General features: G+C 67.8%; 57 protein-coding genes and 3 tRNA genes (2 of these 60 cut by a window edge). 32 read left to right on the forward strand and 28 right to left on the reverse strand.

Annotation, left to right across the window (positions count from 1 at the left end; all coding sequences use genetic code 11):
- A protein-coding gene (locus tag ACZ42Y_RS00955) for a molybdate ABC transporter permease subunit (RefSeq protein WP_058370207.1) crosses the window boundary here: on the reverse strand, nucleotides 1-180 show its 5' portion. It extends 600 nt beyond the left edge of the window; the window shows 180 of its 780 coding nt (coding positions 1-180); it begins with the start codon at nucleotides 178-180; the stop codon falls past the left edge of the window.
- Nucleotides 181-261: 81 nt separating this feature from the next.
- On the opposite strand from ACZ42Y_RS00955, the gene ACZ42Y_RS00960 reads away from it, so the two are divergent.
- Nucleotides 262-729: a Tfx family DNA-binding protein gene (locus ACZ42Y_RS00960; RefSeq protein WP_058370206.1), complete on the forward strand. Its 468-nt coding sequence runs from the start codon at nucleotides 262-264 to the stop codon at nucleotides 727-729.
- Here ACZ42Y_RS00960 and modA read toward each other — a convergent pair.
- A complete protein-coding gene (gene modA / locus ACZ42Y_RS00965; RefSeq protein ID WP_058370205.1) occupies nucleotides 726-1,607 on the reverse strand; it encodes a molybdate ABC transporter substrate-binding protein in 882 nt (293 codons plus the stop codon). The two genes, ACZ42Y_RS00960 and modA, sit on opposite strands and share 4 nt — an antisense overlap.
- A gap of 84 nt (nucleotides 1,608-1,691) precedes the next feature.
- Entirely contained in the window at nucleotides 1,692-2,426 is a 735-nt protein-coding gene (locus tag ACZ42Y_RS00970) for a nitroreductase family protein (RefSeq protein ID WP_464735525.1), read from the reverse strand.
- A gap of 108 nt (nucleotides 2,427-2,534) precedes the next feature.
- Here ACZ42Y_RS00970 and ACZ42Y_RS00975 point away from each other — a divergent pair, with 108 nt between their 5' ends.
- The 4 genes from ACZ42Y_RS00975 (at nucleotide 2,535) to ACZ42Y_RS00990 (ending at nucleotide 5,895) form a co-directional block, all read left to right on the forward strand.
- Nucleotides 2,535-3,101 (forward strand): endonuclease dU, encoded by a 567-nt coding sequence (locus ACZ42Y_RS00975; RefSeq protein WP_058370203.1) that lies wholly within the window; start codon nucleotides 2,535-2,537, stop codon nucleotides 3,099-3,101.
- A gap of 130 nt (nucleotides 3,102-3,231) precedes the next feature.
- Complete coding sequence (locus ACZ42Y_RS00980; protein WP_464735526.1) at nucleotides 3,232-4,431, forward strand: NAD(P)/FAD-dependent oxidoreductase; 1,200 nt, start codon at nucleotides 3,232-3,234, stop codon at nucleotides 4,429-4,431.
- A 22-nt stretch (nucleotides 4,432-4,453) separates the two neighbouring features.
- Nucleotides 4,454-4,909, forward strand: coding sequence for a helical membrane plugin domain-containing protein (locus tag ACZ42Y_RS00985; RefSeq protein ID WP_464735527.1), 456 nt, complete (start codon nucleotides 4,454-4,456; stop codon nucleotides 4,907-4,909).
- Nucleotides 4,910-4,995: 86 nt separating this feature from the next.
- Nucleotides 4,996-5,895, forward strand: coding sequence for an MBL fold metallo-hydrolase (locus ACZ42Y_RS00990; RefSeq protein WP_464735528.1), 900 nt, complete (start codon nucleotides 4,996-4,998; stop codon nucleotides 5,893-5,895).
- Nucleotides 5,896-5,948: 53 nt separating this feature from the next.
- Here ACZ42Y_RS00990 and ACZ42Y_RS00995 read toward each other — a convergent pair.
- The 3 genes from ACZ42Y_RS00995 to ACZ42Y_RS01005 form a co-directional block, all read right to left on the reverse strand.
- A tRNA-Lys gene (locus tag ACZ42Y_RS00995) sits at nucleotides 5,949-6,022 on the reverse strand.
- Between the two features lie 11 nt (nucleotides 6,023-6,033).
- The gene (locus ACZ42Y_RS01000) at nucleotides 6,034-7,329 is read right to left on the reverse strand and encodes a Cdc6/Cdc18 family protein (protein WP_464735529.1); all 1,296 of its coding nucleotides are present in this window, start codon (nucleotides 7,327-7,329) and stop codon (nucleotides 6,034-6,036) included.
- A 183-nt stretch (nucleotides 7,330-7,512) separates the two neighbouring features.
- Nucleotides 7,513-7,589, reverse strand: a tRNA-Ala gene (locus tag ACZ42Y_RS01005).
- A gap of 351 nt (nucleotides 7,590-7,940) precedes the next feature.
- Here ACZ42Y_RS01005 and ACZ42Y_RS01010 point away from each other — a divergent pair.
- Nucleotides 7,941-8,387 carry a transcription elongation factor gene (locus ACZ42Y_RS01010; protein WP_236698090.1) on the forward strand — a complete coding sequence of 149 codons (447 nt, stop codon included), beginning with the start codon at nucleotides 7,941-7,943 and terminating at the stop codon, nucleotides 8,385-8,387.
- Nucleotides 8,388-8,468: 81 nt separating this feature from the next.
- Here the strand turns inward: ACZ42Y_RS01010 and truD are convergent, their stop codons facing one another.
- Both truD and pth2 read right to left on the reverse strand, forming a co-directional pair.
- Nucleotides 8,469-9,632 (reverse strand): tRNA pseudouridine(13) synthase TruD, encoded by a 1,164-nt coding sequence (truD, locus tag ACZ42Y_RS01015; RefSeq protein ID WP_083494416.1) that lies wholly within the window; start codon nucleotides 9,630-9,632, stop codon nucleotides 8,469-8,471.
- Between the two features lie 19 nt (nucleotides 9,633-9,651).
- Nucleotides 9,652-10,029: a peptidyl-tRNA hydrolase Pth2 gene (gene pth2 / locus ACZ42Y_RS01020; RefSeq protein WP_083494583.1), complete on the reverse strand. Its 378-nt coding sequence runs from the start codon at nucleotides 10,027-10,029 to the stop codon at nucleotides 9,652-9,654.
- Nucleotides 10,030-10,118: 89 nt separating this feature from the next.
- Between pth2 and ACZ42Y_RS01025 the strand changes: the two genes are divergently transcribed.
- The 5 genes from ACZ42Y_RS01025 to fen all read left to right on the forward strand — a co-directional run bounded on the left by ACZ42Y_RS01025 (nucleotide 10,119) and on the right by fen (nucleotide 14,550).
- The gene (locus tag ACZ42Y_RS01025) at nucleotides 10,119-10,334 is read left to right on the forward strand and encodes a zinc finger domain-containing protein (RefSeq protein WP_083494415.1); all 216 of its coding nucleotides are present in this window, start codon (nucleotides 10,119-10,121) and stop codon (nucleotides 10,332-10,334) included.
- 59 nt (nucleotides 10,335-10,393) lie between these two features.
- Nucleotides 10,394-10,672: an elongation factor 1-beta gene (locus ACZ42Y_RS01030; RefSeq protein WP_058370196.1), complete on the forward strand. Its 279-nt coding sequence runs from the start codon at nucleotides 10,394-10,396 to the stop codon at nucleotides 10,670-10,672.
- 222 nt (nucleotides 10,673-10,894) lie between these two features.
- Nucleotides 10,895-13,105 carry a CDC48 family AAA ATPase gene (locus ACZ42Y_RS01035; RefSeq protein WP_464735530.1) on the forward strand — a complete coding sequence of 737 codons (2,211 nt, stop codon included), beginning with the start codon at nucleotides 10,895-10,897 and terminating at the stop codon, nucleotides 13,103-13,105.
- A 116-nt stretch (nucleotides 13,106-13,221) separates the two neighbouring features.
- The gene (locus ACZ42Y_RS01040; protein ID WP_058370194.1) at nucleotides 13,222-13,458 is read left to right on the forward strand and encodes a hypothetical protein; all 237 of its coding nucleotides are present in this window, start codon (nucleotides 13,222-13,224) and stop codon (nucleotides 13,456-13,458) included.
- A gap of 39 nt (nucleotides 13,459-13,497) precedes the next feature.
- Nucleotides 13,498-14,550: a flap endonuclease-1 gene (gene fen / locus ACZ42Y_RS01045; RefSeq protein ID WP_058370193.1), complete on the forward strand. Its 1,053-nt coding sequence runs from the start codon at nucleotides 13,498-13,500 to the stop codon at nucleotides 14,548-14,550.
- Here the strand turns inward: fen and ACZ42Y_RS01050 are convergent.
- Nucleotides 14,547-15,245 carry a protein-L-isoaspartate O-methyltransferase gene (locus ACZ42Y_RS01050; RefSeq protein WP_058370192.1) on the reverse strand — a complete coding sequence of 233 codons (699 nt, stop codon included), beginning with the start codon at nucleotides 15,243-15,245 and terminating at the stop codon, nucleotides 14,547-14,549. The genes fen and ACZ42Y_RS01050 overlap by 4 nt on opposite strands.
- Before the next feature lie 88 nt (nucleotides 15,246-15,333).
- On the opposite strand from ACZ42Y_RS01050, the gene ACZ42Y_RS01055 reads away from it, so the two are divergent.
- On the forward strand, nucleotides 15,334-15,831 hold the full coding sequence (locus ACZ42Y_RS01055; protein ID WP_168371200.1) for a DUF371 domain-containing protein: 498 nt from the start codon (nucleotides 15,334-15,336) through the stop codon (nucleotides 15,829-15,831).
- Here the strand turns inward: ACZ42Y_RS01055 and ACZ42Y_RS01060 are convergent.
- Nucleotides 15,718-16,641, reverse strand: a complete 924-nt coding sequence (locus ACZ42Y_RS01060) for a class I SAM-dependent methyltransferase (protein ID WP_058370191.1) — start codon at nucleotides 16,639-16,641, stop codon at nucleotides 15,718-15,720. The genes ACZ42Y_RS01055 and ACZ42Y_RS01060 overlap by 114 nt on opposite strands.
- 100 nt (nucleotides 16,642-16,741) lie before the next feature.
- On the opposite strand from ACZ42Y_RS01060, the gene ACZ42Y_RS01065 reads away from it, so the two are divergent.
- The 3 genes from ACZ42Y_RS01065 to ACZ42Y_RS01075 are packed head-to-tail and all read left to right on the forward strand — an operon-like array spanning nucleotide 16,742 to nucleotide 19,244.
- Nucleotides 16,742-17,566: an NAD(+)/NADH kinase gene (locus tag ACZ42Y_RS01065; RefSeq protein WP_058370190.1), complete on the forward strand. Its 825-nt coding sequence runs from the start codon at nucleotides 16,742-16,744 to the stop codon at nucleotides 17,564-17,566.
- Nucleotides 17,545-18,060, forward strand: coding sequence for an NOB1 family endonuclease (locus tag ACZ42Y_RS01070; RefSeq protein WP_058370189.1), 516 nt, complete (start codon nucleotides 17,545-17,547; stop codon nucleotides 18,058-18,060). The genes ACZ42Y_RS01065 and ACZ42Y_RS01070 overlap by 22 nt, the downstream gene beginning before the upstream one ends.
- Nucleotides 18,012-19,244 (forward strand): PUA domain-containing protein, encoded by a 1,233-nt coding sequence (locus ACZ42Y_RS01075; RefSeq protein ID WP_464735531.1) that lies wholly within the window; start codon nucleotides 18,012-18,014, stop codon nucleotides 19,242-19,244. Before ACZ42Y_RS01070 ends, ACZ42Y_RS01075 begins: the two co-directional genes overlap by 49 nt.
- On the opposite strand, the gene ACZ42Y_RS01080 is transcribed toward ACZ42Y_RS01075, so the two are convergent.
- Nucleotides 19,241-19,510 (reverse strand): hypothetical protein, encoded by a 270-nt coding sequence (locus ACZ42Y_RS01080; protein ID WP_058370186.1) that lies wholly within the window; start codon nucleotides 19,508-19,510, stop codon nucleotides 19,241-19,243. The genes ACZ42Y_RS01075 and ACZ42Y_RS01080 overlap by 4 nt on opposite strands.
- A 448-nt stretch (nucleotides 19,511-19,958) precedes the next feature.
- Here ACZ42Y_RS01080 and feoB point away from each other — a divergent pair, with 448 nt between their 5' ends.
- Nucleotides 19,959-22,121 carry a ferrous iron transport protein B gene (feoB, locus tag ACZ42Y_RS01085; protein WP_168371199.1) on the forward strand — a complete coding sequence of 721 codons (2,163 nt, stop codon included), beginning with the start codon at nucleotides 19,959-19,961 and terminating at the stop codon, nucleotides 22,119-22,121.
- 26 nt (nucleotides 22,122-22,147) lie between these two features.
- Here the strand turns inward: feoB and ACZ42Y_RS01090 are convergent, their stop codons facing one another.
- The gene (locus ACZ42Y_RS01090; RefSeq protein ID WP_464735532.1) at nucleotides 22,148-22,396 is read right to left on the reverse strand and encodes a hypothetical protein; all 249 of its coding nucleotides are present in this window, start codon (nucleotides 22,394-22,396) and stop codon (nucleotides 22,148-22,150) included.
- Between the two features lie 15 nt (nucleotides 22,397-22,411).
- Entirely contained in the window at nucleotides 22,412-22,552 is a 141-nt protein-coding gene (locus ACZ42Y_RS01095; RefSeq protein WP_168371198.1) for a hypothetical protein, read from the reverse strand.
- A gap of 27 nt (nucleotides 22,553-22,579) precedes the next feature.
- Between ACZ42Y_RS01095 and ACZ42Y_RS01100 the strand changes: the two genes are divergently transcribed.
- Nucleotides 22,580-23,203, forward strand: coding sequence for a hypothetical protein (locus ACZ42Y_RS01100; protein WP_168371197.1), 624 nt, complete (start codon nucleotides 22,580-22,582; stop codon nucleotides 23,201-23,203).
- 52 nt (nucleotides 23,204-23,255) lie between these two features.
- Here the strand turns inward: ACZ42Y_RS01100 and ACZ42Y_RS01105 are convergent.
- A tRNA-Arg gene (locus tag ACZ42Y_RS01105) sits at nucleotides 23,256-23,333 on the reverse strand.
- Nucleotides 23,334-23,535: 202 nt separating this feature from the next.
- Here ACZ42Y_RS01105 and ACZ42Y_RS01110 point away from each other — a divergent pair.
- Genes ACZ42Y_RS01110 through ACZ42Y_RS01120 form a run of 3 tightly spaced genes read left to right on the forward strand, consistent with a single transcriptional unit; the run spans nucleotide 23,536 to nucleotide 25,323 of the window.
- Nucleotides 23,536-24,417 (forward strand): fumarate hydratase, encoded by an 882-nt coding sequence (locus tag ACZ42Y_RS01110; protein WP_058370183.1) that lies wholly within the window; start codon nucleotides 23,536-23,538, stop codon nucleotides 24,415-24,417.
- Between the two features lie 32 nt (nucleotides 24,418-24,449).
- A complete protein-coding gene (locus ACZ42Y_RS01115; protein WP_058370182.1) occupies nucleotides 24,450-25,049 on the forward strand; it encodes a FumA C-terminus/TtdB family hydratase beta subunit in 600 nt (199 codons plus the stop codon).
- Nucleotides 25,050-25,056: 7 nt separating this feature from the next.
- Nucleotides 25,057-25,323: a hypothetical protein gene (locus ACZ42Y_RS01120; RefSeq protein ID WP_058370181.1), complete on the forward strand. Its 267-nt coding sequence runs from the start codon at nucleotides 25,057-25,059 to the stop codon at nucleotides 25,321-25,323.
- A gap of 14 nt (nucleotides 25,324-25,337) precedes the next feature.
- Here ACZ42Y_RS01120 and ACZ42Y_RS01125 read toward each other — a convergent pair whose 3' ends face one another.
- Nucleotides 25,338-26,237 (reverse strand): coenzyme F420-0:L-glutamate ligase, encoded by a 900-nt coding sequence (locus ACZ42Y_RS01125; RefSeq protein WP_058370180.1) that lies wholly within the window; start codon nucleotides 26,235-26,237, stop codon nucleotides 25,338-25,340.
- 166 nt (nucleotides 26,238-26,403) lie between these two features.
- Here ACZ42Y_RS01125 and ACZ42Y_RS01130 point away from each other — a divergent pair, with 166 nt between their 5' ends.
- Nucleotides 26,404-27,783 carry an NAD(P)-dependent malic enzyme gene (locus ACZ42Y_RS01130; protein WP_058370179.1) on the forward strand — a complete coding sequence of 460 codons (1,380 nt, stop codon included), beginning with the start codon at nucleotides 26,404-26,406 and terminating at the stop codon, nucleotides 27,781-27,783.
- Here ACZ42Y_RS01130 and ACZ42Y_RS01135 read toward each other — a convergent pair.
- The 5 genes from ACZ42Y_RS01135 to ilvB all read right to left on the reverse strand — a co-directional run bounded on the left by ACZ42Y_RS01135 (nucleotide 27,780) and on the right by ilvB (nucleotide 33,184).
- Nucleotides 27,780-28,295, reverse strand: a complete 516-nt coding sequence (locus ACZ42Y_RS01135; protein WP_201783067.1) for a LeuD/DmdB family oxidoreductase small subunit — start codon at nucleotides 28,293-28,295, stop codon at nucleotides 27,780-27,782. The genes ACZ42Y_RS01130 and ACZ42Y_RS01135 overlap by 4 nt on opposite strands.
- Nucleotides 28,271-30,001, reverse strand: coding sequence for a dihydroxy-acid dehydratase (ilvD, locus tag ACZ42Y_RS01140; RefSeq protein WP_058370178.1), 1,731 nt, complete (start codon nucleotides 29,999-30,001; stop codon nucleotides 28,271-28,273). Before ilvD ends, ACZ42Y_RS01135 begins: the two co-directional genes overlap by 25 nt.
- 3 nt (nucleotides 30,002-30,004) lie before the next feature.
- A complete protein-coding gene (gene ilvC, locus ACZ42Y_RS01145; RefSeq protein ID WP_083494409.1) occupies nucleotides 30,005-31,003 on the reverse strand; it encodes a ketol-acid reductoisomerase in 999 nt (332 codons plus the stop codon).
- Nucleotides 31,004-31,156: 153 nt separating this feature from the next.
- Nucleotides 31,157-31,399, reverse strand: coding sequence for an ACT domain-containing protein (locus ACZ42Y_RS01150; protein WP_058370176.1), 243 nt, complete (start codon nucleotides 31,397-31,399; stop codon nucleotides 31,157-31,159).
- A 6-nt stretch (nucleotides 31,400-31,405) separates the two neighbouring features.
- Nucleotides 31,406-33,184 (reverse strand): biosynthetic-type acetolactate synthase large subunit, encoded by a 1,779-nt coding sequence (gene ilvB, locus ACZ42Y_RS01155; protein ID WP_083494408.1) that lies wholly within the window; start codon nucleotides 33,182-33,184, stop codon nucleotides 31,406-31,408.
- 302 nt (nucleotides 33,185-33,486) lie between these two features.
- On the opposite strand from ilvB, the gene ACZ42Y_RS01160 reads away from it, so the two are divergent.
- The 4 genes from ACZ42Y_RS01160 to ACZ42Y_RS01175 all read left to right on the forward strand — a co-directional run bounded on the left by ACZ42Y_RS01160 (nucleotide 33,487) and on the right by ACZ42Y_RS01175 (nucleotide 37,428).
- Entirely contained in the window at nucleotides 33,487-34,626 is a 1,140-nt protein-coding gene (locus ACZ42Y_RS01160; protein WP_269082795.1) for a LeuA family protein, read from the forward strand.
- A gap of 143 nt (nucleotides 34,627-34,769) precedes the next feature.
- Nucleotides 34,770-35,762, forward strand: a complete 993-nt coding sequence (locus ACZ42Y_RS01165; protein WP_058370175.1) for an isocitrate/isopropylmalate dehydrogenase family protein — start codon at nucleotides 34,770-34,772, stop codon at nucleotides 35,760-35,762.
- Between the two features lie 7 nt (nucleotides 35,763-35,769).
- Complete coding sequence (locus tag ACZ42Y_RS01170; protein ID WP_236698087.1) at nucleotides 35,770-37,047, forward strand: aconitase/3-isopropylmalate dehydratase large subunit family protein; 1,278 nt, start codon at nucleotides 35,770-35,772, stop codon at nucleotides 37,045-37,047.
- Nucleotides 37,048-37,140: 93 nt separating this feature from the next.
- Entirely contained in the window at nucleotides 37,141-37,428 is a 288-nt protein-coding gene (locus ACZ42Y_RS01175; protein WP_058370174.1) for a hypothetical protein, read from the forward strand.
- An 82-nt stretch (nucleotides 37,429-37,510) separates the two neighbouring features.
- Here the strand turns inward: ACZ42Y_RS01175 and ACZ42Y_RS01180 are convergent, their stop codons facing one another.
- Nucleotides 37,511-37,843 (reverse strand): hypothetical protein, encoded by a 333-nt coding sequence (locus tag ACZ42Y_RS01180; RefSeq protein ID WP_058370173.1) that lies wholly within the window; start codon nucleotides 37,841-37,843, stop codon nucleotides 37,511-37,513.
- The gene (locus tag ACZ42Y_RS01185; RefSeq protein ID WP_058370172.1) at nucleotides 37,840-39,303 is read right to left on the reverse strand and encodes a class I adenylate-forming enzyme family protein; all 1,464 of its coding nucleotides are present in this window, start codon (nucleotides 39,301-39,303) and stop codon (nucleotides 37,840-37,842) included. Before ACZ42Y_RS01185 ends, ACZ42Y_RS01180 begins: the two co-directional genes overlap by 4 nt.
- Before the next feature lie 159 nt (nucleotides 39,304-39,462).
- On the opposite strand from ACZ42Y_RS01185, the gene ACZ42Y_RS01190 reads away from it, so the two are divergent.
- The 6 genes from ACZ42Y_RS01190 to ACZ42Y_RS01215 all read left to right on the forward strand — a co-directional run bounded on the left by ACZ42Y_RS01190 (nucleotide 39,463) and on the right by ACZ42Y_RS01215 (nucleotide 46,660).
- Nucleotides 39,463-40,323, forward strand: a complete 861-nt coding sequence (locus ACZ42Y_RS01190; protein WP_236698085.1) for an ABC transporter ATP-binding protein — start codon at nucleotides 39,463-39,465, stop codon at nucleotides 40,321-40,323.
- Between the two features lie 3 nt (nucleotides 40,324-40,326).
- Complete coding sequence (locus ACZ42Y_RS01195) at nucleotides 40,327-42,261, forward strand: AMP-dependent synthetase/ligase (RefSeq protein ID WP_201783066.1); 1,935 nt, start codon at nucleotides 40,327-40,329, stop codon at nucleotides 42,259-42,261.
- A 92-nt stretch (nucleotides 42,262-42,353) separates the two neighbouring features.
- On the forward strand, nucleotides 42,354-43,256 hold the full coding sequence (locus ACZ42Y_RS01200) for a branched-chain amino acid ABC transporter permease (protein WP_236698184.1): 903 nt from the start codon (nucleotides 42,354-42,356) through the stop codon (nucleotides 43,254-43,256).
- A 13-nt stretch (nucleotides 43,257-43,269) separates the two neighbouring features.
- A complete protein-coding gene (locus ACZ42Y_RS01205) occupies nucleotides 43,270-44,277 on the forward strand; it encodes a branched-chain amino acid ABC transporter permease (RefSeq protein ID WP_168371196.1) in 1,008 nt (335 codons plus the stop codon).
- 119 nt (nucleotides 44,278-44,396) lie between these two features.
- On the forward strand, nucleotides 44,397-45,791 hold the full coding sequence (locus tag ACZ42Y_RS01210; RefSeq protein ID WP_058370169.1) for an ABC transporter substrate-binding protein: 1,395 nt from the start codon (nucleotides 44,397-44,399) through the stop codon (nucleotides 45,789-45,791).
- 89 nt (nucleotides 45,792-45,880) lie between these two features.
- Nucleotides 45,881-46,660: an ABC transporter ATP-binding protein gene (locus ACZ42Y_RS01215; RefSeq protein WP_058371321.1), complete on the forward strand. Its 780-nt coding sequence runs from the start codon at nucleotides 45,881-45,883 to the stop codon at nucleotides 46,658-46,660.
- Here ACZ42Y_RS01215 and ACZ42Y_RS01220 read toward each other — a convergent pair.
- From ACZ42Y_RS01220 to ACZ42Y_RS01245, 6 genes are read right to left on the reverse strand one after another with little or no spacing between them, the layout of a single operon-like run.
- Nucleotides 46,657-46,944, reverse strand: a complete 288-nt coding sequence (locus ACZ42Y_RS01220) for a hypothetical protein (RefSeq protein ID WP_058370168.1) — start codon at nucleotides 46,942-46,944, stop codon at nucleotides 46,657-46,659. The two genes, ACZ42Y_RS01215 and ACZ42Y_RS01220, sit on opposite strands and share 4 nt — an antisense overlap.
- A 9-nt stretch (nucleotides 46,945-46,953) precedes the next feature.
- A complete protein-coding gene (locus tag ACZ42Y_RS01225) occupies nucleotides 46,954-48,174 on the reverse strand; it encodes a hypothetical protein (protein WP_464735533.1) in 1,221 nt (406 codons plus the stop codon).
- Nucleotides 48,171-49,574 carry a DUF58 domain-containing protein gene (locus ACZ42Y_RS01230; RefSeq protein ID WP_058370166.1) on the reverse strand — a complete coding sequence of 468 codons (1,404 nt, stop codon included), beginning with the start codon at nucleotides 49,572-49,574 and terminating at the stop codon, nucleotides 48,171-48,173. Before ACZ42Y_RS01230 ends, ACZ42Y_RS01225 begins: the two co-directional genes overlap by 4 nt.
- Before the next feature lie 24 nt (nucleotides 49,575-49,598).
- Nucleotides 49,599-50,552, reverse strand: a complete 954-nt coding sequence (locus ACZ42Y_RS01235; RefSeq protein ID WP_083494406.1) for an AAA family ATPase — start codon at nucleotides 50,550-50,552, stop codon at nucleotides 49,599-49,601.
- A complete protein-coding gene (locus tag ACZ42Y_RS01240) occupies nucleotides 50,509-51,870 on the reverse strand; it encodes a hypothetical protein (RefSeq protein ID WP_058370164.1) in 1,362 nt (453 codons plus the stop codon). Before ACZ42Y_RS01240 ends, ACZ42Y_RS01235 begins: the two co-directional genes overlap by 44 nt.
- A complete protein-coding gene (locus ACZ42Y_RS01245; protein WP_058370163.1) occupies nucleotides 51,867-54,908 on the reverse strand; it encodes a DUF4129 domain-containing protein in 3,042 nt (1,013 codons plus the stop codon). Before ACZ42Y_RS01245 ends, ACZ42Y_RS01240 begins: the two co-directional genes overlap by 4 nt.
- A 117-nt stretch (nucleotides 54,909-55,025) precedes the next feature.
- On the opposite strand from ACZ42Y_RS01245, the gene ACZ42Y_RS01250 reads away from it, so the two are divergent.
- Nucleotides 55,026-55,090, forward strand: partial view of a hypothetical protein gene (locus ACZ42Y_RS01250; RefSeq protein WP_168371195.1) — the 5' end (the start) only. Its footprint extends 571 nt past the window's final position; the window shows 65 of its 636 coding nt (coding positions 1-65); its start codon is at nucleotides 55,026-55,028; its stop codon lies beyond the right edge, outside the window.

The following is a 55,090-nucleotide window of genomic DNA, read 5'->3' on the forward strand; positions in this document are numbered from 1 at the left end:
GAGGGCGGTGGAGACACTGAGCCATATAGCGTAGAGGGCCTCCTTCGACGCCAGGGCAGCTGCGACAGCGGATGGGCTGCTCCAGGCGAAGACGGAGACTAGCACGGCAAGGGTGGCCGCCGCCAGCAGCACCGCGGGGGCGCTGAGGACTAGCCCGCCGAGCCTCACCCTCCGGGCCACCTCCCCGCCACGGCTGGAGCCTCGGGGCCGGACTAAGCACCTTAAAGGCGCCAGGAGGCCTTGCAGGGAACCGGGCCCTCCATGGCCGGGCGGTTTGGCCTCCTCACCCACAAGCAGGCCAGGGTACTGGCCCTACGGGAGGGAAGGGGGCTTGGCTTCTCGGAGATAGCGAGGCTGCTAGGCACGACGAGGCAGGATGCTGCAGCCACCTACCGGAGAGCGTTGGCGAACGTGGAGGCCGCCAGGGAGACTCTGAGGGTCTACCGGCTAGCGACCGGCATAGTGGTCGAGGCTGTAAAGGGGATACCCCTTGACAGCCTCGTGGAGAAGCTGCTGAGGGAGGCGGACTCGCGGGGGGTGAAGCTGCGCTGGGCCAGGGCGGAGCTACGCATCCTCCTCCACGGCCTTCTCCGCGACTACCTCGAGGGCTCAAGGCTCTCCAGGCCCCTGGCGCTCGTAGCAGGGAAGGATGGAAGCATCGAGGCGTACCCCCTCGAGGAGGCTAGGCGCGTGCTCAAAGCCCTAGATGCCGGCGGCTCCAGCCCCTAGCCGCCCGAGTGCTGCAGCCTCTCCTCAACCTCCTCGATGCTCGGTATACTAGCGCCCGGCGCCACCTTCCAAACCTCCTGAGGGCTCGTGAAGTAGTGGTATTTACTCCACACCTTCCTAGCGTAGTCAGACCCGGTGACGAACTCTATGAACCTCCTGGCCGCCTCAGGGTTCCTGCTAGTTTTCAGCACTCCTATCGCTATGTAGCTGGCCTCCGGCACCTGGCCAGGCTTCAGCCACACGACCTCCACCCTGCCAGGGTACCAGTAGCCTGCAACATGCCAGCCTATCGCCGCGTCTACAGCCCCGGTAGCCACGAGGGCTACTAGCTTCGCGAAGTTCTCAGCGTAGACGACTATATTTCTCCTAGCCTGAGGCCAGAGCCCGTTATGCTTGAGCACCTCCACCGCATACTGACCCACCACAACATGGCTGGGATCTCCTATAGCCACGCGGATACCGGGCTTCAGCAGGTCCGCGAGCCCCCGGACCCCGGCCGGGTTGCCCTGAGGCACCAGTATTACGGGGACCAGGTAGGCTACGGGTCTGACGCTGTCAGGGCGGACGAGGCCATCGAGCACAGCCATAGCCATGTAGAGGGGCGAGGCCGAGGCGTAGACGTCGCCCCGCCGCGACATCCTTATCATGGCGTAGAGCCTGCCCGAGGACCCGTAGATCGCGTTCACCTTTATCCCTGTCTCGTGTTCGAACTCCTTTATTATCTCCTCCCAGGGCTTCTCGGCGGCCGCGCAGAGGTAGACGGTGATCTCCCCCCTCCCGCCTGGACTGAGGACTCTAGAGCCGCCGTAAACGTGGAGCGTTGCCACCAATGCGGCTGCTGCGAGGGCGGCGAGCAGTGCTGGCAGCCGCCTGGCCAAGTAAACTCCACCAGATTCACAATACAGTATCACGCAAATAAAAGCGTTACCAACCTAAGTAAATATCGCAATATTTACATGTAATTAATAATGCTTACTGGAGCCCCCCGGTACCCTATACCCCCGCTGCTTCAGGCAGCGGAGGACCGCGCCGCCCACCTCCTCGTAGTAGCCGCCCGGGGCGAGCACGTACCTGAACAGCTTGACCCCGCGGCCCCGGTAGATGCCCGCAACATTCTCGACGGCGTCGGGGGCTGAGGGGTAGCGGTTGACGGCGGCAAACACCTCCATAGGGTGCCGGGGCCTCGGCTCCGGCCGCTCCGCGGGCTTGCCGATGCAAAGCCCCACCACGGGGACAACGTAGCGGGGCAGGTTTAGTATCTCCGCGACCCTGCAGGGGTCGGCGTAGAGCGCGACGAAGACTATCCCGTAGCCCAGCGTCTCAGCCGCCAGCGCCGCCCAGCCGGAGGCTATGCCGGCGTCGAGCACGCCCACGATGAAGTGCCCGAGGCCTGGCTCGGCAGGCTCCACGCCCACGCTCCGGGACGCCTCGATGAGCTTACGGTAGTCCACGCTGAACACTAGGAAGACGGGCGCCTGGGCCACGTGCTCCTGGCCGCCAACAGCCTCCGACAGCCTCCTCTTAAGCTCGGGATCAGTGACGGCGGTCACTACGATCGGCTGGAGGTTCCACGAGCTGGGCGCCCGGCGGGCGGCCTCGAGGATCCGCTCCAGGTCCCCCTGATCCAGGGGCTCGGGCAGGAACTTCCTGACACTGGCGTGGCTGCCTATAACGTCCAGGCAGCTCCTGCACTGCACGGCTGGGGTCCTCCGGGGCCCGGGGGAGGAGGTCTTAGTGGTCTAAACGTCTCCGCCGCGCCTGCCCACAGCCGCAGCCCTGAGGAGGGGGGAGTCCTGGGCGGCTGCGTGGCCGGGCTCGATGACGGGTTCTTCCAGCGGGGGTGGCGCCGCACCCTCCTCGCGCTCGCTGTCCACTGCAGGAGGGAGGGTAGCCTCTGCCCCTGCCGGGTCCTCCTGGACACTGTCGAGGTCGACGGGCTTGACGCGACCTGGAAGGCTGCCCGGCTAGTCCGCCGGGCCCTCGGGGAGGGGTTCCGGCTCGAGGCGGTGCTGACCGACACGGTGGTGTTCGCGGGCTTCAACATCCTCGACCCGGAGAGGCTGTACCGTGAGACCGGGGTCCCTGCCGTGGCCGTCTACATGTACCCGCCTCGCCGCGAGGCGGTGGAGAGGGCGCTCCGCCTCCACTTCCCGGATTGGAGGGAGAGGCTAGCCGTGCTGGAGGAGGCCTGGTCCAGGCTACGCTCCGCCGAGTGCAGGAGGGGGCGCCTCCTCCTAGCAGCTTACGGCATGGAGCCGAGGGATGCGTGGAGGCTGGCGTGCAGCCTCCAGCTCTACACGAGGCACCCGGAGCCCCTCTTCACAGCCCACCAGGCAGCCTCCATGCTGTCAAGGACCCTGGGCCCCCTCTAGCAGCGGGCGCCAGAGGCGCTCATGACAGCCGATAATCCTTTAGATTCAGCATTACACTACTACTATATCGAATGTTGCACTCATGCAAAGCATTTTTACCTTATGCTTAGCACCCGTTTACGAGGAACTGTTGACCGAGAGCAGGGTTGATAACGTGGCCAAGCGGATTCTCGTCTTGGGAGGAGGAACAGGGGGCTATGTTGCTGCGCGCAAGCTTGCTGAGGCTGCGAGGAAGCAGGGCCTAGACCTTGAAGTCACTGTTGTGGCTGATGAGCCTTGGCACGACTTCCGCCCCCTCTACGCCGATGTTGCCTTCGGGACTGCTGTGCCGGATGAGGTTCGCGCCTCTATTGTTGATGCTGGTAGGAGGTTTGGCTTCAGGGTGCTGGTTGACCGGGTTACCCGGATTGATGCCGGCGAGAGGGCTGTTGAGACTGAGAAGGGTGGGAGGCTGGGCTACGACTACCTCGTCGTGAGCCTGGGGGTCCGCTACGGCTGGGAGGCCTACCCAGGCCTAGACCGCTACGGGTACCACAACTACACGCTCGAGGGGGCCACCGAGCTAGGTAAGGCACTAGCCAGGTTCAAGGGCGGGAGGATAGTCCTACTAGTACCCGAGACGCCTCACCGCTGCGGCATGTACCCCTACGAGGCGGTAACGCAGCTTGCAGAGACTATGAAGAACCGCGGCATAAAGGCCGAGGTGGTGCTGCTCACACGGGAAAGGACGGGGAAGCCGCTGGCCGCGCTTGGCACAGACGTGTCCAGGGTGTGGTGGGAGAAGATACAGGCTGCTGGCGTGGAGATGGTGCAGCATGACGGTAATGTCGAGGTTGATGGTGAGAGGGGTGTTGTTCGTGCGGGGAATGTTGAGGAGAGGTATGATTTGTTGATTAAGGTGCCTCCTAGTAGGCTTCCGGAGCCCCTGGCCAGGAGTGAGGGCTTCCAGCTCAAGCAGGATCCGAGGTGGGCGCCGGTGAGGCCCAGGAACTTCCGCCACCCAGACTACGACGACGTATTCATGGTGGGAGAGCACTCCATGCCGCCCGCGGGGCTGCCGACTGCGGGTATCCCAGTGCACTTTGCAGCCGACTACGCAGCCGACCAGATAATCAGCGAGATAACCGGCGGCTACCCGGTGGCAGGGTACGCAAAGACCATGACCTGCGTCGGCTACTGGGGCACCTCGGGCTACGCGGGCACATGCGAGATCCGGTACGACGAGAAGGAACAGCGCAACAAGCTCTACTGCTACACCATAATGACCTCCCCCATTATAAGGCTTATGAAGGAGGCTTTCTACAAGTCATGGATAGCCGCAATGAAGTAGCACTATGCGAGGGTGAGCCAGGATGACCGCCCAGGTCCAGGAGGCTGAGGGAGAGGAGAAGCTCAACCTCGACGAGGAGAGCATGAAGGCCCTGGAGGAGCTCGTAGAGGTCGCTGTATACCTCAAGAGGAGCGGCATACTCGACATGCTGAGAATTATAGCGGAGAAGGGCATGGACCTGCTCGCCATGATCAGCAACGACCCCGCCATATACAGGGCAATGACCGTTGTTGACGCCGCCTCCAGGGGGATGCTCCGCCTCCACCCGGAGGAGGTAATCTCGGCGAAGATGAACCTCGAGAAGATCAGCGAGTGCACGCTGCGCTCGCTAGCCTCCGCCGACCCCGCCAAGGCCAAGCCAGTAGGCCTCTTCGGCCTGCTAGGAGCCCTAAGCGACAAGAACGTGCAGAAAGGCCTCGGCCTATTGATAGAGGTCGCCAGGAACCTGGGCGCCTGCACCTCCCGGGGAGAGGGCTGAACGCCCTACGCAAGGCGTGAACCTCCTTCTTTTAGCCTCCAGAGGCCCGCCGCCTCACCTCCCTCTATACCCGGTGCGCGTGCGGGATGCAGAGCCTCCGCAGGATAGGTGGGAGGGCGTACCTCCTCCCGGGGAGCCCCAACACGGTGATAGTAGCCGGCTCCTCCGGCGCCGTGGTTGTCGACCCCGGCATCGGCGAGGGCCGTGGCACGGCGATCCAGGAGGCCCTCCGGGGGCTGGGCCTCGGGCTAGAGGCTGTGGTGCTGACCCACGGGCACAGCGACCACCTGGCGGCGGCGCCGGGGCTCGGGGGCCCGGTGTATGCGGCGAGGCTCTGCAGGGGCCTCGTCGAGTCCAGCGTACTCCGCCGCCTCGTAGTCTACGGCGGCCTTGTCACGGAGAGGCTCGCCGCCATGCCCATGGTGGAGCTGCGGGTGGACCGGGAGGTTGAACCCGGGGAGGGGCTGCCGGAGGGGCTTCGCTCCATCCCGCTGCCGGGGCACACGCCGGGCCACTTGGGGGTGGTGGATGAGGAGTCTCGGGTGGTGGCCGCCGGCGACGCTGTGCTGGGGGAGAGGGTGCTGGCGAGGTTCGGCGTGCCCTTTGCAGCCGACCTGGAGGGCTGGGTCCGGAGCCTGGAGAGGCTGCGGGAGCTGGCGGAGGAGGGCTACACGATAGTCCCCGGCCACGGCCCGGTGGCCCGGGGGCGCCGCGCCGCCGCCATGGTGGAGGCTAATATCGCCGCGGTGGAGAAGCTGCGGGGCTGGGTGCTCGAGAGGCTGCGGGAGAAGCCCCTGACCCTCGAGAAGCTCACCTACATGGCCACGGTTTCGCTGGGGTCGGCGGAGCCGACGCCGAGGCAGCTCATGCTGAACCGTACCGCGCTGGCATCGCTGCTCGCCTGGCTGGAGAGGGAGGGCCTCGTGGAGCCGGAGACGGGCGAGGAGGGGGTTGTCTGGAGGGCGCGGGGCCAGCAGCCTAGGTGAGGGAGGGCCGGGCCGTGGGCCCGATAGTGGACACCTGCCTGTTGGAGGCGTAGCGGGCCGGCCGGGATTCGAACCCGGGACCAACGGGTTAAAAGCCCGCCGCTCTGCCAGGCTGAGCTACCGGCCCTCCATGGAGACTCACCGGCCGCCACGCCGGGCCTTATTAGGGTTAGGGGCTAGGGTTCCAGGGGTTCGCCCTCCCCCTCCCCCAGCGCCTCCCCCGGGGACGGCCACCTGGCCTAGGAGGCGGCGGAGCCGGGGGTCTCTGGAGAGGGCCTCCACGATGGTCTCGGGGTCGGCTGCGAGGCTTATCATCCTGGTTTTCCCGTAGCGGCCGCGGTTCACAACCCTCGCCGAGAGTACGCCGAGCATGTCCAGCTCGTTCACTATGTCGCTCACCCTGCGCTGCGTCACGCTCTCCACCCCTAGGGCGCTGGCCAGTTCCCGGTAGACGCTGTAGAGCTCGCCCGTGGTGGTGTAGCTCCTGCCCGCCGCGGCTATCACCGCGGCTAGGACGAGGCGGGCGTGGAGCGGGAGAGTTGAGACCACCTCGTAGACCCGGTCCCTCTCCAGCTGTCCCCAGGCCTTCTTGACATGCTCCACCGTTACCCTGGGAGCGTTCTCCCTCTCCGCCACCTCGCCCGCCACGCGGAGAAGGTCGAGGGCGCGGCGGGCGTCGCCGTGCTCCCTCGCCGCGAGGGCCGCACAGTAGCTTATGACCGACTCGTCGACGGCGCCTGGCTGGAAGGCCTCCCGGGCCCGCTCCCAGAGGATGTCGCGGAGCTGCTCAGCGTTGTAGGGAGGGAAGACAACCTCCTCCTCTCCGAGGCTGCTGCGGACCCGGGCGTCAAGCATCTCGACAAACTTCACGTCGTTCGTAATCCCCACTATGGATACCTTCGCCGCGTCCCGGGGCAGCTCGTAGCCTATGCGTGTAAGCTTGTAGAGCAGGTCATCCCCCTTCCTCCGGACAAGCCAGTCCACCTCATCAAGCACCACTATCAGGACGCCGCTGGCCCTGGAGAGGGCGCGGACGAGCCGGGTGTAGACCTCGGCGGTGGAGAGCCCGGTGAAGGGGACCCGGAGCCCTATACTGGATGCTATGTCTACGAGCACCTTGTAGGGCGTATCCCGCTGCCTAGTATTAACGTAGGCGTACCTCACGTCCACCCCCAGCTGCCTCGCCTTCGCCTCCAGCCGGCGGAGCACGTAGAGGGTTACAGCCGTCTTACCCGTGCCCGTCAACCCGTAGATGAAGAGGTTGTTGGGCCTACTGTTCCTCAGCGCCTGGGCGAGGACGCTAGCTACCCTCCGTATCTCGTTCTCCCTGTGAGGCAACCTGTCCGGGATATAGTCGGGGTTCAGTATGTCCCTGTTGCGGAATATCCTGGACTCCACCACTCGATCAAAGATCTCGTCCAATATGTCCTCCACTAGAGCCCCCACATCTAGTGCTTCGGCTGGAGCGCTTTGGCCGGGTTAAAGCCCCGAGGGCCCGGTAGGAGGCTCCCGGAGCCGCCAAGCGGGGTGGTACAGGGGAGGAGCCGGGGTGCTACCGGCTGCCGGGGAACCCGGAGGGGCTGGAGAACGCGGGGCTCCGGGAGAGGCTGGTGGGGGTGGTGGACCGGCCGGGATTTGAACCCGGGACCTCTCGGATGCCAACCGAGCGCTCTTCCAGGCTGAGCTACCGGCCCACCCTCCTGCCAGGGGAGGGTCTCAGCCATGCCGACCCCGGGAGGCCGGGACATTTTATAAGCCTTGTGGCGGGCCCGGGCCTGGGCCGGATAGGATTAATATAGGGAGCCCAGGGCACCGGGCCACCATGGACTATGCGGGTCCTGGAGGCTGGGGCGCTGAAGGCCCCGGCCAGAAGCCCCATGCACGCCAGCCGGGAGACCCACTGACAGGCATCAGTCCGCCCATGACGATCATGGCAGCCGTGCGGAGGGAGGTGGTGTACCTCGGTTCAGATACCCCTTGACTACGTCTGCGTTAAGAGCGGCGTTCTCTGCCCCAGGTGCCAGGGCCTCATCGACAGCGGCGTTGTGGATGAGCGTGAAGTAGATATAATGAAGGCTCTTATAGAGCTTGAGGAGGACGAGGGCATGCGGATACTGAAGAAAGCCACCTACTACAAGGCCTACTTCATAGACGACGACATGGTTATAATAGTGATGGACCTCGGTGTCGGCACGAGCGTGCCCGTGTTCACGAAGTACGCCAGGGAGCTTGAGCAGCGGCTGAGGGAAAGGCTCGGGAAGAGGGTCAAGATCATACCGAAGGCCAGCGACGTGAGGGGCCTCGCCACCCACTTGCTCTACCCGGTAAGGATACTGGGCGTCAACACGCTCTGGCTGCCCGATGGCAGCATAGAGTACGTCGTGAGGATACCGAGGAGGGATGAGAGGAGGCTGGGTAAAGCCAAGGAGATGTACGAGAGGATACTCAGCGAGCTGCTAGGCAAGAAGACCAGGATAAAGTCGGGCTACTAGGCCGGCCGGGCTCTTTCTTCACCCCTGGAGGGGCGGGCAGCCTCCTCCCCCGCTGCGCCCCTGGGCGTCCTTCCGCCCACCCTACACGCAGCCCGGGGGCTCGGCCAGCTCACGGAGGAGGAGGGTGGCATACATACCCCTCTCGAGGCTGAATCTCACCGCCAGCCTGCAGCCGGGCAGCCGCGCCGCGGCCAGCCCCTGGGGAGTCGTGTAGACGGGGCGCCAGTAGGGCCGGAGCCTGGGGAGCCCCGGAGGCGGCTTGGCCAGGTCCTCGGGGCTCAAGCCGATCGAGCCGATGGCCTCCTCGAGGAGCTCCCGGGCAGCCCCGCCAGTGCCGAGCCGGTAGCCTATCCCGGGCACCGGGGCGTAGGGCCTCCCGCCGAGAAGCCTCTCCCCGGGCAGCTTCTCCCCGAGGCTGTGGCCCATGGATATGCGGAGGCTTAGATAGCGGTTGAAGATGTAGGCCTGGAGCGCGGCCAGCTGCAGCTCTAGAACCTGCCGGGGGACCAGGTGCCGGAGCCACCCAGGGCCCTTGGCCCCGGCGGCCCGGGCCTCGTAGAGCCTGGATCCGCTGCAGCCGGGGGCGCGCCAGAGGCTGCGCCTGCACCTCCTCGCCGCGGGCGACTCGTCGGGGTAGGGGCTGGCGAGCAGCTCCCGGGCGTAGGCGGCTTGGTCGCCGCGCAGGAGGGCTAGGCCCTGGAGGTGGGTGTCCGGCCTCCTGGTGCCGAAGCGCTGGTAGCCGTAGTACGCCGGGAGCCTCGCGGCCCGGAGGCTCTCCAGGGCCTCCTCCAGCTCCCTGCAGGAGCCGAGAGGCTCAAGGACTATGGTGAACCTGTTGCCCCTCAGCACCCCGCGGCGGGGGCAGCGGCTGGCCCTCCCGAGGAGCCGGGCCCAGAGCCTGCCGGGCACCGTGACGAGCACCGGGGGGTCGCGGGGGCAGGGGAGGCAGGCGTACTGGAGCGTAGTCGCCTCCGTGTCCTTGAGCCCGGCTATCATCGCCGCCTCCGCCGGCGCGCCTATGAGCCTCGCCAGGAGCCTCGCGGCCGCGCCGCTGGGGAGCCCCCTCTTGGCGAGGAGGTAGACGCAGTAGCGGCCCCGGGGCTCTAGGGCCAGCTCCGGCTCCTCCGCCACGATGAAGCTCCTCTCGCGGGGTTTCGCCACGCAGGCCAGGGGCTCGCCGCAGCGTACCCGGTACTCGAGGCCTAGGAGGAGGTCTAGCGGGTTCCTGCTCCTGCAGAGCCCTATAGCCCACCGCCCCCGGCGGCTAGAGGAGCTTGAGCCTCCCCGTAACCCTGTCCACCAGCTGGCTGGGGGCTGGCCCCACGGCGGCTGCTGTCCTGGTGCCCGGGGGGAGCTCGGTGCGGCCGGCGTCCGCCACGAGGGAGGCTGGGAGGCCTAGGCGCCGGGCCTCCTGGTGGACCCAGAGCAGCTCCTGCTCGCTCGAGACCTTCACCACCACCTTCTTCTGGCCCTGTATCCTCCACTCGCGGAGCCAGCGGCTCCACTCCGGGTTGCCGCTATCTATTATGAGCAGCACCGCCTCCACCGCGGCGTGGGCCACCTGGGCGGCCAGCTTCCCCCTGCTCATCCTTATATCAGTCCTCACGGCTATGACCTGCTTGTACTCCTGCCCAGGCCCCATCATACCGGCTGCCATCCCCAGGGCGCCGGGCGCGGCGCAAGACAGTAATTAACTGGCCGCAGCCACGGGGCCGGGGCGGGGTCGAGGCCGTGTCGCTGAGCCTTGAGGTGCCGCGGAAGCCCAGCATAGTAGAGGCCACCAAGGTACCCGTGTGCACCAGCTGCAACAGGCCAATATCGCCCTGGGAGAAGGGAGTGGCGTTCCTCTGCCCCAACTGCGGCGAGGTAGTGATCTGGCGCTGCTCCCGCTGCAGGAAGATGGGTGTCCCTTACCGCTGCCCGAAGTGCGGGTTCGAGGGCCCCTAGGGCACGGCAGCATTCTAGCCCCGGGATTGGCGTGGACGGTCCTGCAGGGGTGTGGCAGCATGGCGAAGGTACTGGTAGTAGCGTCGGTATATCCGTCTAGCACGGACATAGACCTGGAGCAGCTCGTAAAGAGGATAGAGGAGAAGCTGCCACGAGACTACGAGGTGACCCGCTACGACAAGGTCCCGATAGCATTCGGGCTCAACGCCCTCAAGCTATACATACTGATACCGGAGGAGAGCGAGGGAGGCACCTCTAAGCTCGAGGAGCTCCTGCGCGGCGTCGAGGGCGTCGAGGAGATAGAGGTAGAGACTGTCCACAGGGTCTCCAGCTACTAGCCGCCCACGCCACCGGGATGTTTTGAGGCCCCGGGGGGCCGGGCCTCGGCGCCACCCGTTCCAGGGCTGGCCTGCTAGACGCCTCTTCCTCGCGCGGCGGGGTATGATATATACCAGGCTCCAGGGCTCAGCACGGTTAATGAGGGGCGCAGTGTAACCATACCCTTACTCACCAGGGTGCGCCCCCAGGCCGGAGGGAAGACGGTGTAAAAGGGGTAAGCCATGGTGCTGACGGGTTCTCGGCGTAAGAAGGAGGTAGTGCTAAGGGTTGTTGAAGCCAAGCAACGCGACGTCGGCAAGGGGAAGGTGAGGATAGATATAGACATACTCAGGATGATAGGCGTCGAGCCGGGCGACATAATAGAGATAGAGGGGAGGAAGAGGACGGCTGCCATAGCGTGGCCGGGCTACCCGGAGGACAAGGGCCAGGACATCATAAGGATGGATGGGCTTCTCCGCAAGAACGCCGGCGTGAGCATAGGCGATAAGGTGATAGTCCGTAAGGCCGACGTGCAGCCCGCCTCTCTGGTTAAGCTCGCTCCGGCGAACTTCTCGATAACCATTGACAGCGGGTTCGTGAACTACGTGAAGAAGAAGCTGCTCGAGTACCCTGTGGTCGAGGGCGACACGGTGCTGATACCGGTGCTGAACCAGTCAATCCCCTTCGTGGTCATACACACCAAGCCCCAGGGCGTGGTCGTGATCAACCATGACACGAACATAATACTGCTGGAGAAGCCGGTAGAGCAGGGCAAGATACCGAGGGTCACCTACGAGGACATCGGCGGCATGAAGGACATCATCCAGAGGGTCCGGGAGCTGGTTGAGCTGCCCCTCAAGCACCCGGAGATATTCAAGAGGCTTGGCATAGAGCCGCCTAAGGGTGTGCTGCTCTACGGACCGCCGGGGGTAGGCAAGACGCTGCTAGCTAAGGCTATAGCTAACGAGACCAACGCCTACTTCATAGCCATCAACGGGCCGGAGATAATGAGCAAGTACTATGGCGAGAGCGAGCAGAGGCTCCGCGAGATCTTCGAGGAGGCTAAGAAGCATGCGCCGAGCATCATATTCATAGACGAGATAGACGCGATAGCGCCGAAGAGGGACGAGGTCGTAGGGGAGGTCGAGCGCCGCGTGGTGGCGCAGCTACTGGCCCTCATGGATGGGCTGGAGAGCCGCGGGGACGTGATAGTGATAGCTGCCACCAACAGGCCTAACGCGCTGGACCCAGCCCTCCGCCGCCCGGGCCGCTTCGACCGCGAGATAGAGATACCGCTGCCGGACAAACAGGGTAGGCTTGAGATACTCCAGATACACACTAGGAGCATGCCGCTGGCCGAGGACGTGGACCTGGAGAGAATTGCCGAGATGACCCGCGGCTACACCGGCGCGGACCTAGCGGCGCTGGTAAGGGAGGCTGCGATGCACGCGCTGCGCCGCTACCTTCCGAGGATAGACCTCAGCCAGGACAGGATACCCCCGGAGATCCTGGAGGAGATGGAGATACGGATGGAGGACTTCATGGCCGCTATGAGGGAGATAGTGCCGAGCGGGCTGAGGGAGATCTACATCGAGGTTCCGGAGGTCCACTGGGGGGATATCGGTGGGCTTGAGGATGTTAAGCAGCAGCTCCGCGAGGCTGTGGAGTGGCCGCTCAAGTACCCCGACGTCTTCCGGCGCATGGGGATAACGCCGCCTAAGGGTGTGCTGCTCTTCGGCCCGCCCGGCACCGGTAAGACGCTACTCGCTAAGGCGGCCGCGACGGAGAGCGGTGCGAACTTCATCGCCGTGAGGGGCCCAGAGGTGCTCAGCAAATGGGTGGGCGAGAGCGAGAAGATGATAAGGGAGATATTCCGGAAGGCTAGGCAGCATAGCCCTGCGATAATCTTCTTCGACGAGATAGACGCGATAGCCCAGACGAGGGGCGCCTTCGACACCAGCGGAGTAACATACAGGATTGTGAACCAGCTGCTCGCCGAGCTGGATGGCATAGTGCCGCTCAGCAACGTGGTTGTGATAGCCGCCACGAACAGGCCGGATATACTCGACCCGGCCCTCCTGCGGCCCGGCAGGTTCGATAAGGTGATCTACGTGCCGCCGCCGGACCGGAAGGCCAGGCTCGAGATACTCAGGATACACACCAGGAAGATGCCACTAGCAGAAGACGTAGACCTAGAGCTGCTGGCGATCAGGACCGAGGGCTACAGCGGCGCAGACCTAGCGGCGCTGGTAAGGGAGGCTGCAATGCTAGCGCTCCGCGAGGATATAAACGCTACCAGAGTGCGTATGAGGCACTTCATGAGGGCGCTCGAGATAGTGAGGCCCTCGATAACCCAGGACATGGTGAAGTTCTATGAGGAGTGGTATCAGCAGGCCCGCCAGCAGCTGCCGGGGAGCAAACTGCTGCAGGCAAAGTCTACACTGTTCACTTAGACACGCCGACTACCCCCTACCGCGTTTCCCCTCCCCGCCCCTGCTCCTACACACCCCGCCCCCGGCCCCCGGGGCAGGGCCTGCATTGAGGTAGGCTAGGGAGGTGTCTAGCCGGCATGACCGCCTCGGATACCTGGAGGAGCCTACCCCTCCACTACGCCATAATAGAGGAGCTTGAGCGGAAAGGCGGGAGCGCCAAGGACGTGGACCTCTACAAGGCTCTTAGGGATAAAATGGATATCACGTTCGCCGAGCTCCTCCACGCGCTGATGAAGCTGGAGATGCAGGGTATAGTCTACGTCTCTGTGCTGAAGGAGAACCTCAGGAACGTGGAGCTGCTTAGGAAACCTTAACGGGGCCTCAAGCCTATCCCCCGGGGTATAGGGGGAGCCGTGGGCGTCAACCTCCGCGAGATCATACCCAAGGAGGCTGTAACGGAAATAGAGCTCGACTCGCTGCGCTACAAGGTTGTAGCCATAGACGCCTACAACGCGCTCTACCAGTTCCTCACCGCGATAAGGCAGCCGGACGGCACGCCGCTCATGGACTCGCGTGGCAGGGTCACCAGCCATCTCAGCGGCCTCTTCTACCGCACCATAAACCTGGCCGAGCACGGGGTAAAGGTGGTCTACGTCTTCGACGGGAAGCCGCCGGAGATGAAGTATCTCGAGATAGAGAGGAGGAAGCGTGTCAAGGCGGAGGCTGTGCGGAAGTACGAGGAGGCAGTGAAGAGGGGCGACCAGGAGGCGGCGAGGCGCTACGCCCAGGCAGCGGCGAGACTCACCGACGAGATGGTGGAGGACGCTAAGAAGCTGCTGGAGGCCATGGGGATACCCTACGTGCAGGCGCCGGCGGAGGGGGAGGCGCAGGCCGCCTACATGGCCCGGAAGGGCGACGCCTGGGCCGCGGCGAGCCAGGACTACGACTCCCTGCTCTTCGGGGCCCCGAGGCTTGCCCGGAACCTCGCTATAACGGGTAAGAGGAAGCTGCCCAGGAAGAACGTCTACGTAGAGGTTAAGCCGGAGCTGGTGGAGCTCGAGAAGCTGCTCAAGGCACTGGGCATTACGAGGGAGCAGTTGATAGCCCTAGGCATACTCATAGGCACCGACTACAACCCGGACGGCGTCCGGGGGATCGGGCCCAAGACGGCGCTGAAGATGGTGCAGACCCACCGGGACCCCGTGAAGCTCCTCCAGGGGCTCCCGCGCCACGAGTTCCCGGTCGACCCACTGAAGATCTACGAGTACTTCCTGAACCCCCCAGTGACCAGCGACTATAAGCTCGAGTGGAGGGAGCCCGACGAGAAGAGGGTCCTCGAGATACTCGTGGAGGAGCACGACTTCAACCCGGAGCGTGTTAAGAACGCGCTGGAGAGGCTGCGGAGGGCGTACCGCGAGCACTTCCAGGGCCGCCAGATGGGTCTGGATGCGTGGCTGCGCCGCTAGACCCAAGACTCGTGCTCCCGCCACCCGTGCTCCCCGACGAGGGGCACGAATATGCACGGTGTAACTGGGCGTTTTTTCAGCCTGCCATCAGGCAGCTTCTCGACTACATAGAGGTACTGCATGTACCTATCCCCTATGGGTATGACTATTTTCCCGCCTGGCCGTAGCTGCTCCGGCAGGGGCCTGGGCACCTCGGGGGCCGCGGCCGTCACGATTATCCTGTCGTAGGGCGCAGCTGAGGGGTAGCCCTTGCTCCCGTCCCCCACTATCACTGCGACGCGGTCGCTGTAACCCGCCCTCTCCAGGTTGAAGCGGGCGCGCTCCGCGAGCTCTGGGATCCTCTCCACCGTGTAGACGTGGCCCCACTTCTCCCTCGGCGTGCCGCTGGGCGCGACCACCTCCGCTATCACAGCCGCGTGGTAGCCGGAGCCCGTTCCCACCTCAAGCACCTTCATTCCCGGCTCGAGCTCCGCCAGCTCCGTCATCATGGCGACCATGTGGGGCGCGCTTATAGTCTGCCCATGGCCTATGGGGAGCGGGGTGTCCTCGTAAGCCAGGTGCCTTAGGTCCTCGGGGAGGAAGAGCTCCCGGGGCACCCGGAGCATAGCCCTCTTGACGTGCTCGGAGCGTATATAGCCCTCGTGGACGAGCCTCTCCACAAGCCTCTGGCGCGCCTCCTCTAGCTCCCGCTGCATTCCCCGGCCACTCTCCAGGCTTGACGGGCGCGCCTGCCCTATCTAAGCCCCCTGGCCCCCAGGAGGTGCCTGGAGGCCCGGGAAGAGGTTGGCAGGGGCGTGCATCAGGCTGCTGCGGTGCAGGGGCCATCCCAACGTGCAGCTGGCCCACCCCTCTACGCTCGAGCTGGAGAGGGAGCCGAGGCTCACACCCCGGGGCGACTGCGTGGCCTGCGTCTCCTGTCAGGGCAGCATCGCTGGATGCAGCTCCGGGAAGGGGCTGGCCGCCCTCTACATAGCTGCCCTCTCCCTCCATCCCCCCGGCGCGGCGGGTGCCGTGGTTGAGGGGCTCTCGCCGGCGGCTGAGCCGGGGAGGCTGATAGCGAGGAGGAGCTGCCACCGCCGCGACAGCGTGGTGATCGCTGCCGATAAGGCGGCGCGCGACCTGCCCGAGGGCCTCCGGAGGCTGCTGGCGAGCAGCTATACGAGGTGCCTAGCCCTCTACGTCGTCTTCACCCCGGACGGGGACGTCGACACGGTATATGAACTTGCGGGGTGCGTAGTCGAGGACCCTGGTGGCGGAGACCCCGCCCGGAACCCTGGCTAGCGCCTCCTCGCTGCTAGAGGCCAATGTGTAGACGTGGAGTATGCAGCCCCTGGGGCTGCAGAGCCTCCTCGCCACAGGGATGAACTCCACCGCGGAGTGGGGCAGGTTCATTATTATCCTCGTGAATATGGGCTTCAGCAGCTCCGGCAGGAGGCGGGCGTCGCTCCTCAGCACGACTATCGGCGTCCTGAGCCTACCCTTGTTCATCTCGATGGCGCGGGCCAGGCCCGAGACCGCCCAGGGGTTGGCGTCGTTGGCTACTATCAGCCTTCCCCTGCCCAGCGCCGAGGCGACGAGGCTGAAGCCTCCAACACCGCTGAACATGTCGAGCACCACCTCGTCCCTGCCTATCATCTCGGCGACGCGGCGGTGCTCGGCCGCGAGCCTCGGGTTGATGTAGACCCTGCCGAGGGGCACTGGTATGCGGAGGCCGTGCTCGACGTGCATGGTCTCCTCCACCCTCTCGCCGGCGAGGTGGATGAGCCTCTGGGCCCGGTACTCCCCCACCGTGGCCTCCTTGCCGTAGACCGCCACTATCCCCGGCACCGTGCGGAGCAGCTCCTCCGCCACCTGCCTCTCCCTGCCCCGTAGTCTCTCGTCCAGCGAGACCACCGCCACCCTGCCCACCAGCACGTATGAGACCGGCGGCCGGCGCTCCTCGAGCATGGTGCAGCTGGTCTCCACCACCTCCACGAGCCCGGCGCAGGCTGCGAGCAACTCCTCCCTAGCGCTCCTCAGCTCCTCCCCCGCCGCCTCCGCCGCGAATACTGGGGCGGGGCCGCGGGTGCAGCATTGTTTAACCGGCCGCATCCGCCGCGTTGATAGCCGGCGGCTGTGCAGCAGCCCGCGCGCTGCCTCGCCGCATTGCCGCCCGGTGACGAGGCATAGGCAGCGGGCCGGTGACCCCTCCATGCCCCGGCGCGTCGCCATATACGCCAGGCCCGACCGCGTGGAGGCGCTGGAGCTGGCTAGAGAGGCTTACCGCCGCCTCCTGAAGCTGGGCGCGGAGCCGGCCTACGACATCTCCATAGCTGGGCCGCTGGGAGGCCCAGGGGTGGACCTACGCTTCGACGACGTGGAGGGCGTGGTGGTGATAGGCGGGGATGGGACGCTGCTCCGCCTCCTCCAGCTCCTCGGCGCCAGGAACCCGGTGCTCCACCTAGTCCGGCTGGGGCGGCGGGCCTTCCTCTTCGACGAGGGGCCGAGGGCGTCTATGGAGAGGCTAGCGGACTTCGTGGAGGGCCGGTTCCGGGTGGAGGAGCACCCCAGGCTCATCGTCCGCGCCAGAGGCGGCGTATCCTACGCGCTCAACGAGGCCGCCGTGCTGGCGCTTGGCTCCAAGGTGGCCGGGCTCCGGGTGGAGCTGGGCGGCGAGACGGCCTACGAGGACCTCGAGGGCGACGGGCTGATAATCGCCACCCCGACCGGGAGCACCGCCTACTGCTACAGCGCCGGGGGCCCCGTGCTCCACCCAGGGCTCGACGCCGTGGCGGTGGTGCCGGTCAACCCTCTGGACAGGAGGATAGGGAGCATAGTCGCCCCCGGCGGGGAGCCGGTGCGCCTGGTTGTGGAGCGGACCACGAGGCCGGTTAAGCTGATTATAGACGGGGTCCGGGAGAGCCTCCTCGCCAGGGGCGCGGTGATCGAGGCCGTGCTCCGCGGCCCCCCGGCGCGCATAGCGAGGTACCGTGGAGGGGGGAAGCTGAGGCTGCCATGGAGAAGGCCTACGTGCTAGACACGACGGCGTTCATAGCCAGGTGGCCCCTCTACGCCCCGGGGAGCGGGAGGCTCTACACCACCAGCCTCGTGGTGGAGGAGGTGCGGGACAGCTGGAGCAGGGAGGGCCTGGAGCTGGCCCTGGGGCTCGGCAGGGTGGAGGTAAGGGACCCGAGGCCGGCGGCTCTAAGGCGGGTCCTCCGCGAGGCCGCCCGGGCCGGGCTCCACTCCTCGCTCAGCCGGACGGACACTAGCGTGGCCGCGCTGGCGCTGGAGCTGGCTGAGGAGGGGCTGCCCGTGGTGGTCGTGACAGACGACTACGCCGTCCAGAACCTCGCGGCCATCCTGGGGCTCGAGTACATGCCGCTCCGCACCCGGGGGATAGAGAGGGTCGAGGACTACATCGTCGCCTGCCCCGCCTGCGGCTACGTCTCCCGGAGGCCAGGGGAGAGGGTCTGCCCGGTATGCGGCACCCCGCTCCGGAGGGTGAGGAGAAGGGGGAGGAGGAGGTAGAGGCCCGGGTGCACCGCGACGGAGGCCCCTGGGAGTGGTACGACGAGGGCCTCCTCGGGGAGCTTGAGAGGGTCTATGGCCGCCACGGGCTCCCCAGGCTCCTCGAGGCCCTCGCCGCGCCGCCGTCCCGCTACTACTTCCGGGTCAACACCCTCCGCGCCGACCCCGGGGAGCTGCTCGACGAGATGAGGAAGGAGGGCTACCCGGTGCACCGCGACGAGCTGCTGGAGGAGGCGCTCTGGATACCCGTCGAGGGGCCAGCGAGGCTCCGGGACCCGGGCTGCAGGGTGGTGGTGGACAAGAGGGCTGCCGAGAGCGTTATGCTCGGCGCCCACGTGTACGCCCCCGGCGTGGTCCGGCTCGAGGACTGCGCCCGGCCGGGCAGGGAGGTGCTGGTTGTAGCGGAGAACGGCGCCGCCGTAGCCCTGGGGGTGGTGGCCCAGGAGGCTCCGGCCGCTCTCCGGGCGCGGCGGGGCCTGGTGGTGGAGAACGTCCAGCCCCTCTACCGGGTGCCCAGCCTCAGGGAGACCCGGTGGTGGAGGAGCGGCGCGATATACGAGCAGAGCATCTCCTCCATGATGGCCGCCCACGTCCTATCCCCGGAGCCCGGCTCCCTGGTCGTAGACATGTGCGCGGCGCCGGGAGGGAAGACCGGCCACGTCTACGAGCTGGCCGGGGGCAGGGTGCGGGTGGTGGCTGTCGACCACTCCAGGGGCAAGGTGGAGAGGCTCAGGGAGGAGGTGAGGAGGCTGGGGCACCGGGTGGAGGTGCTGCGCGCCGACTCCAGGAGGCTTGACAGGATACTGGGCGCCGGGGTGGCGGACTATGTTATCCTCGACCCTCCCTGCAGCAGCCTCGGCGTGATACCCAAGGTCTGGGACCGGAAGACGCTGCGCGACGTGGAGGCCGCCGCCCGGTACCAGAGGCGGTTCCTCCGCGCCGCCCAGCGGCTCCTCCGGCCCGGCGGGGTGCTGGTCTACTCCACCTGCACCATGACGCTCCGCGAGAACGAGGAGAATATGCGCTACGCCGTGGAGGAGCTGGGCCTCCGCCTCGAGGAGGCCTGGCCCAGGCGCTTCAGCCGGGGCATAGGCTTCTACGGCGAGCACGCCATAAGGGTGCACCCGAGCATCCACCGGGCGACCGGGTACTTCATAGCGAGGCTCCGGAAGCCCGGAGGCTAGCCCTCCAGGAGCCCGGCCAGCCTCTCCACGAGCCCGCTCGCGTGTACCAGTGTCTTGGACACGCAGCGGGCCCACCTGGCCTCCTCCCGGAGGCCCCGGCACGGCTTAACCTCTATGCAGGCCTTCCTCGGGCCCCTGCCCTCCACGAGCGCGTCTATGCAGAGCAGCGCCTTCCCCGGGTCGAAGCTGTAGCCCTGGACCTCCACCCTCCGGCCGAGCGCGTCACTGAGCAGGTAGGATAACTCGAAGCCCAGGTCCACCACCATAGCCGGGCCACCCCGGGGGCCGGGAGGGCGGCGCGGCCTATAACGCGGCCCTCGGGCATTCCCTGTAAGCCCTGCCGGCCTCCTCTAGGGGTAGGCGCGGGGTAGGAGGATGACTCCACAAGGCCCCGGCCACGGCCTTGCCGCCGCCTCGCCCCCGCTCTCGGCGCACGTTCCAAGGTCTATGGCTGTCCCCCCCCCCCCCCCGCAGCGAGGGCGCGGGCCCCCGGGTTACCTGGAGCAGCCCCAGGCATTGACGATAAGCAGGGGTGCCGCCGGGACGGGGGTGCCCTGTCAAGCGCAGCCCCCCGATGGCTCGAGTACCGCGCCGGCCACGGTGCAAGGCTGGCGGTACCCGTATCTGCATTCATTCCGACACTAATTCCACTTGCATTTTAACAGGGCTTAAAGAGGCGGCGCCCCCCTCTGGGTTCTGGAGGTGGTGGCTGGAGTGCCGGCCGCCGGGGGGAGACGGGGCTGCGACGTGGTAGCAGCCCTCGTGGGCGCGCCCAACAGCGGGAAGACCACGCTGTTCAACAGGCTTACCGGCTCCAGCGAGCTGGTGGCCAACTGGCCGGGGGCCACCGTCGAGATGAAGGTAGCCCACATAAGGCTCGGGGACCGCGTGGTCTGCGTCGTGGACCTCCCCGGGGTCTATAGCACCAGCGGCACCGGGGCAGAGGAGGAGGTCACGAGGAACTTCCTCCTGGAGAACCGGCCTGACGTGATAATAACCCTAGCCGACGGCGCCGCGCTGGAGAGGGGGCTCGCTCTCCCCCTAGAGCTGCTGGAGGCATTCGACAACGTGGTGGTTGTGATAACTAAGGCTGACATGCTGGGCGAGCGCGGCATAGAGGTGGACGTGGAGGGCCTGGAGAGGGAGCTCGGAGTCCCAGTGGTACTGGTGAGCGCACTGAAGGACTTGGGTATCGATAAGCTGCTGGAGGTGGTTATCCGGAAGCCCGTCCGCCGCGGGAAGGGGCCGCTGCTGGACATGCTGCTCGGGGACCTGAAGCCCTACGTGGAGAGACTAGCCGGCCTCATAACAGGCTCGGATGAAGGGGTGCTGGAGCCTGCGCGTGCGCGCTGGCTGGCCGTGAAGCTCCTGGAGGGGCATGACTGGGTCCCGCGCTACCTCGAGAAGCTGCTAGGGCCGGAGAGGGCCAGGAGGGTGGCCGAGGAGGCTGAGAGGATCCGGGAGGAGCTGCGGGGGAGAGGCATAGACCTGGCCATAGAGCTTGTCAAGAGGAGGTATGACTACGCCTCCAGGCTCTACGAGAGGTACGTGGCCCACAGGCCCAGGGCCCGGGAGGAGGGCCAGGCGGCGCTGGGGCTGTCGAGGCTCGACCTGGTGTTCCTCCACCCGGTGCTGGGCCCCCTGGTCAGCCTCGGGACACTCTTCCTCATCTTCCTCGCCACCTTCTCCGTGGCGAGCGGGTGGCCTCTCGATGATATATTGAGGCACCTGGGCTACACGGGAGCCGCCGACTTGGTTGATGAGTATAGCCTGCAGAACCTGGTAGCCGTTGTTATGGACTGGCTGGCGGAGCAGGTGGAGGGCGCTATACCCAACCCGGTGCTGGCCCGGATGCTGGGCGAGGGCCTGCTCTCCTCCGGCTACGGCCTGGGCCTGGTGCTCACCTTCATCCCCTTGGTAGCCGTGATAATGGCCTTTATAGGCGCCCTCGAGGACTCCGGCCTGCTGCCCAGGTTAGCCGTGGGGGTTGATAGGCTCTTCCGCCTATTCGGGGTCAGCGGAAAGGCCGTCTTCCCCGCCATGCTCAGCCTGGGCTGCAACGTGCCCGGCGTCATCTCGGCGAGGATAATGGACTCCCCTACGGAGAGAAGGGCGGTCGCGTTCGCCCTGCCCCTGGTGCCGTGCAGCGCCAGACTCACAGTGCTCCTAGCACTGGCGACCGTCTACTTCCACAGCGCGGTGGAGAGGGCGCTGGCTGTGTTCACCGTCTACCTGATATCGATAATCCTCTTCCTGGTGACGCTTAAGCTGTTCACCAGGCTTAAGGGCGGGAAGGCCAGCGAGATAGCGATAGAGCTGCCTCCCACGAAGAGGCCGAGTGGGAGGGTGGTGTGGTGGTTCACCTGGGACAAGCTCCGCCACTTCCTCGTGAGGGCCGGCACGGTGATAGTGGCGGTGAGCATAGTGCTCTGGCTGCTCGCGAACTATGGGCCACAGGGCTACCTCGGCGAGGCCGGCGGCGCAGCCGAGAGCTACGGGGCAAGCATAGGCAGGGCGATGGCGCCGTACGTGCAGCTCATGCTGGGCGTGGACTACGAGAGGGCCTGGAGGATAGGCTTCGGGCTCCTCGGCGGCTTCATAGCCAAGGAGGTGTTCCTCGACTCCCTGGCGGCGGTGGCGCCCGTCCAGGGGCAGGCCGCGGGCGAGTACGCTACGCTGAAGGCCTACGCCCTCCAGCCGTGGCAGGTGCTGGCGCTCATGCTCGCCACGACCCTATACATACCCTGCGTCGCCACCCTCGGCACGATCTACGGGGAGACTAGGAGCTGGAGGCTAACCCTAGCGGCGCTGGGCTACGACCTAGCCCTCGCCACCGCGGCCGCCTTCGCGGTGAGAGCGCTGGCCACGATCCTCTAGGGCGCCGGCGCCCCAGGGCCCCGGGCCTAGGGCGGGGGAAGCCGGTGGACCCGTGTCCTCCCGACATCTTTGACCACGTCCTCGAGGCTGTAGGCCCCCCTCCCAGGGCTCGCCGGCCAGCTCGCGGGCGTAGACCACGGGCACCGGGCGTAGCCCCTCCGGGCAAGGGGGAGGTGCTCGAGCTTAGCCTCGAGCCTTGTCATGGTCCCCGCGAGGTCCCTGGGGCCTAGCCTGCTCCACTCGGCCTCGAGCCCGTAGACCTTTTCCTCGGTCACGACGACCGCGTCTATCTAGACCCCGCGGTGCCACCAGGGCCCTGCAGCCCTAACCTCCTCGCCCCTGGACTGGAGCAGGCGGAGGAAGTGGCGGAGGCTCTCCTCCCAGGCCTCCGCCACGCTGCGCTCCAGCTCGCCCACGGTTGTCTCGAGCACCTGCTCGCGAGGTACTACAACCGCTCCGTGCTGTCCAGGGGAAGCTTCTGGCTAGGCTTCAGCCACGAGAACGGCACGCTCGTGCTCCGTGTCGAAGCGATCCCCATCCGGGCGCCGAGGGTGAACGTGAGCCTCGCCGGCGGCACGCTGGCCGTGAGGCTCGGCATCAACGGGACCGGTATAGACCCCTACCGGGATGTCGGGCTGCCCCTCTACACCCCGCATGGGAGCAGCGCGTGCGCCGGCATCACGCCGCCCGGCTGGCGCTACAAGGGTATCCCCTATATCGAGGCAGGCCGCTGGGCCCTGGAGGGAGGCAGCCTGGTGATAGAGGTAGACGTGGAGAAGCTCGCCGGGCTCACCGCCAGGGCCTGCGGGGCAGCAAGGAGGCATACCTCGTGGTATGGGCTTGGAGACTACCCCGCCTACGCCTACAGGCTCCGGGAGGAGGCTCGGGGCCGCCCGCCACCCCTCATGGCTAGCAGGGTGGCCGCGGCAGCCGCGAGGAGGCCAGGACCCTCAACCCGGGCTACCACGCCCCTACCCTACCCCGCACGGTGCCGGACCCCTTGTCCACAAAAGGGCCCGGCTCTCTGCCATCGACTGGGGGTGATGCCCTCCGCCGGCGGGGATGGGCGCAGCAATCCATAGCCGGCTTGGGGGAGGGGCCTGCCGCAGCGCATGGAGTTGGAGGAGTTGAGGGTGGCGGGCCCGGGGGGATTTGAACCCCCGACCACCGGCTTAGGAGGCCGGCGCTCTATCCTAGCTGAGCTACGGGCCCATACACCCCTCCAGGGCCCGCCTCCAATAGGCCACGAGGAACCCTGGGTCCTAGGTTATATTCCTTGTGCCCTCCTGGGCCCGCTGAGCCTCCCGTCCAGCCCCGGGGCCCCGGGATGGGCAGCGGCATCCCTTCCCTTAACCCTCCCCCCGGGGCCACTACTACCCTGCGCTGGCTGGCTAACCTCCTGGGTGCTGTGGGCTTGGGGCTTGAGGACCGGCTCCGCGGGTTCCTGGTTGAGCTTATCCGCCTGGCTACCACCCGGCTCCCCCGCGACGTGTACGAGGCGCTGGAGAGGGCGCTGGAGGCTGAGGATAACCCGCTGGCGAGGATGCAGCTGGAGGCCATACTGGAGAACTCTAGGCTCGCCGCCCGGCTGGGGAGGCCGATCTGCCAGGACACCGGGGCCCCGTTCTTCTACCTCCGCGTCGGCGACGGGTTCCCGCTGCGGAGCAGGCTCTACGATGTGGCCCGGGAGGCGGTGAGGGAGGCCACGAGGACGGTGCCCCTGAGGCCTAACGCCGTGGACCCGCTGAGGGGGAGGAACAGCGGCGACAACACCGGACGCTATACGCCGTGGGTGGAGGTGGAGCTTGTCCCCGGCGAGAGCCTCGAGGCGGTCTACGCGCCGAAGGGCGGGGGGAGCGAGGCCCCGACGGGGCTCTATATGGCCCTCCCCCTGGAGGGCGTGGGGGCGGTGCACCGGGCGGTGCTAGAGACCGTGGCGGGGGCGGGGCCGAGGGCCTGCCCGCCCTTCGTGGTGGGCGTGGGCGTAGCCGCTACGGGCGACCAGGCGCTCGCGCTCGCCAAGCGCGCCCTGCTCCTCCGGAGGCTCGGGGAGAGGCACCCCGACCCCGAGGCGGCTGAGCTAGAGGAGAAGCTGCTCCGGGAGGTCAACGAGCTCGGCCTGGGGGCCCACGGGTTCGGGGGCCGGGTGACGGCGCTGGACCTCCACCTGGAGTACGGCCACCGGCACCCCGCTACCTACGCTGTCGGGGTCGTGCTCAGCTGCTGGGCGCTCCGCCGCGCCTCCGGGGTTTTCATGCCGGACGGCTCCTGGAGGATAACATCAAGCCACATCTAGCCAGGCCCCCCTGCCCCGTGAGGTGTGCCGCAGTGCCTCGGGTCTACCGGCTGGAGACCCCGCTCGGCGAGGAGGAGGTGCGGAGGCTCCGGGCGGGGGACGTGGTCTACCTCTCCGGCCTCGTTTTCACCGCCAGGGATGAGGCGCACCGCAGGATCGTGGAGACGCTGCGGAGGGGCGGAGGCCTCCCCTTCCCAACCCGGGGGCTCGCCGTCTACCACTGCGGCCCCGTGGCCCGGAGGAGGGACGGGGGCTGGGAGATAGTCGCGGCCGGCCCCACCACGAGCGCCAGGATGGAGCCCCTCGAGCCCGAGTTCATCAGGCTCACGGGGGTCAGGATGGTGATAGGGAAGGGTGGAATGGGGAGGGGCACCGCCGAGGCCTGCCGCCGCTACGGCGCCGTCTACGCGGTCTTCACCGGGGGCGCGGCCGTGCTCGCGGCCAGGGCCGTGGAGAGGGTGGAGGCGGTCTACTGGCTGGAGGAGCTGGGCATGGCCGAGGCGGTCTGGCTCCTCCGCGTCCGCGACTTCGGCCCCCTCACCCTGGTGATAGACTCGCACGGCAACAACCTCTACGACCAGGTCATGGAGGATGTGCGGAAGAGGCTCCACCAGCTCCTAGAGGGAGGGTGAGCGGGCCATGGCCGAGACGCTGGAGCACGACGTCCTCGTCACAGGCTCGGGGCCTGCCGGGCTCCGCACCGCCCTCGAGATCAAGAGGAGCAGCGGCGGCGACGCTGTGGCTCCTCATGAGCTGGGCCTTGCTCACCACCGCCACGTCTACGCGGTCGCCGCCGGAGAAGCCTCTCCGCAGGATCGAGGCCCGCTACCCCACCGAGAACCTGGTGGGGCGCCAACCCCGAGGAGGAGGCCCGTCCCCCTCGACGCGGAGCCCGAGAAGCTCTAGGGGCCAGGGGCACCCTAGGCTCCCCGGAGGAGGCGCAGGAGGCTGCGGAGCCCGAGCACCCTCGCGGTATGCCAGAGCGTGGCCCTGACAGCGGCCGCGGCACGGGTCTTCCCCAGTGCATCCCTCACGCCGGCGGTGGACCATTCGTAGCGTAGCCCCCTTAGGATGACAGCGGGTATGCCCTCGGCGTGCTGGCCCGCCAGGAGACTGGCCGAGGCGCAGACAGCGTTAGCGAGGTTATCCGCGCCCCCGAACTTCGGCTTACCATACCTATCGGGGTCGCCAAACCTCCTCATGAGAACCGGGAAGCCGTAGGCGCCCCGGGCTATGTCGAGAGCACCGCCGGGCATGACCTCTGTGTCGCAGATAACCACCGCCACCGGGCCGCCGGCCGCTCTACTCAGCTGCTCCGACAGCCTCCTAGCATGGCCGTCGAGGTCGCGGGGCGGTACGCTGTAGACGCCCGGGGGGTGGTTTGACCCGTCTATCCCCGAGTCGGTCCAGAGCATCCCATCCCTCTTGGTGAGGAAGATTGTAGGGAACTGGTCCAGCGCCCTGAACAGCTTCTCCCTGCTCCTCGCCAGGGTCTCCCAGGCGACCACGCCCTCCTCTACCAGCCTCTTGAACGGGATGGCTGCTAGCACCTCGCCGCTCTCCCTTAGCAGGATCTCGACGTATCTCGGGTCGAGACCGGCCCTCTCGGCTATCCTGCGCGCCCTAGGGCTCGGCTCCACCTTGTCGAGGCGGTAGAGGAGGCCAAGGCTCTTCGACAACACCTTACTCGCCACAGCCACCACGTCGCCTGCCCTGAGGCCGCCGCACTCGCGCTCGGCCGCCCCGGCTATGAGGGCTGCCAGGTCGTCGCCCGGCTCAACCTCGGGGAGGGGAAGCCCGCAGAGAACGGCCCGCGGCAAGCCGTGCTCCACCCCGGGGCTAGGGCCGGGAGCGCGGCCTATACCGCTCTCCCCTCACGGCCTCAGGGCTCTGCACGAGTCCCCCGGGGGCGAGGCCCGGCGGCCGGGGGCAACTCCTAATTACAGCCCCCCGGCCGCACCGCTGACTATGCTCTGGTAGCTCGTCTTGAGCGGGGAGAGGGTAGACTGGTACACTATATCCCGCAGGCTGCATAGGCTCTACGAGGGGAAGATAGAGGTCATACCCAAGGTGCCGGCCGAGAGGCAGGAGGACTACGCCATCTGGTACACCCCCGGTGTGGCCGGCCCTGCGCGGGAGGACGCCGAGGACCCGGAGCAGACCTTCCACAACACCTGGCGCTGGAACACGGTGGCTGTTGTGAGCGATGGCACCAGGGTGCTGGGCCTCGGCAGCATCGGGCCCGAGGGAGCGCTCCCCGTCATGGAGGGGAAGGCTCTCCTCTTCAAGGCGCTCGGGGGAGTCGACGCCATCCCCCTAGTCCACCGGGCCAGGGATCCTGGGAAGTTCCTCGAGCTGCTCGAGCTCGTCGAGCCGAGCTTCGGCGGGGTGAACCTCGAGGATATCGAGAGCCCCAAGTGCTTCTACATCCTGGAGGAGGCGAGGAGGAGGCTGGACATCCCCGTCTGGCACGACGACCAGCAGGGCACCGCCACAGTCACGCTCGCGGGGCTGATAAACGCGGCCAAGCTGACGGGGCGGAGCCTCAGGGAGATGAGGATAGTCCTGGTCGGCGTTGGCGCCGCCAACGTGGCCCTCTACCGGCTGCTGAGAGCCTACGGGGTGCCCGCAGGCAACATAGTTGCAGTCGACTCGCGGGGGGTGCTCCACCCGGAGAGGAGTGATATCGAGGAGCTGAGGAAGAAGAACCCGTGGAAGTACAGGATAGCCATCGAGACCGGCGGCGGGTGGCGCGGGCTCCGCGGGGGAGGGATACCCGAGGCCCTCGAGGGCGCCGACGCCGTGGTCGCTGCCTCCAGGCCCGGCCCCGGGGTGCTGAAACCGGAGTGGATAAGGAGGATGAACCGGGACCCCATAGTCTTCGCCGAGGCCAACCCAGTGCCGGAGATCTGGCCCTGGGAGGCCAAGAGCGCTGGAGCGAGGGTGGTAGCCACGGGGAGGAGCGACCTGCCCAACCAGGTTAACAACAGCCTAGCCTTCCCCTCGATCTTCCGGGGGGTGCTGGACGTCAGGGCCCGCACGATAACGGATGAGATGGCTATCGCGGCGGCGGAGGAGCTGGCAAGGTTCGCCGAGGAGCGGGGGCTCCGCGAGGACTACATAATACCGAGCATGGAGGAGTGGGAGGTCTTCCCGAGAGTGGCGGCCGCCGCGGCGGCGAAGGCGGTGGAGCAGGGGGTTGCGAGGCTACGGCTGAGCTACGAGGAGGAGCTGGAGAGGGCCAGCAGCATAATTAAGGCGACGCTGGAGAAGATGAGGCTGCTCCGCGAGGCTGGGCTGATCAGGCCGCTGCCGGAGGACGTGGAGAGGGCTATAAGAGGGCTTGGAAGGAGGGAGCGGGGCTAGCCGCTGCCGGCCGCCAGGCGGCGCAGCTCCTCCCTCAGCCCGCCCGCGGCGAGCAGCCTGCGGAGCATGGGGGGCAGCGGCCTGGCCCTGGCGGCTAGGCGGCCGTCCACCCTTATCTCGCCGGTCTCCAGGTCTATCTCGACCAGCGAGCCGTCCCGCGTCGAGCCGCGGAGGCTCGCCTCCACCACGGGGAGCCCGTTGTTCAGCGCGTTCCGGTAGAATATCCTGTGGAAGCTCTCGGCCACCACCGCCGCCACCCCGGCCGCCTTGAGCGCGAGCACCGCGTGCTCCCTGCTGCTCCCGTAGCCGAAGCCCCGGCCCGCCACGATCACCACCGGCTTCTCGAGCCCGTCGAGCCTAGCCCGGATGCCAGGGGCGTCCTCGAACACGTGGCGGGCAAGCTCCCGGGGGTCAGTGGAGTGCAGGTAGCGGGCCGGTATGATCGTGTCGGTGTCCACGTTGTCCCCCACTACAAGCGCACGCCCCCTCACCAGGCCTGCCTCCTGGGGCAACGCCTCGCTCCACCTCGGTCAGCGCTGCAGGCCATGAGACTGTAGGCGTGGAGCACGCTCCCCCTCTCCGCCAGCCTCCGGTGCCTCTCCGCCACGCTCTCTGGCACGCGCCACCGCTTCCTCCTCTCCTCCAGCTCCTCCTGGTCGACGAGGAGGTCTATCCTCCCCCTCTCCAGGTCTATGACTATCCTGTCGCCGTCGCTCACCAGGGCTATCGGGCCCCCCGCCATGGCCTCGGGGGACACGTGGCCGACCGCGAGGCCCCTCGTGGCGCCGCTGAACCTCCCGTCGGTCACCAGCGCGACCCTGTCGCCCAGCCCCATACCGTATATCATCGAGGTCAGCTGCAACATCTCCCTCATCCCGGGGCCGCCCGCCGGGCCCTCGTAGCGGACCACCACCACGTCGCCCTCGCGTATCTCGCCCCTCTCCAGCGCCTCCACCGCCTCCTCCTCGGCCTCGTAGACCCTGGCCGGGCCCTCGAACCTGGTCCTCGATATCCGGACCGCCTTGATCACCGCGCCGCCGGGGGCCAGGCTGCCGCGCAGGATGCGGAGCGGGCTGCGGGGCTGCAGCGGCTGCTCAGCCCTCCTCACCACCGGGGCCCCCGGCGCCGGGGGCAGGCGCTCGAGCACCCTGCTCCAGGGCTCCCCGGTGGCGGCTGGCATGGACGCATCGAAGGCCCCTGCCTTAGCCAGCTCCCTGACTATCGCGGGGACGCCGCCGGCCTGGTAGAGGTGCTCCATGTAGTAGCGGCCGCCGGGCTCGAGGTCGGCGAGCCAGGGCGTCTTGGAGAGCAGCTCCTCCACCTCCCCCATGTCTAGATCCACGCCCGCCTCCGCCGCCACGGCCGCGAGGTGGAGGAGCGTGTTGGTCGAACCCCCCGCCGCAGCGTCAACCGCGAGCGCGTTTAGGATGGAGCGCTTGCCGAGGAACATGGAGGCCTTCCAGCCCTTGAGGGCTGCCCTGACCGCCAGCCTCCCCGTCTCCCTGGCAACGTGGATCCTCCTGGAGTAGACTGCCGGGATCGCGGCCGCGCCGGGGAGTATGAAGCCCATGGCCTCCGCCGCCACCGCCATGGTGTTGGCGGTGTACATGGCGGCGCAGCTGCCGGGTGTGGGCAGCGCCCTCATCTCTATCTCGCGGAGCTGCTCCCCCGTTATCTTGCCGGCGAGGTAGGCGCCGACGGCCTCGAACACGTGGCCCAGGGCTATGCAGCAGCCCCCGCCGGCCCCCCGGCCCGAGAGCATGGGGCCGCCGTTAACGATGTACACCGGTATCTTGTCCCTCAGCCTGGCCGCCGCTATCAGGGCGCCGGGGAGCATCTTGTCGCAGGCCGTGACCACCACCACGCCATCGAGCCGGTGGGCCTCCGCGAAGATCTCCACCGCGTCCGCAACGTTCTCCCTGGCCACGAGGCTGTACCTCATCCCCTCGTGGCCCATCGCTATCCCGTCGTCCACCGAGACCGCGCCGGCGTGCACCGGCACGCCGCCGGCCTCCCGTATCCCCTCAGTCACCGCTGCTACCAGCTTGTCCAGCATCACGTGCCCCGGCACTATCGTGGAGAAAGTGTTCACAACCCCTATCAGGGGCTTGCCGGTGTCGTAGACGTCGCTCTCGTCCAGCCCCGCCGCCAGCATCAGGCTGCGGTGGGGCGCCCGGCGCGGCCCCTCCCGGATCTCCCTGCTGCGCAGCGCCGGCACGGCCTAGTCGCCCTCCTCGCCGAAGAGGAGGCGGCGCATCTCCCTGCCAACCCTCTCTATCTCGTGGCCGCGTATCTCGTCGAGCAGGCTCTGGAGCCTAGGCATGCCCCTCCGGTACTCCTCCACCCACTCCCTGGCGAACTCGCCGCTCCTCACCCTCTCGGCAGCCCTCTTCATGTTCTCCTTGACCCTCTCGTCTATCACCCTGGGGCCCACGGTGAGGCCGCCGTACCTCGCTGTGACGGAGACACGCTCGAGCATGCCGGTTATCCCGTACCTCCATATCAAGTCCATGATGAGCTTGGCCTCGTTGAGGACCTCGAAGTAGGCCACCTCCGGCTGGTAGCCGAGCTCCACAAGGGTCTCGAACCCCCTCTTGATCAGCTCCATCAGCCCGCCGACCAGCACGGTCTGCTCGCCTATAAGGTCCGTCTCGGTCTCCTCCCTGAAGGTTGTCTCTATAACCCCGGCCCTGGTGGCGCCTATCCCCTTCGCTATCGCGAGCGCCGTGTCCCTAGCGTGGCCCGTGTAGTCCTGGTAGACAGCGAGCAGCGCGGGGACCCCGCGGCCCGCCAGGAACTCCTCGCGGACCTTCGCGCCGGGGCCCTTCGGCGCAACCATTACCACGTCGACGTACTCTGGGGGCTTTATGAGGCCGAAGTGCACGGTGAACCCGTGGGCGAAGTCCACTGTCATGCCCTCGCGCAGGTGGGGCGCCACCTGCTTCTCCCACACCTCCGGCTGCACCATGTCGGGTATCAGCATCATTACAACATCGGCCCGCTTAACCGCCTCGTCCACCCTGTAGACCTTGAAGCCCTCCTTCTCGGCCCTCTCCCAGCTCTTCCCGGGCCGGAGCCCTATTATCACGTCGAGCCCGCTGTCGCGGAGGTTGAGGGCCTGGGCTCTGCCCTGGCTTCCGTAGCCCAGCACGGCTATCGTCTTGTCCTTCAGGGGGTCTAGGCTCGCGTCCCGCTCGGTGTATATCCGGGCCATGCCCATCCACCTTCCCCTACTGGGCTCGTCGAGTGCCTCCCGACACGCCGATACTACACATGGAAGGCTCATCCATATAGCCTGGGGTGTTGTGGGGCCTCCCGCCCCGCGGGGGGAGGGGCAAAACAGCGGCTAACCTGGGAAGCCGGTCCAGGGGGTCTAGGCCACCCTCTTGTAGACCACCGAGTAGACCTCCGGCATCTTCTCGATCTTCGCCGCCAGCCAGCGCACCTCGCTCTCCCTCCCCGAGGCGTCTATCCGGAGCCTCACCACCCTCCCGTCGAAGCTGGCGCTGAGCCCATGGTACTCCAGCTTAGCCCTCCTAGCCATATTCGCCAGCCTCATCACGGCATCCATGCCGTTGAACGCCGAGACCTCTATCACGTACCGCCCCGCCTCCATCAGGGCTCACCCACTCCTGGCGGTCTTGGCTGCTATCGCCGAGGCCACCTTCTCCCACTCCTTCTCGTCGTAGACGAGGCTTACATCCTCCATGCCCGGCGGCAGTATGGCCTCGGTGAGCCAGTCGCCGGGCTTCACCCAGGGCAGCACTATATCCTCCTCCCGGTCGATATCAACTATAGCTATCAGCGGCTCGTTGTTCCTGGCGGCACGGCGGACGGCGGCCTCGAGCTCCTCGAGGCTCGCCGGCCGGACAGCATCTATGCCATACGCCTCGGCTATCTTCTCGAAGCAGGGCCACCTGCTGTACTCCGTGGCTACTATCCTCCGGTCGTACATGTAGATCTGCCACTGCTTCACCAGCATGAGGGCCCGGTTGTCGAACACAGTCACTATTATCGGGAGGTCGTAGTCCCTCACCAGGGCCAGGTTGTTCATGGTCATCTGGAAGCTCCCGTCGCCGTCGATGCAGAGCACCGTGCGGTCCCGGGCCGCTATCTTGGCCCCGAGCGCCGCTGGGACGCAGAACCCCATAGTGCCCAGGCCGGCGCTCGTAATCCATGTACCGGGCACGTAGACGTCCCAGTGCTGCTCGGCCCACATCTGGTGGCTGCCGACCCCGGTCACCGTTATAGCGTTCCGGGGCACGGCCTGCCTCAGCGTCTTCAGCACCTTCCAGGGCGGGAACTTCCTGAACCTGGCCGCGAGCTTCTCCATGGCCTCCTCGTAGCGGCGGCGGATCCAGTTGAGCCACTCTAGGAACCTCGTGTCGCGGAGCGGCGCTGCCCTGATCTCCCTCAGCAGGGCTCGGAGGGCCTGCCTCGCGTCCGCCACCACGCTGACTGCGGGGGGCACGTTCTTCCCGTGCTCGCTCGGGTCCGCGTCTATATGGATTATCTTCTTCTCCAGCAGCTCGGGGCCGAACCTCCCCACCGTGCGGTCCGAGAACCTGGTGCCCACGGCGAGCACCACGTCGGCGTTGGCGAGGGCCGCGTCAGCCTCGGCACGGCCGTGCATCCCCGCTGGCCCCATCACCAGCGGGTGGTCGGCGGGCACCGCGTTCTTGCCCGGCAGCGTCGTCACTATCGGGGCCTGGAGCCTCTCAGCGAGCTCCAGCACCTCGGCGGTGGCGCCGGACCAGTAGACGCCGTTGCCAACGAGTATCACGGGGCGGGCCGCCATTAGGAGCAGCCGGGCCGCCCTAGCCACCGCCTCGGGATCGGGCGGCGGGGGACGGTACTTGGCGAAGTTCAGCGGCAGGTAGTCAGGCTCGTCGGCCGGCTCGTGGCTGCTCAGCTGCACGTCCCTCGGGAAGTCGACCAGGGTAGGGCCGGGCCGCCCCTCGATGGCGAGGCGGTAGGCGGTCCTCACCGCGGGGCCCGCTTCCCCGGGGCTCCTAACCTGGTAGACGAACTTGGTGATTGGCGCGGTGACGCCGACTATATCAGTCTCCTGGAACGCGTCGCGGCCGAAGACGCTTGTCGGCACCTGCCCCGTTATCGCGAGCACCGGCGCGGAGTCGAAGTAGGCGTTGGCTATCCCGGTCACTATGTTGGTCGCGCCGGGACCGCTGGTCACCGACACGACGCCCGGCCTGCGGGCCACCCTGCCGTAGGCGTCGGCCGCGTGGGCGGCGCCCTGCTCGTGCCTGAACATGTAGATCTCGATACCCTCGAGGGCCAGGGCGTCGAAGAACCCCATTATACTGCCGCCGGTTACGCCGAATACCTCCCTAACCCCGAGCTCCCTAAGGACCCGGGCCACGTGGTCCACTACACGGCTCATACGAGTTCCATTTCCGGCTGCACCCCCTACCAAATGTTTGACATCCGGACCACCTCCTGCTACGCCGGGACGTTTGACATCCAGACCACCTCCTGCGCCTAGCGGAGCCCAGAAGGGCTGAGGCAGGTAGACTTGCGCCCACCAGGCTCCCCCTATTAAAACTTTGCCCAGGCACTTTATCATGTAGAAAAGACTTTAAAACAGCCTAGGCGTGGCCGGCTAGGCCCACGCGGCCCGGGGCCCGTTCAGGGCCTGGGGCCGCGCGGCGAGGAGGTGCAGCCGAAAGTGGAACTCGCGTAAGGGTGTTCGATACAACCCTCCGCGACGGAGACCAGATGCCCGGAGTCGAGCTGGACCTGAAGGACAAGATCGAGATACTGAGGGCGCTAGACGAGCTGGGCGTCGACATCATAGAGGCAGGGTTCCCCGCCTCCTCCGAGATAGACCGGAGGGCTGTACAGGCTGCTGTGCGCGAGGCCACGCGCGCCAGGATAGCTGCCCTGGCCAGGGCCAGCCCAAGGGACGTTGACGAGGCCGCGGCGGCGGAGGCCCATATAATCCACGTGTTCATAGCCACCAGCGATGTGCACATGAAGTACAAGCTGAGGATGACAAGAGAGCAGGTGATTAAGCGCGCCGTTGAGGCCGTCGAGAGGGCCCGTAGCTATGGCGCCATGGTCCTCTTCTCCGCCGAGGACGCTACCAGGAGCGACCCCGGCTTCCTCGTGCAGGTCTACAGGGCGGTGGTGGAGGCGGGCGCCAGGTACATCAACATACCCGACACCGTGGGCACCGCAACCCCGTGGTACATGGAGTGGCTGGTCAGCCTGGTCCGCGGCAGCCTACCCCCGGGCGTGTGGATAGACGTGCACTGCCACGACGACTTCGGACTGGCTACCGCTAACACGCTGGCAGGCCTCCGGGCCGGGGCCGACGGGGTCCAGGTGACCGTGAACGGCTTCGGCGAGAGGGGCGGCAACGCGGCGCTGGAGGAGGTTGTGGCCGCCCTCCACTTCCTGATGGGCAGGAGGACCGGGGTGAGGCTGGAGCTGCTGACTCCCGTCTCGAGGCTTGTAGCCAGGAAGTTCGGCGTCGAGGTCCCGCCCAACAAGGCTATCGTCGGCAGGAACGCGTTCGCCCACGAGGCGGGTATACACGTCCACGGCGTGCTCCGGAACCCCGCCACCTATGAGCCGATAGAGCCTGAGGCGGTGGGCAACAAGAGGAGGATAGTGCTGGGCCGCCACAGCGGCAGGGCGGCGGTGGAGTGGGCGCTGAGTAGGATGGGCTTCACCCCGGAACCCGGCCTGGTGAAGCACATACTGAACAAGCTGAAGGAGGCGGCTCCAAGGATGAAGAAGGTCGACGAGGACACTCTTGCAGGCTGGGTGGCCGAGTACATGGCCGAGAGGGGGCGCGTGGCGGTCCCCGGGCAGGTGTAGCCCCCGCCCCCTCGCGGCCCGCGACACCCCTCTCTTTCACCATCACCGAGGGTTCACCGGTGTAGCCCCCTAGAGGCACATGATGCATATACGTGGAGCCCTGGTGGTGTGGGAGTAGGCTCGCGCTCCGGTGGTGCCGTGTCTTGGCTCCCCCACGGGTGCTCGTGATACCCGGCGACGGGATAGGCCCGGAGATAACCCGGGCTACCATGCATGTGCTTGAGAGGGTTATGGACCGCTACGGTGTGGAGCTTGAGATGCGCTACGCCGAGGCAGGCGACACAGCTGCGGAGAAGTATGGTGAGCCGCTCCCCAGGGAGACCCTCGCCCTCGCCAAGAACTGGGCCGATGTCGTGCTGAAGGGCCCCGTCGGCGAGACCGCGGGGATAGTGGTTGTGGGGCTCCGTAGAGAGCTGGGGGTCTACGCGAACATTAGGCCGGCCCGCAGCCTCCCGGGCGTGGCTAGCGTGGCCCCGATAGACCTGGTTATAGTGAGGGAGAACCTCGAGGACGTCTACGCGGGGATAGAGTTCAGCGTGCCCGGAGCCGCCTTCGCGGTCAAGGTGGTCACGGAGGCTGAGACGAGGAGGGTTGCCAGGATCGCTGCACGCTACGCCAGGGCCCGCTCGGGCAGGGTGACGATAGTCCATAAGGCTAACGTGCTCCGGGTCGCCGACGGCCTCTTCCGCAGCGTTGCCCGCAAGGTGCTGGAGGAGGAGGGCGTGGAGGTCGACGAGATGTACGTCGACGCGGCCGCCATGGAGATGGTGCGTAACCCCACTAGGTTCGACGTGGTGCTCACCATGAACCAGTACGGGGATATACTCAGCGACCTGGCCGCCCAGGTGGCGGGGGGCATAGGGCTGGCCCCCTCCGCCAACCTGGGCGACGAGAAGGCTCTCTTCGAGCCCGTCCACGGCGCCGCCTGGGACATAGCCGGGAAGGGCATAGCGAACCCAACAGCCATGATCCTCTCGGCGGCCATGATGCTCCGGCACCTCGGCTACCAGGAGGCGGCGCTCGCCGTGGAGAGGGCCGTGGAGCAGGCCCTCGAGGAGGGCTACTCGACCCCCGACCTAGGCGGCAGCCTCACCACGATGGAGTACGCGAAGGCTGTCACAGAGTTCCTAGGGTAGGCCCGCGTTGCCGAGCCTCGCCCAGCGCATCATAGAGGCCCACGCGGTGGAGAGGCCCCGGGGCGGCCTGGGGCCCGGCGACATAGTGGTGGTGGAGCCCGACGCCGTGCTGATGAACGACGTGACCGGGCTGCTGGCGCTCAGGGTGCTCAGGGAGACCGGGGCTGAGAAGCTCCTAGACTGTAGGAGGCAGCAGCCGAGGGTAGTGCTTGCCTTCGACCACTACAGCCCCGCCCCGACCGCCGCCGCGGCGACGGGGCATAGTATGCTGAGGGAGCTGGCCAGGAGCAGGGGCTGCCGCCTCTGGGACGTGGGCTACGGGATAATGCACCAGGCGGCGGTGGAGGAGCTCGTTGAGCCGGGCTGGCTTGTGCTCGGCGCCGACAGCCACACGATAACCTACGGGGCTCTCTCCGTGTTCTCCACGGGGATAGGAAGCACCGAGGCGGCCTACGCCGCTGTAACCGGGAGGCTCTGGCTGAGGGTACCCGAGCCCGTCTACATAGAGCTGACCGGCTCCCTGGGGGAGGGGGTTACGGGGAAGGACCTGGCGCTCCGGCTCCTAGGCTTCTTCGGCGGCGACGGCCTCCTCTACCGGAGCGTCGAGTTCCACGGCCCGGGGCTCGCCCGCCTCGGGGTGAGCGACAGGCTCACCGTGTCGAACATGATGGTGGAGGCCGGGGCTAAGACGGCCCTCTTCCCCTTCGACGGGGTGGCGGCTGAGTGGTACCGGGCGACGAGGGGGAGGGAGCCGCCGCCCGGAGCCGGGGAGCTGAGGGTGGAGCCAGGGCCCGGGGAGGAGAGCGTCGAGATCAACCTGGGCGAGACCGTGCCCATGGTCGCTAAGCCCCCGGCGCCCTACAACGTGGCCCCCGTGGAGGAGGTGGAGGGCACCGAGGTGGACCAGGTGTTCATAGGTAGCTGCACCAACGGCCGCCTCGAGGACCTGGAGGCTGCAGCCAGGATACTGAAGGGCCGGAGGGCCAGGGCCAGGCTGATAGTGACGCCGGCGAGCAGGAGGATCTACGACATGGCGCTCCGCAGCGGCCTGCTCCAGGTCCTCCACGAGGCGGGGGCTGTGATCACCCCGCCGGGCTGCGGCGCCTGCTTCGGAGCCCACATGGGGGTTGCAGGCGAGGGCGAAGTGGTGGTATCGACGAGCAACAGGAACTTCCCAGGCCGCATGGGGCCGCCCAGCGCGAGGGTATACCTGGCCAGCCCCTACACGGCGGCCGCGGCGGCTGCGACGGGGAGGATAACTGACCCCCGCGAGCTGCTCCGCTAGCCGCCCCCAGCCCGAGGGCCAAACTCTTATACAGGGTCCCGGGTCCCGGTCACCGATAGGGATCCCCCGGGGACCTAGGAGGCTGTACCCGCCATGCCGCGTGGGTGGTGGAAGGGCTGGCGGCACGGCTGGGGGCGCTGGCCAGGCTGGGCCTGGTGGAGCCCGCCGGCCCCGCCCCTGGAGGCTAAGCCGAAGGCCAGGCCCGAAGAGGCTCTGCCCACGCCGCCTGTCTGGCCCGTGTGGCCCGGCCGGGGGCCGTGGAGCGGCCTGCCGCCCTGGATGAGGCCGGGCTGGGTGCTGGGCAAGGGCTGGTGCCGCTGGCTGGCCTGGCAGGCCTGGCTACGCGCCGTGAGCAGCGGTGAGGGCGGGAAGCGGGCCTAGCGCCACGGTGGCCTAGGCTATCCTCCTCCCGCAAGCCATCTTTTCACTCGCCACTGCCCCCGGGGCTATCCTGGCAGCACCCCTAGTAGTACTGGTCCCCGCCGGGACCCCGGATCCGGTAGAGGATGGGCTGGCGGAGCCCCGCCGCCTCCTCGGCGAGGAGCCTGGCGTTGCAGGTGTAGAACTCCTCGGCCAGCCTGAGCACGTTCTCGAGTGTAGGGCTGCGGCGGACGCGGTGGACCAGGCGGCGCAGCCCCGGGTTGGCCTCCTGGAGCACCCGGGCGAGCCTCTCGAAGAGCCTGCGGCCGTCGCTGTTCAGCTCCTCCCGGTGGAAGTAGCTGGGGTAGCCGCGGAGGAGGGCCTCGAGGAGCAGGCAGGCCTCGGCGGGATAGCCCTGCCTGCAGCAGCGTGTCATGGCTGCTCCTCCCCGGGCAGCTCGCCAGCTATCTCCACGCGGCGCAGCCTCTTGTAGCTAGCCACCCTGCTGTTGACCCAGTCGAGCAGCTCCTCCCTGGTCGCGGATGCGCCGCGGCGGAGCCAGACCCGGGCCACCGGCACCTGGCCGAGGTCGCCGGCGGGCTCGCCCTCGACGACCGCGCGGGCCACGGCGGGGTGCTGCTCGAGCAGTATCTCCAGGTCCCTGGGGAATATCGGGTAGCCCTTGTACTTGAGCATCCTCTTGCGCACCCCGCGGAAGTAGTAGTGGCCCTCCTCGTCCACGGCGAGTATGTCCCCGGTCCGGAGCCAGCCGCCGGGGAGGATAGCGCGCCTCGTCTCCTCCTCGTCCATGTAGCCTTTCATCACCATGGGGCCGCGGGCCAGCAGCTCCCCCTCGCGCTCCGCCCGCCTCGAGGGGTCGCCCGGGTCGGCGAGCCTCGCCTCGACCCCGGGCATCGGCCTGCCTATGCTGCCGGGCGGGTTGTCGCCGGGGAGGGTGGCCGTGAGGGGGGCCGCCTCCGTCATGCCGTAGAGCTGGAGCAGCTCCACCCCGGTGGCGCGGCCCCACTCCTCCTGCGTCTCCCTCGGCAGGGGGGCGCCGGCGCTCACCGCGTAGCGCAGCCCCTCGTGGCCCCGGTAGCCCGCGGAGAGGATTGCCTGGTAGAAGCCGGGGGCCCCGAGCACCATCGTGGCCCTGCTGGAGGCGAGCGCTGAGGCCGCGTGGCCTGGGTCGAGCCTGCCCCTCTTCGTGTAGAGCACCGCTGTGCCGCCGGCGTAGAGGGCGGAGAGCAGGGAGAGCTGGAGGCCGAGGGCGTGGCTTATGGGGGCGGAGGCGAACACCCGGTCGTCCCGGCTCAGGCCGTAGTGGGCCACGAGCGTGTGGGCTGAGGCCGCTATCCCGGAGTGGCTGTGGAGGACCGGCAGCGTCCGCCCCGCTATGCCCGCGTAGAAGTATATGATGGCCGTGTCCCAGGCCCTGGGCCTGGTGTAGCCCTCCCATGGGGCGCCGTGCCCGGCCTCCTCGACCAGCATCTCGGCCGGGAGGCAGCGGGCCCCCAGGCGCTCCGCCACGCCGCAGTGCAGCTCCTCCATCCCCCGGTGGGTTATCATGACGCGCGGGGGTTTCTGCCTCAGCTGCATCTCCAGGTCCATGCTGTGGCTCAGGGGGTCCAGGACCTCGGCGGCCGCGCCGGCGAGCCAGACAGCGTAGAGGGCCACCACAGCCTCTGCCTTGTTTACCGGGGCTATGGCGGCTACGCCGCCCTCGCCGAGCCCGTAGCGCTCGGTGAGGACGCGGGCGGCCCTGGAGGAGAGGGAGAGGAGCCGCTCGTAGGTGAGGCCGGCCCCCTCCGTATCCACCACCGCCTCGCGCTCGCCCTGGCCGCCGGCGTGGCAGAGGAGCACGTCAACCATCGTGCCCGGGTAGCCGCAGGCCACAGCCCGCCACACCTCCCCGGGGCCCTACTGGGGCCGCGGCCACCTTTGTGTACTGTCCAGCCACAACTAGAATGATAAAAAGATGCTTAAAAGGGCGTGTGCAACACGGGGACGCTGGAGCGGCACTACTCCGGCTGGGGTGCGGCGAGATGGTGCGTTTTGTTCTCCGCTGCTAAGGAGCATGGGAGGGTGATGGGCTTCGATTACCGCTCCCTCTGGCAGGAGGGCAGCCTGTACCGGGAGAAGCCCCAGGCTGGCATAGACTACATACTGGAAGTCGAGGACGTGAGGGTAGAGTTCGGCGGCGTAGTGGCTGTCGACGGAGCCGGCTTCAGGCTCCGCCCAGGCGAGATACTCGCGGTTATAGGCCCCAACGGGGCGGGGAAGACCAGTCTCCTCAACGTGGTCTCGGGCTTCTACAAGCCGAGGAAGGGCAGGGTGGTGTTCGAGGGCAGGGACATCACGAGGCTCCCGCCCCACGCGAGGGCCAGGCTGGGGCTCGCCAGGACCTTCCAGCACAGCGAGCTGTTCCGCCACATGACCGTCGTGGAGAACATAATGGCCGGGCTGGAGCCGTGGAGGAGCTACAGCATCATCGACGCCGCCTTCTGGACGCCGAGGGCGCAGCGCTGGGAGGAGTGGGCCAGGGAGAAGGCCGAGAGGGTCATAGACCTCCTCGAGCTCCACGAGTACCGTGACCGGGTTGTGGAGGGGCTCCCGCCGGGCGTGCAGAAGCGCGTCGACCTGGCGAGGGCGCTGGCCCAGGACCCGAAGGTAGTCCTCATGGACGAGCCCATGGCTGGGCTGAGCAGGGAGGAGAAGGAGGACCTGGCACGGGCCATAGTGGAGGTCAACGAGACCAGGGGCATCTCCTTCGTGCTCGTAGAGCACGACCTGGAGGTTGTCATGGACCTCTGCGACCGCGTCGTGGTGATGGACTCCGGCCGCGTTATAGCCGAGGGCCCGCCCTCCAAGGTGGCGAACGATCCCCGCGTGATAGAGGCCTACATAGGTGGCTGAGCCGTGGCGGAGGTGGGTAGGGGGGCGAAACCCTACGAGACGACCTTCCCCTGGCTCCTGGAGGCCAGGGCCAGAGAGTGGCCCGGCAGGGTGGCGTTCCGCTGGAAGCGGTACGGCGTCTGGCGCCGCTTCACCTGGAGCGACTACTACCGGCTCGTCCGCTGGGCGGCCCTGGGGCTCTACAGCCTCGGGATAGGGAGGGGCGAGAAGGCCGCCTTCATAATGGGCAACAGGCCCGCCTGGCCGATCTACGAGGTGGGGGCGCAGAGCATCGGAGCAGCCACCGTCGGGATCTATAAGGATAGCCTGAGCGACGAGGTAGCCTACATCCTCCAGCTTAGCGACGCCAGGGTGGTGCTCGTCGAGGGCCAGGAGCAGCTCGACAGGGTGCTGGAGGTCATAGACAAGACTAAGGTGGAGAAGATAATCGTCGACGAGGCCAAGGGCCTCCACATGTACAGGGACAAGCTGGGAGACCTCATAATCACCTTCGCGGACCTGCTTGGCATGGGGAGGAGGCTGGAGGAGCAGAGCCCGGGGCTCTACGACAAGCTCACCGGTGACCTGGACCCCGAGGATGTGGCCGGCCTGTTCACCACGAGCGGCACCACTGGGAGGCCCAAGCTGGCTATGCTGAGCCACCGGAACCTGCTGGCGATGGCTTACCAGCTGAACCAGCTGGACCCTGTGGAGAGGAGCTGGGAGTACGTCTCCTTCCTGCCGCCGGCCTGGGTCGGGGAGCAGATGATGAGCATAGCGCTCCACTTCATGGCCGGGTTCCGGTTGAATTTCCCGGAGAGCCCGGAGACGCTGTGGAGGGACTTCAGGGAGATAGCACCCCACTTCCTCTTCGCGCCGCCCAGGATATGGGAGAGAATAGCCAAGGACGTAATGGCCAGGATGGAGGACAGTGACCCGGTTAAGAAGGCGTTCTACCGGCTCGCCATGTGGGTGGGCTGGAGGGCGGCCCGGTCGAGGCTCCGCCCCGGCAGGAGGAGGCCCAGCCTCGGCTGGAGGCTGGCCTGGTACCTCGCCTACTGGCTGGCGCTCCGCGGCATACTCGACAAGACCGGGCTGAAGAGGGTGAAGAGAGCCTACACCGGCGGCGCCATGCTGGGCCCCGACTACGTGGAGTACTTCCACGCGCTGGGGGTCAACCTGAAGCAGATCTACGGCCAGACGGAGGTGGCCGGCATAGCAGTGGTCCACCCCGACGACGATGTTAGGCTGGACACTGTCGGGAAGCCCCTGCCGGAGACGGAGATCCGGATAGCCGAGGACGGGGAGATACTGCTACGCAGCCCGGCAGTGATGAAGGGCTACTACCGCAACCCAGAGGCGACCAGGAAGACCCTCGACCCCGACGGCTGGCTCCACACCGGGGACGTGGGGGAGCTGACCCCCGACGGCCACCTGGTGATACACGACCGCGCCAAGGAGATTATAACGCTGAGCGATGGCACAAGGGTGGCGCCGCAGGTGGTGCAGAACAAGCTGAAGTTCAGCCCCTACATAGCCGAGGCTGCCGTGGTCGGCGAGAGGAGGCCCTACCTGGCTGCGCTCCTCAACATAGACTACACCACTGTCTCCAGGTGGGCGGAGAGGAGAGGCATACCCTTCACCAGCTACAGCGACCTGAGCCAGAAGCCGCAGGTGCTCGAGCTGCTGAAGAGGGAGGTGGCCAGGGCTAACTCCAGGCTGCCGGAGCGGCTGCGTGTGAAGAGGTTCGTAAGCCTCTTCAAGGAGTTCCACCCCGACGACGGGGAGATGACGCGGACTAGGAAGCTGAGGCGCAGGGTGATAGAGCAGCGCTACGCCGGCCTAATAGAAGCCATCTACAGGGGCGAGGAGTGGTACGAGCTTACCGTGGAGATGAGGCTGGAGGACGGGAGGAGGGTGAAGGCCACGAGGAGGGTGAGGATACTCACAGCCGAGTAGCCCATCCCCCAGGGTTTCTCGCCCACCAGGGGCCATGCCGCAGCCCTGCCTAGCGGTGACCGGGTCCACGCGGGAGGGTGCATGCCTTGAGCGTGCTGGGGCAGCTCGCATCATATGCGGTGTCGGGCATAGTGATAGGCGTGGTCTACGCGGCGCTGGCGCTAGGCTACAATATAGTCTACCGTGTGAGCAAGTCGATAAACTTCGCCCACCCGGCGCTGGTCCTGCTCACAGCCGTAACCGCCTACCTCGCCGCGGTGAAGGCCGGGCTAGGGCTGGCGGCAGGAGCCCTCGTGGCGGCGGCGGTGGGCTTCGCCGTCGGCGCTGCGGTGGAGAGGCTAGTGGCCAGGCCCCTCCGCGGCAGGCCGCCGGCGGCGCTGATAGCAGCCACGCTCGGCGTCTACTACGTGCTCAAGGGCGTCTCGATGTACCTCGGCGGGGGTAGCGTGCCGCAGGCGAGCCTGCTCAACAGCAGCTTCAGGGTAGCGGCCGGCTCGGTGGTGCTCTCCGCCTCCGACCTGGCAGCCCTCGCCGCGGGGGCTGGCGTGGTCGCGCTGGTGGCCGCTGTACACAGGTTCACCAGGCTAGGGGTTGCAATGAGGGCTGCCTCGGAGGATGCCTACGGGGCCGCCGCCTACGGGATCCCAGTGAAGGCGTTGACCATGCTGAGCTGGGGGCTGGCCGGCGCGGCGGGGGGCCTGGCGGCGGTCGCGGTGGCCCTGGAGGCCAACCTGAGCCCCGTGCTGGAGGTCTACGCGATCAAGGCGCTGGCCGCCAGCCTGCTCGCTGGCCTCGACACCGTGGCCGGGATAATAGTCGGCGGCCTGGCGCTCGGGCTGTCGGAGCAGCTGGTCATGTTCCTCGAGCCCTACCTGCGGGCCGCCGGCCTGGACCTGGTGGGGGTCCACGAGGCCGCAGCGTACCTCATCATGCTGCTCGTGCTCCTGGCCAAGCCTTACGGGATCTTCGGCACTGAGAGGATAGAGCGCGTCTAGAGGGCGGGTGGCCGTGCCTGCCGGAGTGTTCAAGGAGACGTACCGCGGCCTCATGGCCCACCTCCGGTACCCGATCCACGTCTACTCCACAGCCGCGGCGTTGGCGCTGCTGCTGGCCCTGCCGTTCATCGCGGGCAGCTTCATAGTGGACAAGCTGGTGCTCTACATGGCGTTCCTGGTGGCGGCGATAGGGCTCAACATAACCACCGGGCTGGCCGGCCAGATATCCCTGGCGCAGGCCGCGCTGATGGGCGCCGGCGCCTTCACGGCCGCGTGGTTGACGCTCCACGGGGTGAACATCCTCCTAGCGATACCCGCGGGGGCCCTCGTGGCGGCGGCGGTGGGCACGGTGCTGGGCCTGCCGTCCTTCAGGCTGAAGGGCTACTACCTGGCGATGGCCAGCATAGCGGCGCAGGAGCTGCTCTACTACATCTACCAGCGCTGGGTAGCCTCCAACCAGTACATGCCGGTCAACGACTCCGCGAAGACCCTGCTGGGCGTCTACCTGGGCGGCGGGAAGCCCCTCTACTACACAGCGCTCCTCATCACGATAGCGGCGGCGTGGGCGGCGGCCAATATTGGGAGAAGCAGCCTGGGCAGGGCTATGAAGGCCGTACGCGACAACGACATATCGGCGGAGATAATCGGGATAAACGTGGCCAAGACCAAGGCCATCGCCTTCGCCCTCGGGAGCTTCTACGCCGGGCTCGCCGGCGGCCTGCTGGCACTCCAGCTCGTAGCCATAGACTACGGCAACTTCTCGCTGGAGCAGTCAATAAACCTCCTAGCAATGGTGCTGGTGGGCGGCGCCGGCCGGGTAATATGGGGCAGCGTGCTCGGCCTAATAGCGATAATGGCTACGCACAGCATCCTGGAGATGGTGTTCCAGGGCAACCCGGTATACGACTACCTGGTGCTCGGAGCAATCATAGCGTTCTTCGTGGTCGAGGAGCCGGAGGGCCTCATAGCAGTGCTGAGGAGGGTGAAGGAGTACTTCAGGCTATGGCCCTACAGCTACTGACAACCCTACGGTGCCGGGCCCCCAGGGCTCTTTTCCACGCTCTCAATCCGTATAAACAATATGTTGAAAAGATTTAAGTATGGCCGTAAAGGTTCGGAGGTGGGCCGGAGGTGAGCCTGATGTCCAGGAGCGCCGCGATAGCCGTAGGAATAGTAGTGATAATAATAGTGATAGCCGCGGCGGCCGTTCTCATGAAGGGTGGCGGGGGAGCCAAGCCCGCCCCAGCCGCGGCCAGCCCGTCCACCACGGCAGCCCCGGCGACCACGCAGACCACATCCACGACCACCGCGGCAACCACGGCCACAACGGGCACGGCAGCCGCGACCGCTACGGCCGGGAAGACCATGAAGATAAACGTGGGCCTCCTGGTGGACCTAAGCGGCCCCACCAGCGACGTCGGCAAGGACTATGCTAGGGGTGCAGAGCTGGCGTTCAAGTACTTCAACGAGAAGGGGATATACACGAAGGACGGGGTAAGGGTGGTGATAAACTACATCAAGAGGGACTACGGCTATCAGCCGCCCAAGGCCGCTGAGTTCTACAAGGAGTTCCGCGACCGCTACCATGTGATAGCCATAGTGGGCTGGGGCACCGCTGACACCGAGTTCCTCTCCAGCCAGGTGGCCAAGGACCGGATATTCTACGTGTCCGCCAGCTACTCCGCCAAGCTGGTGCCGCAGCCCTACAACTTCTTCCCGGCGCCCGACTACAGCACGCAGGCCTGCGCCGCGGTAGCCTGGATGGCCCAGAGGAAGCCCAATGCAACCCTGGTGCTGCTCTACGACCACAAGGTGGCCTACAGCAAGAGCCCGATACCCGCCATAAAGGCTATGGCCGAGAAGCTGGGCATGAAGGTGTACGATGTGGACCTACCGCTGAAGGCTAGCGAGGCCGACGCCACCAACGCCGTGAAGCAGGCCATGACCTACAACCCCGACTTCCTGTGGTGCGGCAACACTATAGGCAGCTGCAGCCTAGCCGCCCGCGCCATGGCCAAGCTCGGGCTGAACGCTGTGATGGTTGCCAACGTGTGGGGCTTCGACGAGAGGTTCCCGGAGCTCGCGGCCGCCGACATAAGGGGCAAGGCGGCGGGAGTGTCGCCCTGGATATGGCCGGAGTACGCTAAGGACAAGCCCGGCTACCAGGAGCTGTACGAGGCCGTGAAGCTCTACGGCAAGGACCTGGGCATCAGTGAGAAGGACGTCAACCTGAGGATAATGCAGGGCTTCATAAACGTGTGGCTCCTGGTGAAGGCGATAACAATGACCACCTCTAAGGACCTGCAGGAGAAGGGCGGCGAGGCGCTGAAGATGGCGATAGAGTCCAGCTGCAATGGCGAGCCCATAAAGCTTGGCGACATAACGCCGCCGATGAGGTACTGCCCCGGCAGCCACCTGCCCTTCAGAACGGCGTACATAGTGGTCTACGGCGAGGACGGGCAGTTCCACTTCGAGGGCCCGATAGAGGCTAAGGGAGTAGACTGCGTGAAGGCCACCCTTCAGGGCGGAGGCTAGGAGCCGAGCACCCCCGGGCCTCTTTTTCGCCCACCCGTGGGCCGTGCTGCCCACTCACCAGGCCCCTGGGGCGCGTAGCCTTGCCCGCAATGCTGGAGGTCAACAACATAGAGGTGGTGTATCACCCCTACATACTGGTGCTCAAGGGGATAAGCATAGAGGTTCCGGAGAAGAGCATAGTAGCGGTCCTCGGCCCCAACGGGGCCGGGAAGACCACGCTCCTCAAGGCGGTCTCGGGCCTCGTCAAGCTGGACCGTGGCAGGGTGACGAAGGGCTACATCAGCTACATGGGGGAGCGCATAGAGAACCGGGACCCCGAGGACGTGTCCCGCCGCGGCATAATCTACGTGGTTGAGGGCAGGAGGATATTCCGGGAGCTCACTGTCGAGGAGAACATAGAGGCCGTGGCCTACGCGTGGAGGAGCCGCCGGCCCGACCCGGAGCTTGTGTACAAGTACTTCCCGAGGCTCCGGGCGAAGAGAGGGACCAGGGCCGGCTACCTCAGCGGCGGCGAGCAGCAGATGCTGGCCATAGGCCTGGCGCTGCTCGCAAGGCCCAGGCTGCTCCTCCTCGACGAGCCGAGCCTCGGCCTAGCCCCCAAGGTGGTGAGCGAGGTCTACGAGTCAGTTAAGAGGATGCACGAGGAGGAGGGGGTCACCATTCTCCTCGCCGAGCAGAACGCCAGGAAGGCGCTGGAGATAGCGGACTACGGCTACATAATAGAGAATGGGAGGATAGTGCTCGAGGGGCCGGCGGAGAGGCTCCGGGAGGACAAGGACGTGAAGGAGTTCTACCTGGGCGTCAAGGGCGCCGAGGCCGGGGGCTACAGGAGGGCGAAATGGTACCGGAGGAAGAAGCGCTGGGTCTAGCCCCTCTTCCCCTCCTCCTTTCCCCCGGCCTCCGGGCCCCTCCTCTCCCCCAGCCTGGACGCCTTCTCCACTATTATCCAGTCGCGCAGCAGCGTCACAGCCGCCGCCGTGAAGGTGAAGCCTGCGAGCCCCGCCATCAGCCCCGCCGTCACCCTGGGAGGCTCCTCCGCCAGGTAGCCTATGCTGTAGAGGAAGAACCTGTAGCCCAGGTAGGCCATGGCCAGGCCCACGCCGAGGGATACTATTATCCTGGCCAGCTCCTTCACCGCCTGCACGCGCTGCAAGTCCCCGGCTCACCCCCACAGCAGCTCGGAGAGGAGCCTTAGAATGTACTCGGCCCGGTCAAGGTCCCTGCCGAGGAGCCTGTCGAGCTCCCGGGCTGCCGAGGCAAGCATATCCTCCCCGGGCAGCGGCGGAGGCTCCCTGCCCGTGGCTGTGCCGGCTGCAGCGCCCAGGAGCCTCTGGAGCGCCCCGTGGACGCCTGCGCCCTGGTGGATGAGGAGGAGCATGTAGGCCGCGAGGAGGGCTGCGAGCGCCGCGGCGGAGCCTAGGGCGAGCCTTCTCCACTCGATCCTGCCTGTTGCGAGGGCCTCTAGGAGGCGGCGGGCTGCCAGGTAGCCTGGGGTGGAGGCCGCTAGCCCCGGGAGGGTGCGGGCCAGGGCGGCCGCCCACCAGGGGGCGGCCTGGGGGAGCCTGGAGGCGAGCGGCTGGGCCGCGTGCGCGGCCAGGTAGCCTATAGCCGCTGCCGGCGCCGCGCCGGCCGCGGAGAGGCCGTAGCGGAGCATCCTGTGGTACCACTTCCTCATCGCCAGGGTCTCGCGGGCCTCCTGCTCCAGGAGCCTCTCCAGGCTCCGCGACAGCTCCTCCGGGGCGGCGGCGAGCGCGTAGACCATCGGGGCAGCCAGCCTCTCCACAGCGTAGTAGAGGACGTAGACCAGCACCGCGAGCACCGCCGCCCTCACAGCCAGCATGCCGCGGGCGGTGCTCCAGACGCCTGCAAGGGGCTCGGGGAGCCCGGGCCTGGGGCTGAGAAGGTACCGGTAGACGCTGGACGCCAGCAGCCCCCCGTAGACCGAGAGGGGTACGAGCAGCGTGTAGCCCGCCAGCAGCGAGACAGCCGTGGCGGCCACGCAGCGCCTGCCACACTCAAGCCTGCGCGACGCAGCACCCTCAGCCTCCAGGCTGTAGCGGAGGGAGAGCGTGTAGAGGGCGCTGGACGCCAGCAGCGAGACAGCCGGCCCGAGGGGGCCGAGGCCGAGGACGCCGGCGACCCCCACCGCTATGCCTGCGAGCGTGTAGGCCTGCTGAGCCCAGCCAGCCATAACCATGGCCGCGACCAGCACGGGGCCCAGGACGGCCAGCAGCCCGGAGGCCGGCACGCCGAGCCAGGGGGCCTGGGCCAGCGCCGGGGCCAGGCTGCCGGCTATAAGGTGGAACGCCGGGATAACGGCAAGGGCGGCCGCCAGGGCCGCCGCCGTGCGGACAGCTATGTATAGGGCCGCTGCCCTGGTCAAGACACGACTCCCCGCAGCCTCTCCAGCCTATCCAGCAGCGCCGAGACCGGGTCCCTGGGGCCCAGCTCCACCACCTCGACGCCGCCGCCCCGGAGCAGGGAGAGGGCGCTCCTAAGGGCCCTCAGCCTCTCCAGGGAGAGCAGCAGGTAGGCCGAGGCCCTGGAGCCCTCCAGGGCCGTGGACTCGAAGAGGACGGGGGAGAGGTGCACGAGGTAGACCCTAAGCCCCCTCAGGGCCGGGCGGAGCCCGGCCAAGGCCCCCGCGTAGGCCCTTGCAGCGCCGGGGTCCCCGCCCAGGTCGCTCACCAGTATCAGGGCGGCGCCTCCCCTGGGCAGGGCTGAGAGTAGCCCATTGCGGAGCGCTGAGGCCCTGGAGCCCGGGTCCGGCGCCCCCAGCCGCCCCCGGGGCCACGAGAGCCGCTCCGCTATGAAGCGGCGTGCGGTCGCCCCGCTCCCCCGCCCCCTGAGCCACGGGCTCAGGCTGGAGCCGCCGTCGGGGCCCAGGATGTAGAGCCGGTAGGCGTCGCCGCGGCGGGCCAGGTACTCCGCCAGCGTGGCGGCCAGCCTGGCTGCGTGCTCTATCCTTGTCCTGCCGAGCACGCCGGTGAACATAGAGGGCCAGGCGTCGATCACGAGCAGGACTCGGAGCGAGGACTCTTGCTCGAACACCTTGACCACGAGCCTGCCCCGCCTCGCCGAGGCCTTCCAGTCCACGAGCCTTATGTCGTCGTCGGGCGTGTACTCGCGTAGCTCGAGGAACTCGACGCCGAGCCCGCGGCGCCTCAGCCTCTCCACCCCACCCGGCTGGAGCACCGTGGGGAGCAGGGCGCGGCGGAGCAGGGCCTCCAGCACCCTGGGCTGCACCGCCACCTCCGGGAGCCCCTCGTAGACAAGCCTCTCCGCCCTGAAGAAGCCGAGGAAGTCCTCCGCGGCCAGGCGCAGCGGGCCGCCCCACCCGTGCCTGCCCACAACCGGGACGAGGGTGTACTCCACCACGGCCCTGCCCAGGGCCGGGAGGCTGACCACCGCCCTCGGGGGCTCCCTCCAGCGGAAGAGCCGGGGAGGCGAGTCGTAGACCTCCACGTGCTCCAGGGCCACCAGCGACCGGTTCTCGAGCACCAGCCTCACCCTCGAGGGCCTGCCCTCGGCCATCGGCGTCTCCAGCTCCCAGCGCACCCCGAGCCTCTGGAGCGCCGCCGCCTTGGCGAGGAAGAGGCTCCGCTCAGCCAGCACCAGGGCGAGAAGCGCCAGCCCCGCGGCCACCAGGGCCTCCGCGGCGCCGGGCCCCGCGAGGAGCCCCGCGGCCACCAGGGCGGCGGAGAGGAAGAGCGCCGCGTGCCCCCGCGGGGTGAGGGGGGCGGCCTCCGCGGCTATCTTCTCGAGCGGGCTCTCCCCGGGCAAGCTGGACCCCACGGCCTCCAGAGGCTAGGGGACGGGGACCCTCACGCGGCGTATGATCTCCTCCACCACCTCCTCGGGCCGGCGGCCCTCAGCCTCGGCCTCGGGGCTGAGGATGAGCCGGTGGGGGAGCACGTGGCGGGCAGCCCTTTTCACGTCGTCGGGTATAACGTAGTCCCTCCCCTCCATCGCGGCCAGGGCGCGGGAGAGCTGCTGCAGCGCTATAGCCGCCCTGGGGCTCGCGCCGAGCCTCACGTCCGGGTGCTGGTGGCTGGCCTCCACGATGTCTATTATGTAGTCGAGCACCGGGTCGCTCACCTCGACACCCCATATCGCTTTCCTCGCCTCGATCAGCTCCTCCCGGCCCGCCACCGGCTCCACCGGCCACCTCTCTATAGTCTCGAGGCCCCGGAGGATGCGGCGGAGCACCTCCCGGCCTGGCAGGGGGATCGAGACCTTCACGAGGAAGCGGTCCAGCTGGGCCTCGGGGAGCGGGAATGTGCCCTCGAGCTCCACCGGGTTCTGGGTGGCTATAACCAGGAAGGGCTCGGGGAGGGGGAGCGTCTCGCCCTCCACCGTCACCTGCCTCTCCTGCATCGCCTCCAGCAGCGCGCTCTGCGTCCTGGGCGAGGCCCTGTTGATCTCGTCGGCGAGAAGCACGTTGGTGAATATGGGGCCGCGGCGGAGCCGGAACTCGCCGCTCCTCTGGTCGTACACCATGGTGCCTATGATGTCGCTGGGGAGCAGGTCGGGGGTGAACTGGATCCTCCTGAACCCCAGCCGGAGGCTCGAGGCAAGCGCCTTGGCGAGCGTTGTCTTAGCCACGCCCGGGACTCCCTCGAGGAGCACATGGCCCCCCACGAGGAGGGCCGCCAGGATTATCCTGAGCTCCTCCTCCAGCCCGTAGACTACCTTCGAAACCTCCCCCGCCACCCTGTCAGCTATATCGGCCACCAGCCTGACCGACCGTCCCGCGGTCAATGCGCGTAGCCTCTCCGGGAGCCACTATGGCCTCGAGTAGGGGGCCCAGCCGCTCCAGCAAGTAGTATAGTCTACGCCTCCATGGCACGAGGCGGCTGAGGAGCCTGCTCCCCGCGAGCCTGTGGAGCCTCTCAAGCTCCGCCAGCAGCTCACGCAGCTCGCCCTGCCCGAGCCCCAGGGAGCGGGCCGCCTCCTCGAGGAGGGCGGGGTCGCCGAGGGCCTCTCTAACACCCCCGCCGAGGCGGCGGAGGGCCTCGTCCAGGAGCAGGTAGAGAGCCTCCAGGGCCTGGGCTGCCTCACGCCTCGTTAGATCGCCGGAGGCTATCCGTTGGAGGAGGGGGCTGGAGCCTACCGCCACAGGGGGCCTGGGCTGCCTGGGGGGCTTCTCGGAGGCCCACCGGCCGCCCGAGGCCTGGACGAGGGCGAGATAGAGGAGGGACGAGAGCGCGGTGGCTAGCAGCACCACGCCCAGGGGGTTGGAGAGGAGTGGTGCCAGCGCGCTCTTCTCCAGCTCGGCGAGCCACTCCACGAGGATGGATGCGATCAGGCCGGGCTGGAGGTACACCACCAGGGGCACCGAGGCGTTTACAGGCCTGTAAACCATGGGCGGGATCAGCACCAGGGGCTCGCCGCCGAGCCTCTCGGCAAGCACCGCCGCCAGCTCCGAGTTGCCCAGCCCGGTCTCGTTGGCGGCGCCCAGCACCCTGTTGCTGAACACATGGCTGTCGGGTATATAGACCACGTCCACCCGGCCCCGCCACTCGAGCGCCGCCGGGAGCCCCGGCGGGTATAGCGTGGCTGCCAGCGTCCTCCAGCCCTCGCCGGGGCTCACCAGGGCAACCGTGCTCATGGCGTAGAGGATGGGCTTCCCGCCCCGGTAGAGGGCTATAGCAGGGCCGCTCAGGGACCCCGGCTGGAGGCGCAGCGGGGGAGCACCGAGAGCCTCCAGCAGGCTGCTAGCGCAGCCGCTCTCATCAGCCACTACTACTCCCACCCGGTAGCCCTGGGAGGCGAGGCCCTGGACAAGCCCCGCAAGGCCACTCATTATGCTCGCGTTGCACTCCGTGGGCCCAGCGACAAGGTAGACTATGCTGGAGCCGTTCCATCCCCCCGGCGGGGCGGCGGCGTAGTAGACGGGGAGCCCGCTGCGGGAGAGGGCCTCCGCGAGCAGGCTGTGGCCCTGGGGCCCCTTGTCGAGCGGGGAGCCCTGGCGGGGGAGGAGCAGGGAGCCCAGCTTAACGGCCTTGGGGGCGGCGAGTATCGCCGCTACAAGCGCCACAAGGGCCAGGCCCGCCAGGAACGCCCTGAACCCTATCACCGCCCTCCACCCAGTAGCCTCGAGAGCCTTGAGGCCAGGCGGCGGCCCGCGCCGCCCAGGCCCCTCCTCGCCTCCTCCACGGCGCGCCGGAGCCTCTCCACGTCCTCCCCCGTCACCGGCTTGCTGCTGAACCTGGCCTTCTCGTATACGGCGGCCGCGGGGTTGTAGCGGCTCCTCTCAGCCTCCGGGAGCCTCCCGCCGTACTCCCGGTGGGTCTCGCTAGGCCTCCTGGCGCCGTAGACTGCCTCGTAGAGGTGGAGGAGCCTGCTGAACGCCTCCACCACGAGGCCCCGGGCCCCCTCGGGCCCAGGAGCCCGGCCCGCGAGCCTGCGCTCGGCGGCCACGAGCCGCGCCCTAGCCACCATAGCCTCTATCTCCCTGCCCCGGAGGACCAGGAGCGCCACTAGGAGAGCTGCGGCAGCCATGCCGGCTGCAAGGGCCAGGGGCCAGCCCGGGAGCCGGGCCCTGGGCAGCCTCGGCGCCGGTGGCCGCGGCGGCTGCAGCGGCTGCGCCCCGGGCTCCCGCCCCTCCTTCCGGGAAGTGTTGCCGCCGAGCCTGAGGGCTACCGGCGGCCCGCCGGCAGGCTGGGAGGAGAGGTTGCCGCCCGCGAGCGCCTGGTAGAGGAGCGAGACAAGGTCCCCGAGGCCGTGGACCTCGAGCACCCTGGCCGGCTGGCCTCCTGTAGCGGCGCCGGCGCCGCTGGAGCCCCTGCTCCGGCTGCTGGCGGCGCTGGCCCGCTTACGGTTGGCTGCCGACACCGACTCCAGAATGCTGCGCAGGACCGCCCGGCTCTGGTCCTTATAGGCATCGAGCAGCTTCTCGGCCAGCCTGGCGGCGTCGGCCAGGTCTACTGTGTAGCCGTTGCCGATCCTGATGCTGGCCGCCTCGGCTAGGGTTGATGCAGCCTCCCCTGGGCTCACCCCCTCCCTGGCCAGCGCCGCCAGCAGGCCGGCCGGCGGCTCGCTGGCGAGTATGTCGCGGAGAGCCCTGCTCGCCGCTGCAGCCTCGGCGTAGTCGCCGCTGCGGAGGCCCTGGGAGATCCGCCGTAGCAGCTCCGCCACCGCCTTGGCCTGGCCGGTGGCGTTGCTCTCCTCCACCTTCTCGGCGAGCTTCTCGAGGCGGTCGGCGAGGCCCTGGCCGGTGGCATTGCCCCCCGCCCCCGCTGGCTGCAGGCCCTGCCCCGTCTCCCGGGGCTTGCCGGGCTCCTCCCCGGCCGCCGTGGAGGCCGCGGGGGGCTCCAGGGTGGTTGAGTAGCCGAGGGCCCAGTAGAGCATGGTGCCCGGCTCCGGGGGCTGGCCCGGCGCTGGCGGCTTCTCGCCGCCGCGCAGCCAGGGGTACATGTGCACCACCAGCCAGGATACGGTGCGGGCCACCGCGTAGTCGATGACATAGCCCCCGCCAGTGGGGCGTGCCGCTGCGGCGCGAGCGAAGAGGCCGAGGCGCACGAGAGGGGGAGTAGCGTTGTCCCCCACGATGTCCTCCACCACCCTGGCCGGGTCCAGGGAGGCGAGCAGGGCGTCCCTGGGCGAGTCCACGCCCGCTGCCCTGAGGAGCCTCTCCGCCTCCATGCCGCTCGCGTTCACCAGCAGTGGGTTGAGGCCCTCCCGCACCGCCTCGAGCCCCGCGGACACGAGGACGTGGAGCAGCTCCGCCTCCCTGCCGGAGGGCGGGTTGAGGGCCTCTGCCTCGGAGAGCCTGCCGCTCCAGAGGAGGCTGGCGAGCCTCTCAGCGTAGCCCCTGACAGGGCCGCTGGCCCCGTGGAGCCGTGCTGCCTCGGCTAGAATCCAGGGGTCTATCTCGGCGAAGGGCTGGAGGACCAGTAGCAACTCCACTGGCTCCAGGGAGCCCGTCTCGGCGTAGCATAGGGCCGCGGCGGAGGCGGCCATGCTCCACCCCTGCTGCGTCTCAGCCGCGCCGGGCCCGAGGAGGCTCTTGACAAGCGCCTGGTAGACGAGGCAGTAGCCGGTGGAGCCGGGGGCCGCTGGCGCCCGGAGCCTCTCCGCGCGCACCAGCGCGGCGGAGGCGGCAGGGCTGAGGACTATTTCCCCGTCCATCCTGGCCAGGGAGGGGGTTATACCCTCCCGGATCGAGGCTGCCAGTAGGCGTAGACCGTCCACGCCCCCTATCCTGGAGGCGTTGGAGAGCGCCAGGGGCGGGGTGTAGCCGGCGGGGAGGGCGGGGAGCCGGTAGAGGGGAAGGATCCTCTCGACGTAGCCCCTGTAGGCGGCGTCGAGGAGGCTCGTGAGCGCAGCATAGCAGAACACGTCGCCGCGGCGGAGCGCGCCGGCAGCGAGGTCCAACACCGCGCCGGGGCCCCTGGCGTAGCCTCTACCCGCCGCTGCGGCGAGGGCGCTGCGGGCTGCGGTGCTAGGCACCGCGTCGGTGGAGGCGAGGGCGTAGATGAGGCAGAGCCCCCTGGCGCCGGCCTTAGCGTTCACCGTGGCCCAGTAGCCCGGGTCCGGGGTGCCCGCGAGCCCCGCGAGGAGGAGGCCCGCGTATGGGTCCTCCCGGGCCAGCCGCGCCGCCTCCGCGGCCAGGCTCCTGCTTCCCGTGGCGGCGTAGACCACGCTGCTGGCGAGCCTGGAGGCGGCCTCGGCAGGCAAGCCAGTGGCGTTGCCCGGGGGTATAAGGCCGAGAGAGGTCGGGGTGGAGAGGGCGAGGAGGAGGCTGCGGTACACCATGCTGGAGCTGCAGTGCTCGACCGCACCGGGGCTCTCAGCCACCGCGTCGAGGTAGGCTCTCAGCGCCTGCTCCAGACCGGGGCCCGGGGAGCCCGTGGCGTTGGCCTCCAGGAGGGCCTCCGCGGCGGCCGCCGCGGCCTGGGAGACCGGGGGCTGGGCGCAGCCGGCGACACCCTGGTAGATCTTGGCCGCCTCCCCGTAGCTGGTGGCTGAGCTGCGGAGCTGCTCGAGGATCTCGCGTAGCTGCCGGGCCAGGTTCCCCGCATCCCCGGCCAGTGCCCTATGGAGGGCGACGGGGAGGCTCGCCGCCAGGAGGGCTAGCAGCGCGGCCGCCAGCAGCCGGCGGGGCGGGTGCAACACGTGGCTCCTCCACCCCTCGGGACGCGGAATCACCAGGGATAAGGGCTCCGCCGACGGGCTCTATGGATTTAGCCTCGCGGAGGGCCGCGCCGCCTCCCGGAGGGTCCCGAGGCCGTGGGGGCAGGGGCTGGGCTCCGGCGGTGGGTGCCCTACGCCGCGGCCGGCGACCTCGCCTACGG

The sequence above is a fragment of the Pyrodictium brockii genome (assembly GCF_055379715.1).

What these genes read in the sequence shown, in the direction of transcription:
- ACZ42Y_RS00960 (WP_058370206.1), top strand. Translation starts at nt 262, where the DNA reads ATGGCCGGGCGGTTTGGCCTCCTCACCCACAAGCAGGCCAGGGTACTG.
- ACZ42Y_RS00985 (WP_464735527.1), top strand. Translation starts at nt 4,454, where the DNA reads ATGACCGCCCAGGTCCAGGAGGCTGAGGGAGAGGAGAAGCTCAACCTC.
- ACZ42Y_RS00990 (WP_464735528.1), top strand. Translation starts at nt 4,996, where the DNA reads ATGCAGAGCCTCCGCAGGATAGGTGGGAGGGCGTACCTCCTCCCGGGG.
- pth2 (WP_083494583.1), bottom strand. Translation starts at nt 10,029, where the DNA reads ATGGGGCCTGGGCAGGAGTACAAGCAGGTCATAGCCGTGAGGACTGAT.
- ACZ42Y_RS01030 (WP_058370196.1), top strand. Translation starts at nt 10,394, where the DNA reads ATGGCGAAGGTACTGGTAGTAGCGTCGGTATATCCGTCTAGCACGGAC.
- ACZ42Y_RS01035 (WP_464735530.1), top strand. Translation starts at nt 10,895, where the DNA reads ATGGTGCTGACGGGTTCTCGGCGTAAGAAGGAGGTAGTGCTAAGGGTT.
- ACZ42Y_RS01040 (WP_058370194.1), top strand. Translation starts at nt 13,222, where the DNA reads ATGACCGCCTCGGATACCTGGAGGAGCCTACCCCTCCACTACGCCATA.
- ACZ42Y_RS01050 (WP_058370192.1), bottom strand. Translation starts at nt 15,245, where the DNA reads ATGCAGCGGGAGCTAGAGGAGGCGCGCCAGAGGCTTGTGGAGAGGCTC.
- ACZ42Y_RS01060 (WP_058370191.1), bottom strand. Translation starts at nt 16,641, where the DNA reads ATGCGGCCGGTTAAACAATGCTGCACCCGCGGCCCCGCCCCAGTATTC.
- ACZ42Y_RS01065 (WP_058370190.1), top strand. Translation starts at nt 16,742, where the DNA reads ATGCCCCGGCGCGTCGCCATATACGCCAGGCCCGACCGCGTGGAGGCG.
- ACZ42Y_RS01070 (WP_058370189.1), top strand. Translation starts at nt 17,545, where the DNA reads ATGGAGAAGGCCTACGTGCTAGACACGACGGCGTTCATAGCCAGGTGG.
- ACZ42Y_RS01075 (WP_464735531.1), top strand. Translation starts at nt 18,012, where the DNA reads ATGCGGCACCCCGCTCCGGAGGGTGAGGAGAAGGGGGAGGAGGAGGTA.
- ACZ42Y_RS01080 (WP_058370186.1), bottom strand. Translation starts at nt 19,510, where the DNA reads ATGGTGGTGGACCTGGGCTTCGAGTTATCCTACCTGCTCAGTGACGCG.
- ACZ42Y_RS01120 (WP_058370181.1), top strand. Translation starts at nt 25,057, where the DNA reads ATGGCCGAGACGCTGGAGCACGACGTCCTCGTCACAGGCTCGGGGCCT.
- ilvC (WP_083494409.1), bottom strand. Translation starts at nt 31,003, where the DNA reads ATGGGCATGGCCCGGATATACACCGAGCGGGACGCGAGCCTAGACCCC.
- ACZ42Y_RS01150 (WP_058370176.1), bottom strand. Translation starts at nt 31,399, where the DNA reads ATGGAGGCGGGGCGGTACGTGATAGAGGTCTCGGCGTTCAACGGCATG.
- ilvB (WP_083494408.1), bottom strand. Translation starts at nt 33,184, where the DNA reads ATGAGCCGTGTAGTGGACCACGTGGCCCGGGTCCTTAGGGAGCTCGGG.
- ACZ42Y_RS01175 (WP_058370174.1), top strand. Translation starts at nt 37,141, where the DNA reads ATGCCGCGTGGGTGGTGGAAGGGCTGGCGGCACGGCTGGGGGCGCTGG.
- ACZ42Y_RS01180 (WP_058370173.1), bottom strand. Translation starts at nt 37,843, where the DNA reads ATGACACGCTGCTGCAGGCAGGGCTATCCCGCCGAGGCCTGCCTGCTC.
- ACZ42Y_RS01210 (WP_058370169.1), top strand. Translation starts at nt 44,397, where the DNA reads ATGTCCAGGAGCGCCGCGATAGCCGTAGGAATAGTAGTGATAATAATA.
- ACZ42Y_RS01215 (WP_058371321.1), top strand. Translation starts at nt 45,881, where the DNA reads ATGCTGGAGGTCAACAACATAGAGGTGGTGTATCACCCCTACATACTG.